General features: G+C 59.2%; 46 protein-coding genes and 1 pseudogene (2 of these 47 only partly in view). 24 read left to right on the top strand and 23 right to left on the bottom strand.

What is annotated here, in order from left to right:
- Window positions 1-602, top strand: the end of a protein-coding gene (locus IFJ82_RS02115; protein WP_192265453.1) for an ABC transporter substrate-binding protein. Its footprint begins 1,066 nt before the window's first position; 602 of the gene's 1,668 nt are visible here — the last part of the coding sequence; its start codon lies beyond the left edge, outside the window; the stop codon is at window positions 600-602.
- Window positions 603-1,144: 542 nt separating this feature from the next.
- On the opposite strand, the gene IFJ82_RS02110 is transcribed toward IFJ82_RS02115, so the two are convergent.
- Together IFJ82_RS02110 and IFJ82_RS02105 are read right to left on the bottom strand one after the other, a co-directional pair.
- Window positions 1,145-1,594, bottom strand: coding sequence for a DUF2501 domain-containing protein (locus IFJ82_RS02110; RefSeq protein ID WP_062810045.1), 450 nt, complete (start codon window positions 1,592-1,594; stop codon window positions 1,145-1,147).
- A gap of 322 nt (window positions 1,595-1,916) precedes the next feature.
- Window positions 1,917-4,115 carry a putative bifunctional diguanylate cyclase/phosphodiesterase gene (locus tag IFJ82_RS02105; RefSeq protein WP_225578737.1) on the bottom strand — a complete coding sequence of 733 codons (2,199 nt, stop codon included), beginning with the start codon at window positions 4,113-4,115 and terminating at the stop codon, window positions 1,917-1,919.
- A 300-nt stretch (window positions 4,116-4,415) separates the two neighbouring features.
- Here IFJ82_RS02105 and IFJ82_RS02100 point away from each other — a divergent pair, with 300 nt between their 5' ends.
- Window positions 4,416-6,152: an ABC transporter ATP-binding protein/permease gene (locus tag IFJ82_RS02100; protein WP_192266271.1), complete on the top strand. Its 1,737-nt coding sequence runs from the start codon at window positions 4,416-4,418 to the stop codon at window positions 6,150-6,152.
- A gap of 359 nt (window positions 6,153-6,511) precedes the next feature.
- Here IFJ82_RS02100 and IFJ82_RS02095 read toward each other — a convergent pair whose 3' ends face one another.
- Window positions 6,512-7,468: a DMT family transporter gene (locus IFJ82_RS02095; protein WP_192265450.1), complete on the bottom strand. Its 957-nt coding sequence runs from the start codon at window positions 7,466-7,468 to the stop codon at window positions 6,512-6,514.
- 112 nt (window positions 7,469-7,580) lie between these two features.
- On the opposite strand from IFJ82_RS02095, the gene IFJ82_RS02090 reads away from it, so the two are divergent.
- Together IFJ82_RS02090 and IFJ82_RS02085 are read left to right on the top strand one after the other, a co-directional pair.
- Window positions 7,581-8,048 carry an Lrp/AsnC family transcriptional regulator gene (locus IFJ82_RS02090; RefSeq protein WP_192265449.1) on the top strand — a complete coding sequence of 156 codons (468 nt, stop codon included), beginning with the start codon at window positions 7,581-7,583 and terminating at the stop codon, window positions 8,046-8,048.
- 110 nt (window positions 8,049-8,158) lie between these two features.
- A complete protein-coding gene (locus tag IFJ82_RS02085; protein WP_192265448.1) occupies window positions 8,159-9,067 on the top strand; it encodes an ion channel in 909 nt (302 codons plus the stop codon).
- A gap of 86 nt (window positions 9,068-9,153) precedes the next feature.
- Here IFJ82_RS02085 and IFJ82_RS02080 read toward each other — a convergent pair whose 3' ends face one another.
- A complete protein-coding gene (locus IFJ82_RS02080; RefSeq protein ID WP_192266269.1) occupies window positions 9,154-10,620 on the bottom strand; it encodes a cryptochrome/photolyase family protein in 1,467 nt (488 codons plus the stop codon).
- Window positions 10,621-10,797: 177 nt separating this feature from the next.
- Here IFJ82_RS02080 and IFJ82_RS02075 point away from each other — a divergent pair, with 177 nt between their 5' ends.
- A complete protein-coding gene (locus tag IFJ82_RS02075; protein ID WP_003621414.1) occupies window positions 10,798-11,145 on the top strand; it encodes a DUF3147 family protein in 348 nt (115 codons plus the stop codon).
- A 148-nt stretch (window positions 11,146-11,293) separates the two neighbouring features.
- On the opposite strand, the gene IFJ82_RS02070 is transcribed toward IFJ82_RS02075, so the two are convergent.
- The gene (locus IFJ82_RS02070) at window positions 11,294-11,548 is read right to left on the bottom strand and encodes a hypothetical protein (protein ID WP_192265447.1); all 255 of its coding nucleotides are present in this window, start codon (window positions 11,546-11,548) and stop codon (window positions 11,294-11,296) included.
- Between the two features lie 30 nt (window positions 11,549-11,578).
- Between IFJ82_RS02070 and IFJ82_RS02065 the strand changes: the two genes are divergently transcribed.
- The 3 genes from IFJ82_RS02065 (at window position 11,579) to IFJ82_RS02055 (ending at window position 14,079) form a co-directional block, all read left to right on the top strand.
- Window positions 11,579-12,334 carry an SDR family NAD(P)-dependent oxidoreductase gene (locus IFJ82_RS02065; protein ID WP_192265446.1) on the top strand — a complete coding sequence of 252 codons (756 nt, stop codon included), beginning with the start codon at window positions 11,579-11,581 and terminating at the stop codon, window positions 12,332-12,334.
- Window positions 12,335-12,392: 58 nt separating this feature from the next.
- A complete protein-coding gene (locus IFJ82_RS02060; RefSeq protein WP_003621412.1) occupies window positions 12,393-12,728 on the top strand; it encodes an antibiotic biosynthesis monooxygenase family protein in 336 nt (111 codons plus the stop codon).
- 142 nt (window positions 12,729-12,870) lie between these two features.
- A complete protein-coding gene (locus IFJ82_RS02055) occupies window positions 12,871-14,079 on the top strand; it encodes an SMP-30/gluconolactonase/LRE family protein (RefSeq protein ID WP_192266267.1) in 1,209 nt (402 codons plus the stop codon).
- A 373-nt stretch (window positions 14,080-14,452) separates the two neighbouring features.
- Here the strand turns inward: IFJ82_RS02055 and fumC are convergent, their stop codons facing one another.
- From fumC to IFJ82_RS02030, 5 genes are all read right to left on the bottom strand, one after another.
- A complete protein-coding gene (gene fumC / locus IFJ82_RS02050; RefSeq protein ID WP_003621410.1) occupies window positions 14,453-15,901 on the bottom strand; it encodes a class II fumarate hydratase in 1,449 nt (482 codons plus the stop codon).
- Between the two features lie 106 nt (window positions 15,902-16,007).
- The gene (locus IFJ82_RS02045) at window positions 16,008-18,404 is read right to left on the bottom strand and encodes a TonB-dependent receptor (protein ID WP_192265445.1); all 2,397 of its coding nucleotides are present in this window, start codon (window positions 18,402-18,404) and stop codon (window positions 16,008-16,010) included.
- Between the two features lie 773 nt (window positions 18,405-19,177).
- The gene (virB10, locus tag IFJ82_RS02040) at window positions 19,178-20,212 is read right to left on the bottom strand and encodes a type IV secretion system protein VirB10 (protein ID WP_192265443.1); all 1,035 of its coding nucleotides are present in this window, start codon (window positions 20,210-20,212) and stop codon (window positions 19,178-19,180) included.
- Window positions 20,209-21,123, bottom strand: a complete 915-nt coding sequence (locus IFJ82_RS02035; RefSeq protein WP_141312824.1) for a TrbG/VirB9 family P-type conjugative transfer protein — start codon at window positions 21,121-21,123, stop codon at window positions 20,209-20,211. Before IFJ82_RS02035 ends, virB10 begins: the two co-directional genes overlap by 4 nt.
- Window positions 21,123-21,326, bottom strand: coding sequence for a hypothetical protein (locus IFJ82_RS02030; protein ID WP_192265441.1), 204 nt, complete (start codon window positions 21,324-21,326; stop codon window positions 21,123-21,125). Before IFJ82_RS02030 ends, IFJ82_RS02035 begins: the two co-directional genes overlap by 1 nt.
- 125 nt (window positions 21,327-21,451) lie before the next feature.
- Between IFJ82_RS02030 and IFJ82_RS02025 the strand changes: the two genes are divergently transcribed.
- The 3 genes from IFJ82_RS02025 to IFJ82_RS02015 all read left to right on the top strand — a co-directional run bounded on the left by IFJ82_RS02025 (window position 21,452) and on the right by IFJ82_RS02015 (window position 24,585).
- Complete coding sequence (locus IFJ82_RS02025) at window positions 21,452-22,273, top strand: lytic transglycosylase domain-containing protein (protein WP_192265440.1); 822 nt, start codon at window positions 21,452-21,454, stop codon at window positions 22,271-22,273.
- A 136-nt stretch (window positions 22,274-22,409) separates the two neighbouring features.
- On the top strand, window positions 22,410-22,949 hold the full coding sequence (locus IFJ82_RS02020; protein ID WP_003621403.1) for a DUF1269 domain-containing protein: 540 nt from the start codon (window positions 22,410-22,412) through the stop codon (window positions 22,947-22,949).
- Window positions 22,950-23,427: 478 nt separating this feature from the next.
- Complete coding sequence (locus IFJ82_RS02015; protein ID WP_192265438.1) at window positions 23,428-24,585, top strand: SMP-30/gluconolactonase/LRE family protein; 1,158 nt, start codon at window positions 23,428-23,430, stop codon at window positions 24,583-24,585.
- A gap of 68 nt (window positions 24,586-24,653) precedes the next feature.
- Here IFJ82_RS02015 and IFJ82_RS02010 read toward each other — a convergent pair whose 3' ends face one another.
- Window positions 24,654-25,022 (bottom strand): Rrf2 family transcriptional regulator, encoded by a 369-nt coding sequence (locus IFJ82_RS02010; protein ID WP_239026121.1) that lies wholly within the window; start codon window positions 25,020-25,022, stop codon window positions 24,654-24,656.
- A 615-nt stretch (window positions 25,023-25,637) separates the two neighbouring features.
- On the opposite strand from IFJ82_RS02010, the gene aroA reads away from it, so the two are divergent.
- Window positions 25,638-26,900, top strand: coding sequence for a 3-phosphoshikimate 1-carboxyvinyltransferase (gene aroA / locus IFJ82_RS02005; protein ID WP_075632371.1), 1,263 nt, complete (start codon window positions 25,638-25,640; stop codon window positions 26,898-26,900).
- A gap of 122 nt (window positions 26,901-27,022) precedes the next feature.
- Here the strand turns inward: aroA and IFJ82_RS02000 are convergent, their stop codons facing one another.
- Entirely contained in the window at window positions 27,023-28,705 is a 1,683-nt protein-coding gene (locus IFJ82_RS02000; protein ID WP_192265435.1) for a SulP family inorganic anion transporter, read from the bottom strand.
- Window positions 28,696-28,884 (bottom strand): hypothetical protein, encoded by a 189-nt coding sequence (locus IFJ82_RS01995; RefSeq protein ID WP_192265434.1) that lies wholly within the window; start codon window positions 28,882-28,884, stop codon window positions 28,696-28,698. The genes IFJ82_RS02000 and IFJ82_RS01995 overlap by 10 nt, the downstream gene beginning before the upstream one ends.
- A gap of 1,005 nt (window positions 28,885-29,889) precedes the next feature.
- On the opposite strand from IFJ82_RS01995, the gene IFJ82_RS01990 reads away from it, so the two are divergent.
- From IFJ82_RS01990 to msrQ, 5 genes and pseudogenes are all read left to right on the top strand, one after another.
- The gene (locus tag IFJ82_RS01990) at window positions 29,890-30,561 is read left to right on the top strand and encodes a hypothetical protein (protein WP_192265433.1); all 672 of its coding nucleotides are present in this window, start codon (window positions 29,890-29,892) and stop codon (window positions 30,559-30,561) included.
- Window positions 30,562-30,779: 218 nt separating this feature from the next.
- Window positions 30,780-31,834 (top strand): annotated as a pseudogene (locus IFJ82_RS01985) (NAD(P)-dependent alcohol dehydrogenase).
- 196 nt (window positions 31,835-32,030) lie between these two features.
- Window positions 32,031-32,357: an aldehyde dehydrogenase family protein gene (locus tag IFJ82_RS01980; protein WP_192265432.1), complete on the top strand. Its 327-nt coding sequence runs from the start codon at window positions 32,031-32,033 to the stop codon at window positions 32,355-32,357.
- A gap of 406 nt (window positions 32,358-32,763) precedes the next feature.
- Window positions 32,764-33,717 carry a protein-methionine-sulfoxide reductase catalytic subunit MsrP gene (msrP, locus tag IFJ82_RS01975; RefSeq protein WP_192265431.1) on the top strand — a complete coding sequence of 318 codons (954 nt, stop codon included), beginning with the start codon at window positions 32,764-32,766 and terminating at the stop codon, window positions 33,715-33,717.
- A 1-nt stretch (window position 33,718) separates the two neighbouring features.
- Window positions 33,719-34,366 carry a protein-methionine-sulfoxide reductase heme-binding subunit MsrQ gene (msrQ, locus tag IFJ82_RS01970; protein ID WP_192265429.1) on the top strand — a complete coding sequence of 216 codons (648 nt, stop codon included), beginning with the start codon at window positions 33,719-33,721 and terminating at the stop codon, window positions 34,364-34,366.
- 171 nt (window positions 34,367-34,537) lie between these two features.
- Here msrQ and IFJ82_RS01965 read toward each other — a convergent pair whose 3' ends face one another.
- Entirely contained in the window at window positions 34,538-34,840 is a 303-nt protein-coding gene (locus IFJ82_RS01965) for a con-10 family general stress protein (RefSeq protein WP_408901700.1), read from the bottom strand.
- 789 nt (window positions 34,841-35,629) lie between these two features.
- Between IFJ82_RS01965 and IFJ82_RS01960 the strand changes: the two genes are divergently transcribed.
- Window positions 35,630-36,538: a DMT family transporter gene (locus IFJ82_RS01960; RefSeq protein WP_003621390.1), complete on the top strand. Its 909-nt coding sequence runs from the start codon at window positions 35,630-35,632 to the stop codon at window positions 36,536-36,538.
- A gap of 127 nt (window positions 36,539-36,665) precedes the next feature.
- Here the strand turns inward: IFJ82_RS01960 and IFJ82_RS01955 are convergent, their stop codons facing one another.
- From IFJ82_RS01955 to IFJ82_RS01915, 9 genes are all read right to left on the bottom strand, one after another.
- On the bottom strand, window positions 36,666-37,403 hold the full coding sequence (locus IFJ82_RS01955) for a pirin family protein (protein WP_192265427.1): 738 nt from the start codon (window positions 37,401-37,403) through the stop codon (window positions 36,666-36,668).
- Complete coding sequence (locus tag IFJ82_RS01950; RefSeq protein WP_192265426.1) at window positions 37,400-38,965, bottom strand: efflux transporter outer membrane subunit; 1,566 nt, start codon at window positions 38,963-38,965, stop codon at window positions 37,400-37,402. The genes IFJ82_RS01955 and IFJ82_RS01950 overlap by 4 nt, the downstream gene beginning before the upstream one ends.
- Before the next feature lie 5 nt (window positions 38,966-38,970).
- The gene (locus IFJ82_RS01945) at window positions 38,971-40,047 is read right to left on the bottom strand and encodes an HlyD family secretion protein (RefSeq protein ID WP_003621384.1); all 1,077 of its coding nucleotides are present in this window, start codon (window positions 40,045-40,047) and stop codon (window positions 38,971-38,973) included.
- A gap of 18 nt (window positions 40,048-40,065) precedes the next feature.
- Window positions 40,066-41,715, bottom strand: coding sequence for an MFS transporter (locus IFJ82_RS01940; protein WP_192266263.1), 1,650 nt, complete (start codon window positions 41,713-41,715; stop codon window positions 40,066-40,068).
- Window positions 41,716-41,916: 201 nt separating this feature from the next.
- Complete coding sequence (locus IFJ82_RS01935) at window positions 41,917-42,867, bottom strand: LysR family transcriptional regulator (protein WP_003621380.1); 951 nt, start codon at window positions 42,865-42,867, stop codon at window positions 41,917-41,919.
- A 69-nt stretch (window positions 42,868-42,936) separates the two neighbouring features.
- Window positions 42,937-44,175 (bottom strand): MFS transporter, encoded by a 1,239-nt coding sequence (locus IFJ82_RS01930; RefSeq protein ID WP_062810054.1) that lies wholly within the window; start codon window positions 44,173-44,175, stop codon window positions 42,937-42,939.
- A gap of 392 nt (window positions 44,176-44,567) precedes the next feature.
- Complete coding sequence (locus tag IFJ82_RS01925) at window positions 44,568-46,118, bottom strand: carbohydrate porin (protein ID WP_003621376.1); 1,551 nt, start codon at window positions 46,116-46,118, stop codon at window positions 44,568-44,570.
- A 718-nt stretch (window positions 46,119-46,836) separates the two neighbouring features.
- Window positions 46,837-49,788 (bottom strand): TonB-dependent receptor, encoded by a 2,952-nt coding sequence (locus tag IFJ82_RS01920; RefSeq protein WP_192265425.1) that lies wholly within the window; start codon window positions 49,786-49,788, stop codon window positions 46,837-46,839.
- Between the two features lie 77 nt (window positions 49,789-49,865).
- Window positions 49,866-50,969 carry a Gfo/Idh/MocA family oxidoreductase gene (locus IFJ82_RS01915; protein WP_192265424.1) on the bottom strand — a complete coding sequence of 368 codons (1,104 nt, stop codon included), beginning with the start codon at window positions 50,967-50,969 and terminating at the stop codon, window positions 49,866-49,868.
- A 657-nt stretch (window positions 50,970-51,626) separates the two neighbouring features.
- Between IFJ82_RS01915 and IFJ82_RS01910 the strand changes: the two genes are divergently transcribed.
- The 6 genes in view from IFJ82_RS01910 to IFJ82_RS01885 are tightly spaced (at most 7 nt apart) and all read left to right on the top strand, a layout consistent with a single transcriptional unit that may run on beyond the window.
- A complete protein-coding gene (locus tag IFJ82_RS01910) occupies window positions 51,627-52,838 on the top strand; it encodes a glycoside hydrolase family 76 protein (protein ID WP_225578735.1) in 1,212 nt (403 codons plus the stop codon).
- Entirely contained in the window at window positions 52,835-54,166 is a 1,332-nt protein-coding gene (locus IFJ82_RS01905; protein ID WP_192265423.1) for an extracellular solute-binding protein, read from the top strand. The genes IFJ82_RS01910 and IFJ82_RS01905 overlap by 4 nt, the downstream gene beginning before the upstream one ends.
- Window positions 54,163-55,035, top strand: a complete 873-nt coding sequence (locus tag IFJ82_RS01900; RefSeq protein WP_003621358.1) for a sugar phosphate isomerase/epimerase family protein — start codon at window positions 54,163-54,165, stop codon at window positions 55,033-55,035. The genes IFJ82_RS01905 and IFJ82_RS01900 overlap by 4 nt, the downstream gene beginning before the upstream one ends.
- Window positions 55,032-55,961, top strand: coding sequence for an ROK family protein (locus IFJ82_RS01895; protein ID WP_062809603.1), 930 nt, complete (start codon window positions 55,032-55,034; stop codon window positions 55,959-55,961). The genes IFJ82_RS01900 and IFJ82_RS01895 overlap by 4 nt, the downstream gene beginning before the upstream one ends.
- Window positions 55,962-55,968: 7 nt before the next feature.
- Window positions 55,969-56,877, top strand: a complete 909-nt coding sequence (locus IFJ82_RS01890; RefSeq protein WP_192265422.1) for a carbohydrate ABC transporter permease — start codon at window positions 55,969-55,971, stop codon at window positions 56,875-56,877.
- On the top strand, window positions 56,874-57,671 hold the 5' portion of the coding sequence (locus IFJ82_RS01885) for a carbohydrate ABC transporter permease (RefSeq protein WP_192265421.1). The gene runs 18 nt beyond the window's last position; only the first 798 of its 816 coding nucleotides appear in the window; its start codon is at window positions 56,874-56,876; its stop codon lies beyond the right edge, outside the window. Before IFJ82_RS01890 ends, IFJ82_RS01885 begins: the two co-directional genes overlap by 4 nt.

The following is a 57,671-nucleotide window of genomic DNA, read 5'->3' as shown; positions in this document are numbered from 1 at the left end:
GCGCCTATACCCGCGATGCCTCCCCCGACCATCCCGCGCCCGCATGGCGTGGGGCCGACCTTGAACGCGCCCGACAACTGGTACGTGAAAGCGGCACGGCAGGGCAGGATGTCACGCTGGTGGTCGCGGCCAATGCGGTGGATATGAGCATGGGAACCTATGTGCGCGGAATGTTGCAGGCCATCGGCTACAACGCGCATGTACGCAGCGTGTCACAGACCATCCATTCGGGGTACATCGAAAACACCGACAACCATGTGCAGATCAGCCTGCGTGAATGGTACGCGGATTATCCCTCGCCCTCCAACTTCCTCGATACCCTGTTCGGGTGCGAGAATTTTCATCCCCATTCCGACAGTTCGATCAACATCCCCGGCTTTTGCAATACACAGGTGCAACAGGTGATGGATCGTGCCCGCGCAACCGTGGACCCACAGGCCGCGCAGGCATTGTGGATACAGGCCAATGACCTGATCACCCGCCAATCCCCAGGCGTGCCGGTCATCCATATGAATTATGTGGACCTGGTGTCCAAACGGCTTGGGAATTATTTCTATACCACACTGTACCACATGATTTTTTCACAGGTATGGGTGCAGTAAAGGCGCAGGCAGGGGGACACAGGTTTTCCCGCATACTGCGTGGAAATTCCCCATTGATAATAAGAGAGTGTTTGAAAACAACCCATTTATAAAAAACAGGAAAAGTTTCTGGGTGCTGCTTTTTTCAAAAAGGCGGCGTCTTTCGAAGCTTTTTAGAAAAATCTTCACCAAAAACCTTTATAATTTCAGGATGTTATTAAGACTCGCTTTTCAAACAGTCTCTAAGGCACATATCAGTTTTCAGATGTTGCTTTCTTAAAAGAACATCACAAAAAACTTTTATGGGATCATGGCTTTTCAAAAACGTTTTGAAAACATCCACCTGACAGGAAATGGAACAAACCTTCAGGCACCATCCCATGTTAGAAAAATACCCTGCCTCGCAAAGATTTCTGAAAATCTTTGTCAAAAGCTTTCATTTTTCAGTAGGGCGTTGATACAGGTTTTTAAACGTCCCCTTTAAAAACCTGAAACCCCCGAAAGACTTTATCCCTTACGCAACACGGGCGCATCCAGAAGGATACGCCCGCCAGACAGGACGATCAGAGCAGAGATTTCGCCCGTGCCTCGACCTTTGCGCAGGCTGCGCGACGGATATCGGTCGATGCATCTTCGAGCGATATCGGCGCCTTGCCACCAACCTTCAGCAGCCCGGTGGACCCATCGGCATAAGACATGTTGCCCTTGCTGTTGGACGGGACATCATTGGTCTTCTTGTTCAGGGCCGCAAGCACGGGCCATGCCTCGGACGCGGTCAGGTAGTTGGACTGAATGCAGTAGTTGAGAATACCGCCAAGATCGGCCGGCTTGGCCGAAGACACGGCCGACATCACCGTCTTTTCCGACAGCGATCCCATCTTGATCTGTTCAACCTGATTGGCAACGCCAGCACCCGTCGGCGGGGATGTTTCCGCATGCGCCAGCACGGGCGCGGCGGCAAGCAGGGTTGCAACGGCACCGACGGACAGGACGCGACCGAGACACGAGATCATTTTGTTCACCTTTATTCAATTATTGCGCGACCAGACGCAACGGCATGCGTGGCTGGCGTGTGTCAGTAGATGTCATGTTACCATGGGATGCCCGCCCCGGTCCCCTGCACCGCATATGCCAGACATTCGTCTTTTGGATATATGGCAGCAATGCCGTGGATGCAGGTCATAATCCGACACAGCATGAATGCGCAAAGTCATTCCCGCATCAAGGTTTTTTCAGACCATGACATGACAGGAAGTCAAAAAATATTTCGGATCAGGTATAATCGGACGCTGTCGGGCTCAAGATTATGTGACCCAATATTGCGGATACCGCGCCTCAGGCGCGGGGGGTACCCGCCTGCATCGCGTCGGCTTCACGCGCGCGTATCCATTTTTCCAGTTCGTCTGCGGGCAACGGACGCGCGAACAGGTACCCCTGCATCACGTCGCATTTCAGATCCTCCAGCAACTGACGCTGCTGCACGGTTTCCACACCTTCGGTCACAACGGTCATGCCAAGGCGGTTGCCAATGCCGATGACGGCGGTGGTCACGGCCTGCGCATTGGTGTCATGTTCGAAATCATTGATGAAACTGCGGTCGATCTTGATTTCCGTCAGCGGCAGGCGCGTCAGGCGCGACAGCGAGGAATAGCCCGTGCCAAAATCGTCCATCGACAGGCCCACCCCGATATTGCGGATGGCCTGCAACACGTCATGCGTGGCCTTGCCACTTTCCATCATGACATTTTCCGTGATTTCCACCGTCAGGCGGTCCGGCGTCAGGTCATAGGTGCGCAACAGGCCAGTGATATATTCCGGCACGCTGTGATCGCCGAAATGCGCGGCCGACAGGTTGACCGCAACGGTGGGCACATGGATGCCATCACGGTCCCACTGTCCCATCTGGCGGCAGGCTTCCTGCAGGGACCACCGGCCGATGGCCGCGATCTGTCCCGTTTCCTCCGCCACCGCGATGAAGCGCGAGGGGAAGATGTTGCCAAGATGCGGGTGATGCCACCGCGCCAGCGCCTCCACACCGTACAGCGTGCCCGTCATCGTGTCGATCTGGGGTTGGTAATGCAGGTGCAGCAGTCCCTTGGACACACTTTCATGCAGCGCACTGCCCAGCAGCAGGCGATCCTGCGCCAGGCGGTTCTTGCTTGAATCCGCGAATTTATAGGTACCGCGCCCTTCGTTCTTGGCCTGTTGAAGGGCGACATCGGCATGGCCAAGCAGGGATTCACCATCAGGCCCGTCATCGGGAAAACACGCGATCCCGATGGAAACCGACAGGGTGATGGCGCTGTCATTGATTTCGATGGGTTCGGCAATGGTGCGGATGATGCGCGTCGCCTGTTCCATCGCCACAGCGCGGGGGCAATGGGGCACCACGACGATGAATTCGTCACCACTGCTGCGGCTGATGATGAACCGCCCGGCCGACAGCTTTTGCAGGCGCTTTGCCACCTCACGCAGGAAGTTGTCGGCATGGACATGGCCAAGTGCGTTGTTGATGTCGCGGAAACTGTCGATATTAAGGACCATGACCGTGAACACGGCATCCTGCCGATCCGACGTCATCGTCTCAATATAACGGTTAAGCGACGAACGGTTCAGCAGCCCCGTCAGCGTGTCGCGTTCCGACAACTGGGCGATCCGCTGCCGCGCGGCATCGCGACCAAGCGCCAGGGTGCAGAACGGGGTTGCAGCCTGCATCACCGCCTGCGCCCATTCCTTCATCGCGGGATCACGCAGATAGATCGCAAGCACCCCCGCCGGCGTGCCATCATGGGTGGTGACGGGGGCCGCCACGCACATGACGAACCCGAACGCGCGCGCCAGCACCGCATGGCGCGTCCACGCCACATCCAGCGCGGCATCAGGATTGTCCCGCAGGGCCGCGATCTCCGCCGCGTCGGGCACGCATGTCGCAAGTGCATTGCGCATCCGGCGTGGCAGGGTGGTCGTGGCGGTCACATCCATCCGCCCGTCGCGCCCACCGGGATGCAACAGCACCACGCAGCAATCGGAAATCGTGTTTTCGATCCGGTGGCACAGGAATTGCCCGCTCTGGTCCAATGGCAGCTTTTCGGTCGTCAGGCTGCGCAGCAGGTCATTGCGAAGCTGAAGGATGCTTTCGGCAAGGCGTTCTTGCGTCACATCGGTCATGATACCCATGTAAAAGACGCCCGGCACGCCCGGACGCACCACCTGTGACAACGACAGCCGCCCACGCCGCGCTTCCCCACTGGCGGTCACGAATTCCACATCGCGGGTGGTGCCGACATTATGGTGGCTCCCGTCCTCGCGATGGCGGGCGATGAAGCTGTCATGGTCCGCGCGATAGGCCACCGGCACGAGGCAACGGACATTGCGGCCTATCACCTCCTCGCGCGAAAGACCCCACAGTCTCTGTGCGGCATCATTGTAGAAAACGATATCGTTACGGTCGTTTATCAGTACCACCGCCTCGGGGACATGCTGAAGCGCGAGGTCGGAAAACTGCAGGTCCGGAGAATGCGTATAGGTTGTCATATCGTCGTTTTTCTTCTGCCATCCGCTGCCGGCGCGGGGATGTCCGGGCCAGAAACGGCCATGACCTCCCCGCTTTGCGACATTACCGGCACTTGGGGCCAGCGATACGTGCATGTGCGCCGCACAGGGTCATTCAACCGGTTCTCCCTAACCGTTTATCCCCTTGGCGGGGTTCATACAAGAATGCAACACCACCCCCATGCCGCGTGCGTGACGGAGATTGAGTCCCGCCCCGCTTCGTGACACACACGAAGGCAGGGGCGGCATTCACGCCTGCTCCCGTCGCGCGGACCCTGAATGATGCAGCATTTACGCCTCGTGCTCAAAGATGTCTGGTACCTGACACGTCCCTATTTCATGTCGGAGGAACGCGGCCGTGCATGGGCGCTGCTGATTGGCGTACTGGCGCTGACATTCTCCCTGGTGGGAATCGACCTGGTACAGTCGTTCGCGCGCAACGTCTATTACACCGCGTTGCAACAGCGCGACGTCAAGACCTTCCTGCGTGGCCTGTTCTGGTATGTGCGCGGCGAAAGCGGCAACATCATTCCCGGCTTTTTCCCCATCGCCACGCCCGCGCTGGTGATCGGGGTCTACCTGCCCTATCTGCAACAGATGCTGCAACTGCGCTGGCGGCGGTGGCTGACGCGGCGGATGACGGCGCAATGGCTGGAAAACCAGACCTATTACCGCATCGCCCTTGTCACATCCGGGCTGGAGGCAGGGGCCGACAACCCGGATCAGCGCATACAGGAGGATATCAACAGCTTCGTCACCGATACCCTGACGCAGTTCGTCAACCTTGTGACCAATATCGTCACGCTGTTCAGCTATGCCGGGCTGCTGTGGGCGCTGTCGGGGCCGCTGGTGGTGCTGGGGATCACAATCCCGGGCTATTTCTTCTGGGCGGCGCTGCTGTATTCGATCTTCGCCACATGGATCACGCATCTGGTGGGGCACCGGCTGGCGGGGTTGCAGTTCTTTCAGCAACGCGCGGAAGCCGACCTGCGGTACGGGTTGGTGCATGTACGCGACAATGCCGAAGGGATCGCCCTGTATGGTGGCGAAACAGAGGAGAAGGCCGGGCTGGAGCATGCATTTTCCTCCGTCTATGACAACTTCCTCGCCATCATGCGGCGCACGCGGGGGCTGGGACTTCTGACGACGGGGCTGGAGGTGGTATCAGGCAATTTCGCGCTGCTTGTCGGCTCTATCCGCTATTTCGCCAACAAGATGACGTTCGGCACGCTGATGCAGATGGTCATGGCGTTTTCACGCGTGCAGGGGGCGATGGGGTGGTTCTCCACCTCCTATGCCTCGCTTGCCACATGGCATGCGGAGGTCGCGCGACTTGCCACGTTCCAGCGCGTCATGGATCGCGCACATGCGATGGAGGGGGAATGCCGCATCACCCCAGTCGCCGCCGGGGCGGACATGGTGGTGCGTGACCTGACGGTCCTGCGCCCTGATGGCACGACCATGCTGGACCATGTGTCGATGACATTGCGCCACGGGGCGATGACGGTCATTTCCGCACCATCGGGCACGGGCAAATCGACCCTGTTCCGGGTCCTGGCGGGGATCTGGCCCTTTGCCCGGGGTGAAATCGAACGTCCCGACACCGCGATGATGTTCGTGCCGCAACGGCCCTACCTGCCGGTGGGCAGCCTGCGCCGGGCCGTGTGCTACCCCATGGCCGACACGCAGGTGTCCGATACAGCCGTGCGCGCAGCACTTGCGGCGGTGGGGCTGGCGCAGCTTGAGGCGCTGCTGGATGAGGAAGCCCCCTGGGCGCAGACGCTTTCCCCCGGGGAGCAGCAACGCCTGGCGTTTGCACGGATTCTGGTGGCGCGTCCGGCGTGGGTCTTCCTCGACGAATCGACCTCCAGCCTCGATACAGTGGCAGAGGGCATGCTCTATACGGTGCTGCGCCGGGAATGCCCCGATATCACCCTCGTTTCCATTACCCATCGCACCACCTTGCTGGAGGCGCATGACACCTGCATCACCCTTCACCGCGCGGGGGAGGCCGCCTAGGCGCGATATCAGGGGAGGTGGAAAAACAAGGGGAAATAACCTGCTGGGGCCATAAAAGATTGTTTGAAAACACATCATTGATAAAAAATCATAAAAGTTTTTGGGTGCCACCCTTTTTCCAAAAAGGCGGCGTCTTCTGAAGCTTTTTAGAAAAAGCTTCACCAAAAACTTTTATAATTTCAGGATGTTATCGAGCCTGATTTTTCAAACAGGCGGCAAGGGCTTCACCAGCGCCTTGATGGTCGCGACGGGTTATAAGGGTGGCTTGCGCAAAACATCACGAAAACCACCCCCGAAATTTTTCGTCATTTCCCCAATGCAACAGGGGGGAAAGTGTACTTTTGGGTACATCAATCCCCCTATTGCGCGGCAGTATCCGGTACGCACGTATCACACATGGCCGCCGGCCTGCGTCCGGTGCGCAACAGGTCATCCGCGCTGACCAGTACGATACCCCCCATGATCATGACCGCACCGCAGATGAAGGCGGTATCCAGATGTTCCCCCAGCACCGTCATGCCGAACACCGTCCCGAACACGGGCGCCAGAAAGGAAATCACCCCAAGACGTGACGCAAGATACACCCGCAACAGCGAAAACCATGCAAGGTAGCTGGCGAAAGACACGATCACACTTTGGTACAGCAGCCCCGCCGTCAGCACCGGCGTCCACGTGACCCGTACTTCCCCCAATGCCACCGCCGCCCCACAGGCCAGCACGAACCCACCCACAAGCTGATAGAGCAACGTGACCGAGGCCGGGGCACGCGACAGGGCGGAAACCCGCACGACCGTCGTGGTCGCGCCACTTGCCGCGCCCGCCGCAATGCCCAGAAGATCGCCCAGCCATGTCATGCTTCCCGCCGAGGCCGCCCCCCGGCCCGCGAATGTCGCAACCACCCCGGCAAAGGCCAGTCCGATGCCACACCATTGCAACGGGGCAAGGCGTTCCTCCGGCAGGCTGACCCCAAGGCCGAACGCCGCAAAGATGGGCGCGGTATAAAGAAAAATTGCGATGTGCGAGGCCGTGGTAAAACGCAGCCCCTCCCCCACCAGCACGAATTCCGCCCCGAACAGCACCCCCGCCAGGATGCCGCCGCGCAATGTCCAGCCCGCCAGGGCGCGATGCTCACGCCGGTACAGCACCACCAGCGCGACAAGCGCTGCGGCCACACCCGAACGCACCCCCACCTGCAATAATGGCGCCATGGAGGACGCCGCCAGTTTTATAATGACCTGCTGCGTGCCCCAGATCGCGCACATCACGACCATGCAGGCCGTGGCCCGCGCGTCAACGGGTCTGCGTTCGTTGCCCATGACCTGCCCTGTGTTTCATGTGTCCAAAGAAATAACTTGAGCATGATGGGAAGTGTGCTCTTTTTTAAGGGTATATGTGCAATTTTCGCTCATGAAACCAAAGGAAAGAGCAATGTCCGCTCACAAGCTGGACCAGCATGACCTGGCCATCGTGCGCCTGTTGCAAGAAGACGCGGGCCAGCCACAGCGCGAAATCGCGCGGCGGGTCAACCTGTCGGCCCCTGCCGTGCAGCGCCGCATCGCCCGCATGCAAAAAGAGGGCGTCATCCGCCGGACCGTCGCCATCGTGGATCAGGCCGCCGTGGGCTTTCCCATCACCGTGCTGGTGGATGTCACGCTGACGGACGACCGCTCGGCCACGGTATCGGCCATAAAGTCGTTCTTTCGCGACGCGCCCGAAGTACAGCAATGTTACTGCGTCACCGGGACGGCGGGGTTCATCCTGATCCTGCTTGTCCCGTCGATGGAGGATTATGAACAGCGTACTGCCCGGCTGCTGGCGGATAATGAACTGGTGCGGTCCTATCGCACCGTCGTTGTGCTGGACCGCGTCAAGACCGGCACCGGCGTACCGCTATAGCCCAGGCTGTCACGCAGGTTTTGCATGGGACACCGGCAGGGAGGCTAACTGGCACGTCGTCATAAGCCATGACACACTCTGTCACGTTCGTGCCACGGTGAAACCTTTCCATGACCCAGACCGCCCCCATCACCCCCGCAACCGCCATCCGCCATCCCCACGTGCTGGAGGACAAGGGACACGACACCATTGTGCGCGTGGGACAGGCGGACCGCATCTGGTCCGACTTCTATCACCATGCGCTGACGGCACGGTGGAGCCATTTCCTCTATCTCTCCATCACATTCTATGTCGCGATCAACGTGGTCTTCGCACTGGCGTACATGGTCGTGGGATCACAGGTTTCGGGCGCACGGCAGGGGGATTTCCTCGATTACTTCTTTTTCAGCGTCCAGACCCTGTCCACCGTGGGATATGGGGTCATGGCCCCGGTGGGGCGCGTGGCGAACCTGCTTGCGACGACAGAGGTACTGGGCGGCATGATGATCAACGCCGTGGCGACGGGCCTTGTCTTTGCCCGGTTTTCACGACCACGCGCGCGCATCATGTTCAGCAAGCGCGCCGTCATCTTAAAGGACAACGCCGTCCCCCGCCTGGACGTGCGTGTCGCCAACTGCCGCCGCAGCCCGATCCTGAGCGCGGATATCGAATTTTCGCTTGCGCGCCTGATTGCGCAACCCGACGGCCATGTGACGCGGGAATTCGACTCCCTTCCCCTGCGGCAATCACATATTCCGGTCCTGCGCTTTGCGTGCCTGCCGGTTCATGTCATCGACGAAAGCAGCCCCCTGCACGGTGTCACGCTGGAGATGCTCAAGGCGGAGGAGGCGGAAATCATCGTCACCATCACCGGTACGGACGAAGCCTCCGGGCAATCGGTATTCGCCCGCACGGCGTACGGGTTTGACCGGATGCTGTATGACCACCATTTCGTGGACATCATCAATACCAATCCCGATGGCAGCATCACCGTCGATTATACCCGCTTCGACGAACTGGAAAAATGCTCCCGCCCCTGATTCCCCCTACCCCCTGACCATCCCGCCTGAAGGCCATAGTCACAGGCGGGAAATCTCATGATGGATCTTCTTTCCAACAGGTTGTTTCAGGCGTCCTCGTGCGGTGCATCCGACAGGCCCTTCCACGCGGCAAGCGCACGGGCGCGACCGCCCTGCAGGTCAACGATGGGGGACGGGTACGCCACACGCGCCCGGATCGCGGGGTCGCATGTCCATGGGGCATGCACGCATGATGTCGGCACACCCGCCAGTTCGGGCACCCAACGCCGCACATATGTCCCGTCCGGGTCGAACCTGCGCGCCTGCAATACCGGGTTGAACACACGGAAATAAGGGGCGGCATCCACACCGCACCCCGCCACCCATTGCCAGTTAATGACATTACTTGCGATATCGGCATCCACCAGCGTGTCGCGAAACCATGCCTCCCCCATGCGCCAGTCGCACAGCAAGTGCTTCGTCAGGAAGGACGCGACAATCATCCGCACCCGGTTATGCATCCACCCGGTGCGCCATAACTGCCGCATGCCCGCATCCACGATGGGATAACCCGTGCGCCCCTGCTGCCACGCGCACAGGTCACGGGCATCATTGCGCCATGGCATCGCATCGAATTCCGTACGGAAATTGCACGATACCAGTTCAGGCTGCGCATAGAGGAGAGATACCGCGAAGTCGCGCCATCCCAGTTCCGACAGAAACTTCTCCAGGTCCTGTTCCCCCATTCCGCCTGCGGCACCGCCACGCACGGCGGCGACGGCCGCGTGCCATGCCTGCCGGGGGGAGATGTGGCCAAACCGCAGGTCCGGCGACAGTCGCGACGTTGCAGGCAGGTCGGGCCGGTCGCGCGCGTCGGCATATCCGCCAAGCCCGCCATCGACAAAGTGGTGCAGCCGGTCGCGTGCCTGTGCCTCGCCCGGTTGCCAGGCCGCACGCAGTCCCCCGGCCCAGTCGGGCGAGACCGGCACGAGGCGCAGCGCATCAATCCCCACACAACACCCCTCCCACGCGCCGGGGGACACCGCAGCATGGACATGCCCCGGCGCAGGCAACGGCGGCAGCGGTTCACCCGACGCCCGCGCGGCACGCCACCATGCGGTAAAGACGCGAAACGCATCGCCCGCGCGGGTGCGCACGGTCCATGGTTCATACAACACGCCTGCGGCAAAGCTGTGTGCGATGACGCCTGCATGCTTCAACGTCGCCTTGATGGCGGTATCGGTTTCACGGCCCAGGGGATCATACCGGCGGTTCCACACGACCTCTGCCGCGCCTGCCTGCGCCACCATGCGCGGCACCAGCGCAAGCGCATCGCCACACGCAACATGCAGTACCGCCCCCATTCGCGCCAGATCCGCATGCAGTGCCCGCAACCCGCCATCAAGCCACCATTGCGCGGCCGCCCCCAACGCATGTTCGCGCGCATGTTGCGGATCATGCACAAAAAGACACAGCACCGGCCGCCCCGATGCCACGGCATGCGACAGTGCCGGATTGTCCGACAACCGCAGGTCATTACGGAACCAGACAATGACCGGCGCATCGGCCGGCATGTCGGCAGAGGGCGCATCATCGACAGAAGGCATGGCGGTGGCGACAGGACGGCGGGGTGTGGAGGAGGGGGACATGTCCGTTCCGGCAATGATGGCAGGGCCTGCCGGTGTGCTATACCCTTGCGAACCGTGGCAAGTGAAACCTGCCCCCTTCATCTGGATGACCGGCACACCCCCATGTTCTTCATCTTCAAAACCGCCCTGTCAGGGCTGATTATCGCGCTGGTCTCCACCATCGCGCGCCGCTATCCCGCGCTGGGTGCGCTGGTTGCGTCCCTGCCGCTGATTTCAGTGTTCGGGATGCTGTGGCTGTGGGCGGAAACGAAAGACCCGGCACGCATGGAAACCCATGTGGAGGCAACATTCTGGTATGTCATTCCGTCGCTGCCGATGTTCCTGCTGATCCCCTGCCTGATGCGCCATGGGGTCGGTTTTTATGTCGCACTTCTGGCGGGATGCGTGCTGACGGCCGCACTCTACCTCTGCGTGACATGGTGTGCCGCACGCATGGGCGTAAATCTGTAAGAGAGTGTTTGAAAACAGGTCCTTGATAAAAAACAGGAAAAGTTTTCGGGTGCCGTCTTTTTTCAGAAAGGCGGCGTCTTATAAAGCTTTTTAGAAAAAGCTTCACCAAAAACCTTTATAATTTCAGTGTGTTATCTAGCCTGACTTTTTAAACAGTCTCTAGGCATGAGGCATGGATCACCATATGGGCGGGAATTGTAAAAGGTCGGGGACATTCCCGAACAGTCGCCACCCATTCCCCTTCGGACGGGGCCTTCACATCCGGCGGCCATGACAGGACCGGCATGACCGCCACCCCACATGCCGCGGCTGTAATACCGGGGCACCATCGCCGCGCGGAGGAAGGTGGGATGCAACCTTCGCCCTTGCGCGGCGTGGTCATTGACGCAACCGTATGCGCCATACGACAGACCGACGCATCAGGGAGACGCGCATGACCACCACCGACACCACCGCCCCACGGGCCGTCATCGTAACGGGCGGCAGCCGTGGCATCGGCCATGCGATCTGCCGTCTGCTGGCGCGCCATGACTATCCCGTGGCGATCAATTACAGCCACACCGCCGCCCCGGCGGAGGAACTGGCGGCAGACATCCGCGCGGAGGGTGGCCATGCGGTGGCGATCGCCGCGAATGTGGCCGACCCGGCGCAGATCACCACCCTGTTCGATCAGGCCACACGCGCACTCGGCCCGCTGGGCGGACTGGTGAACAATGCGGGCGTTACGGGAACAAAGGTCCGCGTGGATGAACAGACGGCCCAAACGCTGGATGCGCTGTTCGATATCAACGTGCGTGGCAGCATGCTGGCGGCGGGTGAGGCGGTGCGCCGCATGTCCACCCGTCATGGCGGACAGGGGGGCAGCATCGTCAACCTGTCCTCCGTCGCGGCGCGCCTGGGTGGGTTGCCGGGACTGGTGCCCTATGCCGCGACCAAGGCCGCGATCGAAACCTTCACACGCGGGCTGGCGAACGAGGTCGCGCGTGAGGGCGTGCGCGTCAACGCCGTCGCGCCTGGCCTGACGGCCACCGACATGGTTCCCCCGGAAACCGAGGCCCTGGTGGACAGGGTCGTGCCAATGGGCCGCACCGGCCATCCCGACGAAATCGCACAGGCGGTCCTGTTCCTGCTGTCCCCGGCCTCTTCCTATATGACCGGCAGCATCATGACAGTTTCCGGCGGTCGCTGAAGACAGTACCGCCCATTACCCATATCCGCACCCATATCCACAAAGGAAACCGCACCGCATGTATATCGCCATGAACCGATTCCGCATTCCCCCCGAAAACGAGGACGCCTTTCGCGATCGCTGGCTGGGGCGTGAGGTCCACCTTCATACCGTGCCCGGCTTCATCAGCTTTCAATTGCTGGCCGGTCCACGCAGCGACGAATGCATCCTGTATGCTTCGCACACCGTATGGCAATCGCATGCCGCGTTCGAGAACTGGACCCGGTCAGAGGAATTCCGCGCCGCCCATGCCAGCGCAGGCACGAAAAAGCCGCTGATGATCGGCCCGCCCGTCTTCGAAGGGTTCGAGGTGGTGCAGAACATCATCGCCCGCATGCCCGATACCGAGGGCTGACCCATCCCGGGCATGCCCCCTCCCGCGTCACGTTTGCGCGTGGAACGGGGGGTGTCACATTCCCATGCCGACACGCATCCTTTATGGTTTCGCCCTGTCGCGGGACCATAGGTTCCGCCCCCACGGACATACAGGTGCCCCCATGCCGCCAGCCCGCCTTTCCCGCCGTGGCCTTATCCTTGGGGGTGCCATGGGGATGGCGGGGGCCGCCATGGCACGGGTTCGCATGGCGGCGGCCGACGCGCCCGCATCCCTGCTGGCACACCCGCCAAGCGTGGTGACGGACCCGCCGCGGCAATGGGGGCCACAGGCCCCGCCCCCCTACCTGCCGGACCCGGACATCATTGCCATTGACCCGTCATTTTCCAACCTTGCCTATGGCAACGCCAACATCCGTCTGGCATGGCGGGGCGGTGACTGGCTGGAGGGACCGGCATGGAGTACGCAGGGACGCTTCTTACTGCTTAGCGATACGATCCGCGCGCAACAGTACCGTTACCTGTGGGAAACGGGAACGGTTTCGGTCTTTCGTGATCAGTCCTATAACAGCAATGGCAACACATTCGATGCCGAAGGACGCCTGATCAGTTGCGAACATGGCATGCGCCGTGTCGTGCGCTGGGAACATGATGGATCATGCCGTGTGCTGGCAGACCGTTATCAGGGGGCACCGCTTAATTCCCCCAACGACGTGGTGGTTCACCCCGATGGTGGCATCTGGTTTACCGATCCCGGATATGGCGACACCATCGTGGAGGGACACCCCGACGCACCGGGCGGCAGGGCCAACCGCATGGGCCGCGAACTCTGGACCAAGGACGGGGAGATCGTAGCCCGGTTCGCGGGACATGCCCGGCAGGACGACCATGTCTTTCGCATCGACCCACGCACCGGCGACGTGCGCGCCGTCCTGACGCAACAGCAGCTTGCCAGTCCGAACGGACTGTGCTTTTCCCCCGACGGCACGATCCTCTATGTGATCTCCAGCGGTGCGGGACCGGGACAGAATGGCCCCGGCGGGGACCAGCGCATCCATGCCTATGACCTGATGGACGGGGCGGCACGTAACGGCCGGGTATTCGCGGACATGATGCTTGACGGGCACCAGTTGGGACCAGATGGCATGCGCGCGGATATCTTTGGCAATTTATGGTGCGGCGCAGGCGGGCCACTCGGCCTGTGCGGGGTTGTGGTCTATAACCCCGCCGGGCACATGATCGGCCGGTTGCGGCTGCCGCGTGGGGTGTCGAACCTGACCTTTGGCGGGCCAAAGCGCGACACCCTGTTCATGTGCGCCGCCGATGCACTGTTCACACTGGTGGTCAATACGCAGGGCGCGGGCCTGTCCTGACCTCCTGATCCATCTGTTTCCAAAAGGCTGCGCTTTTTGACGCGGGGACACGGCAAAGCCCCTGGCATGCCGCACACCCAACGCAAAAACGCCCAGATGCCGCACGGACCCGCCAAGGATCACGCCCCATGCCTCCTGATACATTTAGAGACTGTTTGAAAAGTCAGGCTCGATAACACCCTGAAATTATAAAGGTTTTTGGTGAAGCTTTTTCCAAAAAGCTTCAGAAGACGCCGCCTTTTTCGATCAAAAGGCAGCACCCAAAAACTTTTCCTGTTTTTTATCAATGACCTGTTTTCAAACACTCTCTTATAAAGTCACGGTTCCCAAAGGATACGCCCTTTGGGGGGCTACAGCCTTTGGCCTTCTTCCCTTATGCCCCGCCAACCCCATGCCCAACCATCGCCATCGGGTTGACCAGGCGATCGAACGTCGCCCCATCCACCAATCCCGACGCCAGCGCCGCTTCACGCAGGGTGATGTCCTGTTCCATCGCCCGGTGCGCAATGGCCGAGGCATTGTCATAGCCGATTTCAGGACTCAGCGCCGTCACCAGCATGACCGATCCTTCGACATACTGCCGGATGCGCTTGAGGTTCAGGCGCGTCCCCTCCACCGAGAACACGCGGAAATTGTGACACCCATCGGCAAGGATGCGGATCGCATGGATGACATTCGCGACGATCACCGGACGCATCACATTCAGATCCAGTTGCCCCTGGCTTCCGGCAAAGGCGACGGTGGCGTCATTGCCCATGACCTGCGTACAGATCATCACCATGGCCTCGCACTGGGTTGGGTTAACCTTGCCGGGCATGATGGACGAACCCGGTTCGTTTTCCGGCAGGTGCAGTTCACCCAGACCACAGCGCGGGCCGGAACCAAGCCAGCGCATGTCATTGGCGATCTTCATCAGCGACACGGCCACCCCACGCAGCGCGGCAGAAACACGCACCATGGCGTCCAGCCCGCCAAGGGCTGCGAACTTGTTGGGGGCGGTGACGAACTCCCGTCCCGTCAGGGCCGCGATCCGCTGTGCGATGGCATGGCTGAATCCCGCCGGTGCGTTCAGGCCGGTGCCAACCGCAGTCCCGCCAGCCGCAAGCTGCAGCACGCCGCCACGCGCGGCCTTCACCGCATCAAGCGCGTCCTCCAACTGGCACGCCCAGCCGGACCATTCCTGCCCCACCGTCAACGGCACCGCATCCTGCAGGTGCGTGCGCCCGATCTTGACCACGTCATGCCATTCCTCGGCCTTGGCGCGCAGGGCAAGGATCAGTTCCTCCACACGCGGCATCAGGCGGTCATCGATTTCAAGCAAGGTGGCGACATGCATGGCGGTGGGAAAGGAATCGTTGCTCGACTGCCCCATATTCACGTCATCATTGGGATGGACCGGGGATTTGGACCCCAGAACACCCCCCAGAAGCTGGATCGCACGATTGGCGATCACCTCGTTAACGTTCATGTTGGTCTGCGTGCCGGACCCGGTCTGCCATACGAACAGGGGGAATTCGGCATCCAGCGCGCCCCCTGCAACCTCGTCCGCGGCACGGCAGATGGCGTCAGCCTTCCATTGTACAAGGCGACCATCAGCGGCGTTGACCTGGGCGGCCGCCTTCTTGACGATGCCATAGGCGTGGCACACCTCGATCGGCATGTGATCGCGGCCGATGGAAAAATGCACAAGGCTGCGCTGTGTCTGGGCGCCCCAGTAATGGTCGGCGGGGACATCGATATCGCCCATCGAATCACGTTCGCGGCGCAGGCCGGTGGCCGTGATGCCAATGGGGCAGTCGGTCAGTTTCGGCGGCTGGGTCATGGATGGCGTTCCTTCCTGTGGTTTTCAGGAAATATGGGAACACCTGACGCCCAATACGCCCCCACGCACCATCACAAGCAGGTGCGCGGGGAAAAGATACAGTGGATCAGAAATCCGCCTCCAGCGTGAAGTGATAGGCACGCGGCATGCCGGCATAGGCCGCACTGGTGCCTGCGGCCGTGACCGACGTGCCTTCGGCCGTGCCGTTATAGACCGAGGACCAGTAACGTTCGTTTGCAACATTGGTTACACCAAAACGCGCCATCCACGGATGCCTGCCGGCGCGGAACGGATATCGCACCCCCATGTCCAGCGTGACATAGGACCCGGCAAAGGTGGAGTTATAGACATCCGCCGCACGGCGGCCCGTGTAATGGACATTGGCATTGACCGCCAGCCCGTTAAGGGCAAAGCCCTGTGCAAAGGGCACGCGATAATCCAGCAGCACGTTGGCCTGCAACGGGGCGACGCCCACCGCCTGTTTATTGGAGGTCGCGGCCGTGCCGGTATTGAGCACCTGCGCATCGATCCATGTCATGCCGCCGATCACCGACAGGCGGGGCGTGATATGTCCCATGGCCTGGAATTCAACGCCATAGTTACGCTGCGTGCCGTAATTGCCATAAATATCGGTCTTGGGGTCAATGAAGGAATAGCTGCGGGTCGCACGGAAACCTGCAATATTGAACTGCATGTTGCGATACATGTATTTATAGCCGACCTCGAACTCCTCGCTGCGGACGGGGGCGGTATATTCGTTATTGTTCAGCGCGCCCGCCGAAACCGATGAACCCGCCTGCAACGAACGGCCATAGGTGAAATAGGCCGTCTGGTTGTCGGTCGGCTTGTACACCAGGCTGGCCGTCGGGCTGAACGCCGCATCCACGTCGGGCATATGCTTTGTCGCGCCCTTGGACAGATGCGTGGTCGTGACGGAATAACCTTCGATCTCCGAAATGGTCGGTTTCCCCGCCACCGTCCCGGTCGATTCCGCGTCAAGCCAGCTCCACGCCAGCGTACCGCTTGCGGACCAGTGCCGGTTGAAATGCAGCGTATCGCCCAGGATCATCGACTGGTAACGCACATATTGCGATTCATATTTGCCATGGTAATAGGGCTGCGGCACATCCTTGCCCACCGGGTTATAGAGCGAGGCGGACTTGATGTCCGTATAGCTCTGCCCACTCAGCGGGTTATAGCCCCCTTCCATATAACCATTGGTGCCGATCACCAGGTCATGCGTAATGAAACCGGTATGCACACGCCCGTTGATATAGGCCATGTTACTGCCGACCTTGAAATCATTGACTGTGGTGGCCGCGGACATCGTCTGTTTGTAATCACCCCTGTTGTTAATCAGGGTATCTGCCGCTTCGAATACCTGACGGCCGGAATCCTGATACAGGCCACCGATGACAAAGCTCCAGTTATCATTGATCCGGTGCTTTACCTTTGCCAGGAAGACGTTGTTTTCGGAATTGAAACCCGCATTGTCCTGCCCCATATGCGGCTTGCCCAGGTCGGGGGCCGTCGGCAGGTGATATCCGGCCAGGTTGATGCCCGCAGGCATGCCACGTTCATCGAACGTGTAATGGCTGGCGTCGAGTTCAATGACAGTGTCACGGTCTACATGGATATCGAAATCCGCACTGACCATGTTACGGCGCACCCAACTGTCCTGCACATAGGACGTACCGTCACCATGCAGCAGGTTGATGCGATAACCCAGCCAGCCATGTTTGCCCACGCGCCCTGACGAATCGACATTTTCCATCAGCGTGCCAATGGAATCCACGCCCACCGCCAGGCGGTTGATCCGTTCGTCCGTCGGGCGTTTCAGGCCATATTCGAACGTCCCGGCCGGGTTCTGCGGCCCATACAGCGCACCCGCAAGGCCATTGAGAACCTGCACGTTATCGAACTGTTCGGCAGCATACGGGGTGACGGTAAAGGCGTTCAGGCCATCAATGCGGCTGTTGGAAATGACGTCCGCCTCGAACCCGCGCGATTGCGGGCGGCTGGTGCCCGGATCGCCGCGTGTTTCCAACTGGACCGATGGCATATACTGCATCAGGTCGTTGACGTTACGCGCCTGCTGGTTGACGATCACGTCATGCGGGACGGTCATGATCGACATCGGCGTATCAAGCGTACGCCGCGTGCCCAGGGGGCCGAGGTTCGCCATCTTCTTGTTATAATCAGCGGCGGCGCCGGATGCCATGCGCCGATGCCCGATCACGGTCATGTCCTCTGCATTGGTGGAGGCGACGGCATTGCGCGTGGCACTGTCACCGGCGGGCAGTGCCGGCGTGGCCTGCGACGTCATTGCCGGCGTCGCGGTGCGCTGCGGGGCCGGGAGGACACGCGTCGGGGCCGGTCCCTTTGACAGGGGCTGCGCGACGGAGGCGGCGATGGCGGGCCGGGCCAGGGGCGCCAGACCCAGTGACGTCAGGCCGAACCCCGCCGAAACAACATAAACCACCGTCTCTTTGACCGCGCGCATTCGGCTACCTTTTGAAAGAATTATGATTGAAAGATATCCCGGCGTATATAATCGCGGTCACGATATGTCTATATTCGTTCGTATATGTACGACATTTTTTTGTGAAGCATTCTGGTGTCCGCCCTCTGGCATGAAAATAAATTCCATAGCCACACCAAACGTTTCTTCCTATTGTTCGGCATTACATCCAACAGGCGGCGCAAGCGCCCACTGTTGCAGTAAAGACACATGATATTCTGGATTTTATATCATCCAGCACTTCTGCAACATCCGGGGCAGGGCCGGTTCGCGTAATATCAGGGGCATCTTTGCACAGCCCACCATGCCCCATGACCAAACATAACATGGTCCCGTGATGTCCCCATCAGTGCATGACGGTGGCGAACAGTCTTCATTACTTTGCGAATGCAAACCATTTTCATGTCATACACCTGTCGCAATATCCCGTATGGGCATGATACAGGGGACAGAGACGGCCAATGCAACCCGGCCACCGGTATGCCATGGACGATGGTCCAGAACTGCATTTAATAAGTTCAGGATTTGTTATCCAATGAAATCATGATATTTTATATAATAATTTTAGGGAAAATGCTTATAATTTATAGTAAATTTTAATATTTTACTCTTAATTACGTAATATACCATCTCTCAAAGCTTTTTGAAAAAAGCTTTACCAAAAACTTTTATTATTTCAGTGCAGCACTGGTGTACATTTTTAAACGGTTCCGATGGTTATGCGGGAGGGTGTTTTTTACAACAGTCTGCCGGCCTTATTGCACCGACAAGGCATAGACATTGGTGAAATCAAGGTCGCGGGCGACATAGATCCCCACCGCATTGCCCTGCGGCACACGCAGCGTGGGCGGCACGTTCGCGGTCTGGGCCAGGATGACCTTCTCCACCTCGTCAGAAACGGTGGGGGTGGTGGAACTGGTGGAAATGCTGGTCGTACCGGGTTTGGAGGCAAGGTTGGTAATGGCCTGCACCATCAACTGCCCCACATCGGTGATGACCGATACCATGATCGCATCGCCAAAACGCGCCCAGAAATGCCTGTTGACCTTGCCCGTCACACCACTGCTGCCCAACGGGGTGGTGCCGGGGCTGGCCAGGTCGATGCTGACGCCGTCGGGATTGCGCAGGCGCAGCCAGTTGATGAAGATCCGGCTCTGTCCATATTGCAGCGCCGAGGCGACCTCCCCCTGCACCATCGCCCCCTTGTCCACCAGACGCACTTTGCCATTCACGGAATATACGTCGTGGCTGACACGGCATGTCACCAGTCCGGGCAGGGTCGTGTCGATTTCAGCAAGGGTCCCGCATGGGATCAGTGTCCCCTTGCTGATCGTCAGGTTCTGGTCGCGCATCATGGTGGCCATGGCGACAGGCGTGACCTCCGGCTGAAGGCGCGAGGTCAGAAGGTTCTTGTCCGCTGCGGCGGGGGTGGCGGCAGCGGGTGTGGTGGGCGTGGCGCTTGTGGTCGTGCCCGTGCCAGTGCCAGTGCCCGGCGCCGATGGCTGTTGCGCGAAATCATGGCCCAGACGCCGCTTCATCGCCGCATCCACCACCGGGTCCGCCGACAGTGCCGGGTCAGGGGTGGCCGGGGATGCGGGCGGGGTCGCCACCGCGCACGATGTCTGTCCCTGCGCATCAATGACAAAGGTGCTGCCGGGACATTTCAGGGTGATCCGCCCGCCATCATCCGCGCCGCGCGCGCACCCTGCCCACATGACACCACCCGCCATCATGCCCGCCACCAGGACACTCAGCACAGCGACATGATGGCGCGCCGCGGGGCCGGTCATTGCGCCACGCTCCGCGCCACCCGGCGCACGCCCGGTGCAATGGTCGCGCCTGACCCGCCGATGACCGACGGGTTATAGCCGTCATTGACGATCCCCACCACAAGGGAACCATATCGCACCCGCCATTGGCGCGCCGTCATCTGTGCGGCGAGGATATTGTGATTTTCACCCAGCACGACCGCATTGACCACGGATTCCTGCCCGCTTTCATTCATGACGAACAATGTCGGCAACACCCCGTTTTCGGCAAAGCGGAAATAGGTGAAACGATAATCGTCCCAGACATTGAGCGGGGCAATCACCTGATCCGCTGCGGTGGTGGAGCGACGGTATGACAGGTTGCGCGTGGTGGCGGCATACGGGTTCGACAGGGCGTCACGCACGCGGCTGTCCTGCGCCGCCCCGGCCTGCCTGCGCGCCGTATCGTCGGGATAGGTATAGGTCAGTTCCACCGTGGCCTGCCCCAGCGCCCATGGCGTCGGCGCGAAGGCGACATGCACCTTGCCATCCGCGCCCTTTTGCTGCGTCCCACCCACATAACGCAGCAAGATGTGATAGACGCGCCGGTCGGTCACGATGGTCAGGTTGGTGTCGCTTTCCTGCGCCTTGGGCCGGATGAAGTAATGATTGTCCTTATAGGCGAAGGCCCAGCCCCCTTCCTCGCCAAAGGCATGGGTCACGTAATGCTCCCCGGGGGAGACGGTGATATGCGTCGCGATCCCGGCGACACCGTCAATCTCCACCGTATCGAGGGGATTATAGACAGCGGACTTGATACGATAATCATAAGGGGAGGACGTCTTGCGTTCCGTCGCGCGGGCATCGCCCCCCCACAACGCGACCAACACCATCCCCCCCGCCACGCACTGCCGTGGACGCACGGACGCCCGCGCCAGCATGCCCCCCCTCACTATTGCGTTCCGGTGGTGGACAGGGTTGCGCCATGCCCCATCAGTTCAGGCGGCAGGGTCTGGTTGACCGCGACAAGGTGTTTCATGTTCGGCTCCGGCGGGACATGCATGGAGGCGCACCCGCACAGGACAGCCGCCGCCCCCCACAGGCAGGGCATCGCGCCCATCCATGACCGGTACCAACCCCGTGTTGCGCGCCTCATTCAGGCGATGGTCCCGCATATCCTGTCATGCCGGTTCCCATCCCCCACTTGCATCTTGACACCCAGATCATGACAAAAGGATAAACGGAGCTTTCCGCCTTTTGCAAGCGCCCGGGAGGGACCGCGTGCCTTATTCCACCCGGCCTGCCATCGCCATCATGCTTGTCCTCGGCGCTGCGGCGGTTGTCGCGTCGTGGGGCGATGGACGGGCGGCGGCGGCGGACATACGCACCCTTGCGGCACGATGCGCGCCCCTGGTCTCCCCCCTTACAATGGAGGCACTGGCCCGTGCGGAATCGCGGCTGGACCCATGGGCGATCCACGTCAATGGCGGCTATGCCCTGCCCCGGCCACCCGCGACCCTGGCAGAGGCACAGGCCACGGCAGCGTGGCTGTCACAGCATGGATACAGTTTCGACATCGGCCTGATGCAGGTCAATTCCGCCAATTTCGCCCGGCTGGGCACTTCCGCGAATGACCTGCTTGACCCTTGCACCAGCCTTGCGGCCGGGGCGATAGTCCTGCGCGAATGTTATGGGCGGGCCGTGGCACGCTTCGGCCCGGGGCAGGAGGGACTGCATCATGCGCTAAGCTGCTATAACACGGGGTCGATGACACAGGGGATGGACAATGGCTATGTCGCGCGCCTTGTAAACCCGGTCGCGGCAGGACAGGCGCCACAGGTCCTGCGGGTTCCCGCGCTGGAACACCCCGCCGCGCCATCACCTGACCGGAGGGGAAAAGACGCCTCCCCCCCCGATAGGCCAGCAGATACGCCCAGCGACAGGCACGCCCCCGCGAACGGCACGCCCGACGCATTCGACCATGCACCGGGCGATGTCTTCTCCCCACCGGAACCGGCACCTCCCCCTGAACCGGCACCACCCCATGGGCAATCACACGCGCAATCGCCTGTGTCGTCGCCCACCGCGGCACAAGGGGGATAGACCTGCATTCACACGGGGGCTCCCATTCTGAAAAATGTCACGGAACCCTGAGGGAATACAGTAGTGTTACAACACCGCATCCTCTGGATGCCCCCTAATGCTGGTTCCATGACCAAAGCTGACTGAGGAAACACAGATGTCCGACCTGATTGTCATTGGTTTCGACGCGATTGACGAAGCCACCGCCGCCCTGACGGAATGCAAGGCGCTGGAAAAGGAATACCTGCTTGATCTGGAGGACGCGGTCGTCGTCGTGCGTGACGCGGCGGGCAAGATCCACCTGCAGCAGAGCGTGAACCTCGAAAAGGTCGGGGCCTCCTATGGCCTGTTCTCTGGCGGGTTCTGGGGCGCGCTGGTGGGGCTGCTGTTCCTCAACCCGCTGGCCGGGTTTGTCGCGGGCAGCGTCGTGGGCGCGGGTGCAGGTGCCCTGGCCGGGTCGATGACCGATTACGGCATTGATGACAAATTCATCAAGTCGCTGGGCGCCACCATTCCCGCCAATACGTCGGCCCTGTTCGTGCTGGTGCGCAAGTCACAGCCCGATAAGGTTCTGGCCGACCTGAGCCAGTTCAAGGGCCATGCCCGCGTGCTGCAAACGTCCCTGTCCCCGGCTGATGAAAACAAGCTGCGTGCCGCCCTGGGCGATGTCGCGGCAAAGGCCACCACGGCAGCCTGAGGAAAGCGGCCGGGCGACAGGGAAGGAAAGGGATTCCCGGGGGCCGCGTCTCCTGACACGGCCGCCCGGACCTGCCCCCTGAGGGCCTTGCCACCGGGTTAGAGACTGTTTGAAAAGTCAGGCCTGATAACATCCTGAAATCATAAAAGTTTTTGGTGAAGCTTTTTCCAAAAAGCTTCAGAAGACGTCGCCTTTTTCGATCGAAAGGCCGCACCCAAAGACTTTTCTTGTTTTCTATCAATGCGTTGTTTTCAAACACTCTCTTAAAGATCCTGATTAAACACAGCCAGGTTCCTGACGGGCGCAGTTTCCCCCCAACGCTCTGGCCAGGGCGTTGCCGTCTTGTTGGCGGCATAGACCGGGCAGGCTGTTGCGACAGCCGTCTGGCATCCCCCCTCACCATGGCGTGATGCGCACATCCGGTACGGAATGATAGGATGATTTCACATCCCCTCCCGTCATTGCCCGAGGAAACCGCATGCGCCCGTTCCGTCCCCGCACCACCGGCCATCGCGGCGTCCTGCCGCCCCTGCTGCTTGGCCTTACGCTCTGTCTTGGCGCGGGTGTCACGCAGGGCGGGGCCGCCACCCCGACACGCACCGAATCCCCCGCACTGAAGGTCGCCTATACATCCCAACGGGTCATGAACGCGGTGGCCGTATCCGATGACGGGCGGGTATTTGTCTCCTTCCCTTACTGGGGCGGGGGCGATACGCCCGGGCCGACGGTGGCCGAACTTTCCCCCGACGGCACGGCCCACCCCTATCCCGATGCGAAATGGAACGACTGGGCCACGTCGCATGACAATGACCATGCGTTCGTGCGCGTCAATGCGATCCGCTTTGGTCCCGACGGGAAATTATGGGTCGTGGATTCAGGGGAGGCCAATGTCGGCGGCGCCCCCAATCCCCCCACCGGGGCAAAGGCCAAGCTGGTGGTGATCGACATCACCACCGGGCAGGTCGTCCGCACCATCAGCCTTGCCCCCGCCAGTACGCCCCATACCTATATCGACGACCTGCGCTTCCACGGTACGACCCTGTTCCTGACGGATGCGGGCGATCCGGGGCTTGTGGTGGTGGACATGAAGACCGGGCAACAACGGCGGGTGCTGGAACATGCACGTTCCACCACCGACGAACGCCCGATGTATGCCGAAGGACAGCTTCTGATCAGCAACGGCAGGCCCGCGCGCGTCCATGCGGACCAGCTTGAGGTCTCCCCCGATGGGACCAGGCTTTATTTCCAGCCGAGTTCAGGCCCGATGTGGGTCGTCCCCACCGCCGCGCTGGAAGATGCACATCTGTCGCCCGCCGCGCTGGAAAAGCAGGTACGCCTGTTCCATGACACCCCCACCACCGGGGGGACAGCCATTGACGGGGATGGCAACCTGTATGTTTCGGACACCAACCTGTTGCGGGTCCTGCGCATCACGCCCACGGGGCAGGTTTCGACGCTGGTGGCGGACAGGCGGCTGGTCTGGGCTGATGCCATGTGGATCGCCCATGACGGCGCGTTGTGGATTCCTGCCGTGCAACTGAACCGGACGGCCACGTTCGAACGCGATGGCCGGTCGCATCTGGAACTGCCTGTCACGATCTATCGCATGGATCTGCACCTCCGTCCCGTGCGATAGGGCCGGCCGGGATATCACCACCCCATAAACGCGTCCGGGCGTCACCCACGGGTCAGGAATACGGTGCTTTACCCCGGCACCAGAACGGACACGCCATGCAGGCCAGGGACAAAACCGGCGCCCGTGCCCCCCCCCCCGGACAGGGTGGCAAGATCCGACAGGGAATAATCGTTCAGCGCATCGACGAAGGCCGCATGCGCCATATCGAACATCGGCGCAAACGCGCCCTCTTTCGGGGTCATGGGGCGTACGGCCTCGATACTGCGGATGACGTCCCCGATACGGACACGCGCGGGATCCTTGCGCAGGCGCAGGAAACCTTCGCCTGTGGTGGCATGTTCAATCAGGCCACAATGGTGCAGGTCCTGCAGGACGCCTGCGACCTCACGCGCGGACAGGCCGCACCTGCCCGATATCTCCTGAACACATGCAGGCATGCCGGATTGCGTCATGCAGATCAGGAATTTCACTGCATGGTCTGTGTGTAAGGAAAGCTGCATCTAATTTTGCATCTCGCACGCAATGACTGAGCCTGCGACGCCATGTCGCAAGGGCACTATTTATATAAAATCCGCCAACAGACAACACATTAGACCAGTCTCTTATAACCGCGCCGATCCATCCGCGTCCCTGCCGCCAGATCCACAGAACAGGACTTTACCGCCATAACCTGGCAGGATTCGGGCAGGGACACACACATCCTCATGCCCATCCGTCCGGCTTCGCGCATTTTGTAATATCCACGTGACGGACGCTGCATGACGGACGCTGCGGGGGGCCTATCGACCGGGATGCACCGCTTTCTTTCGCATGCGCCACGATCCCTGCGCGGATGTCCCCCGGCCATGCCACCGTGCGGGAACGCGGCGATCCGTATCACGCCCGTACGTGGCGACGGGCCTTGGTAAAACGCGCCACGCGGTGATATGACCGCAGCACGGATATCGCCAGATCCAGACGAAAAAGGACCATCCCTCCCCATCCCCTGCCGCCGCGACGGCGGGGCGGGCGCTGGCATGGCCCGCCCCATCATGACGGAAAACGGACTTTTCATGAACGCGCCCCCTCCCTGCCTGAGCATCGAGCCCATCACCGCACCGCTGAAGGGGCGCGTGGTCCTGCCGGGGTCGAAATCCGTGACCAATCGCGTCCTGCTGCTGGCGGGACTGGCGCGCGGCACGTCGCAATTGACCGGTGCCCTGAAAAGCGACGACACCCTGTACATGGCGCAGGCCCTGCAACAGATGGGCATCAGCGTGGAACAACCCGACGCAACCAGCTTTGTCGTGCGTTCAGACGGAACGCTGCACGCGCCACAGGCCCCGCTGTTCCTGGGCAATGCGGGCACGGCGGTACGCTTCCTTACGGCGGCAAGCGCGCTGGTGCGCGGTACGGTGGTCGTGGGGGGCGACGCCAATATGGCGCGCCGCCCCATCGCCCCGCTGGTGACTGCGCTGCGTGCGCTGGGCATTGACGCCAGCGCGCCAAGCGGTTGCCCCCCCGTCACCATCCACGGCACCGGTCTGCTGTCGGGGGGGGAAGTGGAAATCGACGCCAGCCTGTCGAGCCAGTATGTCTCCGCCCTGCTGATGATGGCGGCATGCAGCCGCACCCCCGTGCGCATCAGCCTGTCCGGACCGCATATCGGGGCACATGGCTATATCGGGCTGACCATCGCGGCGATGCGCGCCTTTGGCGCCAGCGTCACATCCGGCGACGACGCGTCATGGACGGTCGCACCGGGCGGATATACCGCAACCGATTTGCGCATCGAACCCGATGCCTCCGCCGCAACCTACCTGTGGGCGGCGCAGGCCCTGTCGGGGGGGGAAATCGACATCGGTTTCCCCATTGGCGATTTCACACAGCCCGATGCCGCCGCGTGGCACGTGATCCAATCCTTTCCCCACATGCCAGCCGTAATCGACGGATCGCAGATGCAAGATGCGATCCCCACCCTTGCGGTCATGGCCATGTTCAATGAAACGCCGGTGCGCTTTGTCGGGATCGAGAACCTGCGCGTCAAGGAATGCGACCGCACGCATGCGCTCGCCACCCAGATGCAGCGCATCAATCCCGCCTATGCGCGTGAGGAAGGCGACGACCTTCTGGTCTTTCCGCATCCCGACCCCGCCAACACCGCAAAGGACGTGCGGATCGAAACATATGACGATCATCGCATTGCCATGTCCTTCGCCCTGGCGGCACTGAAAATCCCGGGGCTTTCGATCCTCAATCCCGGCTGCGTGGGCAAGACGTTCCCCGCTTACTGGGATACGCTAAGGGCACTTGGGGTAAGCATCAGCCCCGGCTGATGACAAAAGCTGATGACAAGACAGGGGTTTACCCGGATGTAACCTGCGGTGGGGGCGGATGCAGAACTTTCAGGGGCTTTGCCCCCGATCCCCCACCAAAGGGCGACGCCCTTTGGGAACCATTACTTTTCCTGTTTGATGATCGCTTCGGCTGCGGCGACGGCGGTATGCAGTTGCATATGGATATTGGAAAGGCCCACCACCGGGGTTATCCGGTGGCGATCCATATCGGCCCGCAGATAGGGACTGACCCTGCCAAAGATCACGCTTACACCACGCGTGCGCAGGGCAGTGAACAGGTCACGCAGGTCACTGGCAGCGGAAAAGTCGATATCCGTAATGGCGCTGGCATCCACCACCAGACATGACAGCGGCACCGGCGTCCCCTCCACCATCATCCGCACATCCCCGACAAATCGCGCGGAATTGGCATAAAACAGGTCCGCACAGAACCGATAGACCACCAGCCCCGGCGATGTCCGCACCCCGGCGGCAACAGCGCGCGGTTCCAAAAGACCCGAATGCGGATCATGGCACAGGATCATGGTGTGGGGTTCATAACTGTGACGCACATGGCGAAACAGTGACAGCGCAATGGCGAGGAAGATCCCCTGTTCCACCCCGATCCCGACCACCGCCGCCGCCGTCATCAGCGCAAGCCCACATTCGCCCGGACTTTCACGCCGGATGGCACGGATGGCGCGCAGGTCAATCATCCCCACCGCCACCGTAAAGACGATGGAACCCAGCACGCAACGCGGCAGGTACCGCAGCGGCCCCGTCAGGAACACCAGCACCACCGCCGTCACGGCGGCGAATGTCAGTTGCGCAAGCTGTGTACGTGCCCCCGCGCGCGCGGCCATCGCGGTCTGGGTCGGGCTGCCATTGACGGTGAATGTACCACTTAGCCCCGCCACGGCATTGGCCGCACACAGGCCAAGGATATCCGCGTTATCGTCAACCGGATCGTGAAAACGCATGGCAAAAGCACGCGATGTCGCCGCACTTTGCGCAATGATGACAAACACGCACGATGTGGCGACAGGCAACAGCGCCAGCATGTCGTTCCATGACACATCGGGCAGGCGCAAACGTGGCAGGCCACGTTCGATCGGGCCAAGCGTCTCTATCCCATGATGCGACAGGTCGAACATCATGCTGGCGATGATCGACCCCACCACCGTCACAAGCGCCAGCGGCGCACGCGGCGCCAGCCTGTCGCCCGCCATGATAAGCCCCACGACACAGGCCGATAACGCCATCGTCGGCAGACTGGCCCGGGGCACATGCATCAATGTCTGGAATATTTGCAAAAGCGGATTATGCGCGGTGGTTACAATGCCCAGCATGTCGCGCGTCATCGCAAGTGCAACCTGTATCCCCACCCCGGCCATAAATCCCACCAGCACGGTGCGTGACAGGAAATCAGCCAGGAAGCCAAGGCGGAACAGACGCGCAACCAGCAAGAATCCCGCGCTGAGCAACGCGACCATGCTGACAAGCGCCATGTAATGCGGACTGCCCGGTGGGGCCATGCGGCCCAGCGCACTGGAGAAGATGGCGGCGGTGGCGGAATCTGCGGCGACCACCAGATGTCGTGACGAACCAAAACACGCAAACGCCACCAGCGGCAGCAACACCGTATACAGCCCTGTCACCGCCGGCATGGCGGCAATACGGGTATAGCCAAGGACCTGCGGGATGTTCATCGACGCAAGCGATATTCCCGCGATAACGTCACGCAGGCGCGCATGCCATCCCGGTCGGGGGGACGTCCCCCCCAAGGGGCCTGTTTTTACATCCATGATACCACCATCGCCCGCAATCCAGCCGCCCGCATCCCAACGTCGTCCCACACCACAATGTCGTGGCAGGAATCCCCGATCATATCGTAAAATGCACGGGATACGCCACCAGCGCCGACGGCGCGGCCATCCTGTGGCAACATCCCGACAGGCCGGGCATATCCCTCATGAATGGACATACCTCACATATTTCTTGAAAGGATATCAGGCATTCATTTTTGAAAGAACGTGATGCCCGCAAAAGAACTCACCCCAGATCCTGAGAATATCGTTTTTGGGAGATGCTTTCGCCAGAAATATTGAAAAAACGTCTCGTTTTCAGAAAACGACCTTGTTAGAGATTGTTTCAAATCAAGTTTTGATAAAAATTACGAAAAATTTTGGTGACGACGTTTTTCATGAATTCGGTATCTTCTGAAGTTTTTCAGGAAAATGATCACCAAAAACCTTTATAATTCCAGGATGTTATTGATCCTGTCTTTTTAAACATCATCTCAGGGATCGTTTGAAAATAAACCTTTGATAAACAATGGAAAAATATTTTTGTTACCTTTCAATCGAAAAGGCGACGGCTTTCGAAGCTTTTTGAAAAAATCTTCACCAAAAACTTTTATTATTCCATGATTTTATCAGATTTATTCTTTCAAACATCCTCATTAGCAATGCTCGATCCCGGACGTCCCTGATTTACGTTGATACGCCACATGACATGACGATATGGCGGCATAAAACATTTCTTAAATATACAACAAATATTCCTATCGACATATTTTTGACCTGCTCCCACCAATTATTGCCGAAATTTCGTTCAGGCATGACATCAGAAACCCAGAACATATGCGCACGACAGGGATCGGCTTCGCCCCGCACCAATAACGAGTTCAATATTCACCAAGGATATGGAACCTGTATCCGATAAATTTAATAAATACATATTATTATAAATATTTTTCGAAAAAAGAATTTTATATCAATCTTTAAAAATAAACCTCGCCCCATCCCCATGATGGAACGATGCATGACAAAGGCAGGGCACAAACATATACGATAGGGCCAGCAATCACACGCACATCCCAAAGATACCATGCCGGACTGATGCACAGGCAGAAAAAGAAGACGTGACATATTGAAACGAAGTGATAAATACCCCCTGAATAAAGTTATTTCAGGGACAAAAATTCAGAATGCTTAAAAATACTTCACTGCTGCTCGCATGCATAGCAGCTGTTTTTTCTCTTCAGGGATGTGAAAGCTTCAAGGTGAAATTCAACCCGCAAGATGCGGCATGGACGAACAAAACCGGTGACACGACACTGGTCCTGCATGGTTACATGCTGGATGCGCACCATAAGGAAATAAGCTGCGATGCATTGGCCAGAAATGCAGTCCTGGCACCAGATACACCATATTATCGCGAATGGATCAGGGTCATTGATTCCCCCTGGCGGTTTAAGTCCAGCGTTGACAAACACTCACAGGAATTCGGCAGGATAGCACCTTATCAGCAAGGATGTGTGTTCACCTTTCCCGACCTGCCTGCGGGTAAATGGCTTATTTTCATGGCCATGCAGCATCATATCGCGTCCTCACCATTGTTCATCAACAATCATTATGCCGGAAGCACAAATATTTCCGATATATACAGCACGTGGGCTGCAATTGAGCTTAAACCCGAAGATGGCATTATCAAGAAAAACGTCGTCCTGAACAAAAACCCGAAGATAAAAGACGTGCCACAGAGTACGGGCCTGAACATGCCGGAATCACACCTGACGGACTGGACGGCAGAGGAACAATCGTCGCTGCATTTTTCAATTATCCCAAGCATTCATGCAAAGGATTACAAGAAAAAATAACGCCCCCTGCACAGGACCTGCCGTGCCATCATAGCGTGGGGAGGGAAAATCCCTGCCCCACGACATCCGCCCCATGCCACCTGCCGCGTGCCACCCGTCGCGGCCCCTCGGCTGTTTTCACGCTTTCGTGCAATCACGTTACGGGGTCGCGCGCACTTCCACCCCACGATATGCTGTCACCAGGTGTTCATCCCCCCATCAGGCACAAAGGGCATTTCATGTTTTCATGCACCGGATACGCCGCCACAGCCGCCGACGCGCGCCTTGGCCCCATCACGCTGGACCGCCGCGATCCCGGCCCCGATGATGTACAGATCGACATCCTGTATTGCGGCGTCTGTCATTCCGACCTGCACCAGGCACGTGACGAATGGCACAACACCATCTTTCCCTGCGTCCCCGGACACGAAATCGTGGGGCGCGTGGCACGGGTGGGGGCATCGGTCACACGCTTTCACACCGGTGACCTCGTGGGGGTGGGCTGCATGGTCGATTCCTGCCGTGACTGCAAAAGCTGTCGTGACGGGTTCGAACAATATTGCGAACAGGGCTTTGTCCCCACATATAATGGCGAAGACCGGCAGGGACGCGGCATCACCTTTGGCGGGTATTCACGCGCCATTGTGGTGGACCAGGCCTTCGTCCTGAAAGTCCCTGACAAACTTGATCCCGCGGCCGTCGCCCCCCTGCTGTGCGCGGGGATCACGACCTATTCCCCGCTGCGCCACTGGAAGGTGGGGCCGGGACAGCGGGTTGGCATCGTCGGGTTAGGCGGGCTGGGTCATATGGGGTGAAATTCGCCCGTGCCTTTGGCGCGGAAGTGGTCCTGTTCACCACTTCCGCCGACAAGGTTGCCGATGGCCTGCGCCTTGGCGCGCATGAAGTCGTGCTGTCAAAGGACCCCGACGCCATGGCCCGCGAACATGGGCGGTTTGATTTCATCCTTGATGCCGTCGCCGCCAATCATGACATCAATGCCTATCTTGAACTGCTCAGGCGTGACGGCACGCTGGTGCAGGTTGGCGCACCGGAAACGCCGTTACCGGTTTCGGTGTTCAGCCTGCTGATGAAGCGGCGCAGTTTCAGTGGGTCGCTGATTGGTGGCATTCCCGAAACGCAGGAAATGCTGGATTTCTGTGGTGAACACAACATCACCGCCGAAATTGAGATGATCCGCATGGACCAGATCGAGGATGCCTATACCCGTATGTTGCGTTCGGACGTGAAATACCGTTTTGTCATTGACATGGCCAGCATGCCGGCAACCGCCTGATCCCTGATGCAATATCGGGGGCATCAGAATGGTGCCCCCATCATGGCCCGATAAAAAACCTCCCCGACCGAACATTGGCCACCCCATATGTTGGATAGGGGCACGCAAGTTCCGCAACGGGCGTCATGCGGTTGCCATAACCGCGTCGATGTCACGCAGATGGATGCTCGCTCCCCTTTATCAAGGGAGGCACACCATGACTTACAAAACGATAAACCCCTATATCAACGAACTGGTCGCAACTTTTGCCGCCCTGCGCACCGACGAGCTTGAACATGCTGTCACGCACGCACAGGCCACCTATACCCCATGGGCACGCACCGATTTCGCCGAACGAGGCAACATCTTTCAACACGCGGCGCAACTGTTGCGCGCACAGGCCGACCATTCCGCTGGACTGAAGTTTTTTATTCATACTCCACTGAATAATCAAATTCCTTGGCAGGGATTTTTCAAAAACTTTTATTATTCAATGGATCAATGCCCCTCCCTTTCCAGACAACCTGTTACCGTCGTCAAGTGATATGAAATCATAGAAGGTGTAATGGTAACATTTGTGAAAAATTAAACACTCATTGAACTTCATTATATTTTATTAATATTCTCCGGGAATTACGCCTATATTTTGATGTCATCAAAAATATAATATATTTTCCCAAAAAGCCTATTTGAAATCGTCAGGCGCAATAACATCCTGAAATTATAAAGGTTTTTGGTAAAGATTTTTCCAAAAAGCTTCAGAAGACGCCGCCTTTTTGAAAAAAGGCGGCACCCAGAAACTTTTCTTATTTTTTATCAATGAGTTGTTTTCAAACACTCTCTTATATGATGGACCCACGCCCCACGGATTGTTCCCTTGCCCTGTGCATGGACAATGCCCAATATGGTCGTTCCCCCTTTCGGGGCCTCCCACCGGGAAAGAGGCATACATGGCACGCTGGTCCTATCCCCATCCCCGCCCCAGCGAAATCACGCCACACGCGGCATGGATGAACCGCCGTCATTTCATGGCTGCTGCCTCGCTGGCCGCCGTTGCCGCGCCGTTCAGCCATACAGGCCCCGCCATGGCGGCGGCCCTGCGGACACAGCCCGGCCCGTTTCAGGCCACCGACAGGCCAACGTCGCTGGAAGACATCACGCATTACAATAATTTCTATGAAGTCGGGATGGGAAAGGCCGATCCTTCCGCTTATGGTGCCGGCTTCCAGCCACGCCCATGGACCCTGTCGGTCGAAGGACTGGTGGCGCATCCCCGCATATGGGACATCGACCAGTTAATGGCCACGATGACGCTGGAAGAGCGGTTATACCGCATGCGCTGCGTGGAGGCATGGTCCATGGTCATCCCATGGGACGGCTTTGCGCTGGCGACGTTGCTCAAACAGGCAGAGCCATTGGGCAGCGCCCGCTATGTCGCGTTTGAGTCCGTCGTCCGCCCCCAACAGATGCCCGGACAGCGCGCCGTCCTTGATACCCTGCCATGGCCGTATGTGGAGGGATTGCGGCTGGATGAGGCGATGCATCCCCTCACCTTCCTTGCGGTGGGGCTGTATGGGCAGACATTGCCCAACCAGAACGGCGCGCCGGTGCGATTGGTGGTGCCCTGGAAATACGGGTTCAAGGGGATCAAGTCGATCACGCGCATCCGGCTGGTGGAACAGATGCCCCCCACGACATGGAACCGCATGGATCCCACGGAATACGGGTTCTTTGCCAACGTCAATCCCGACGTTGACCACCCAAGATGGAGCCAGGCGACAGAACGCGTCATCGGCGCCAGTGGCTTTTTTGGGGGCGGCCGGAAAAAAACATTGATGTTCAACGGATATGGCGAACAGGTCGCCGGATTGTATGGACAGATGAACCTGCGGGCACAGTTCTGACATGCCCTATATCAGCGGCCCGCCACGTCATCGGACCGTCATGCCATGGCGGTTTGAAACATGGGTCATCACGCTGCTTGGCCTGATGCCGGCGGCCCTGTATTTCTGGTACGGCGCGCATGACCAGTTGGGGGCGGACCCGGTCAACGTCTTTGAACGCTGGCTGGGGCTGTGGGCCGTACGTTTCCTGCTGGTGACACTGTGCATCACCCCCCTGCGCGAGGTCAGCGGATACAGCCTGCTGCGCTATCGCCGGACGTTCGGGCTGCTGGTTTTCTGGTATGCGTGCATGCATGTGGCGGTCTATGTCGCACTGGACCAGCAATTCGACATGGCCGTGCTGTGGCGCGACATCACGCACCGTCCCTTCCTGATGATCGGGGCAGGCGCGTTCACATTGCTGGTGCCGCTGGCGCTGACATCAAATACATGGTCAATACGCACATTGGGCCGCCGGTGGCGGGGGCTGCATCGCCTGACCTATGGCGTGGCGATCCTTGCCGCTGTGCATTTCCTGATGGCGTTCAAGACCTATACCCCCACCAGTGTCGGTTATGCCGCCGCACTGGGTCTACTGGTGCTGTGGCGCGGCAGGCAGGTTACACGCATGCGCACGGCATCCGGCCGGGGCGATATGACACAACCATAGAAATGTTTTTACCATTTCATTTTTACGAATACGATGAATGTTCAGGATTCCTAAAATATCTTCCTCTATGAAATTTCCATAAATTTCAAAAATCCTGTGGTTTATTTGTTTTTTACCCAAACCCCACAATAAAACGGGACCCGTTGCGGGTCCCGTCTTTTCAGGTGGCGTTCATGTCTTGTCGTGGCTGTGCAGACCGCCCTTCCTGCCGGCGTCGGCCGCACGCTGCGGGTCATTGGCAAAGTTGCCCGAACTCTGCTGTCCATCTTTATGGCCGGCCTCTGCCGCGCGTCTGGGGGCGCTGGCAAGATGTCCCGGACTGTGCCGCCCTCCTTTATGACCGGCCCCCGATGCCTCTTTGGGATCATTGGCGAAATTACCGGGCATGTCTGGCGTACCACCCCCGCCGTGACGGTCCGCCGGGGCCATGGTGTACATGCCGACATTGGGGCTGTGATATGTGTGATGGGTCATGGTCATCTCCTCCTGAGAGTACAGCGACACACGGGAATCCCTGTTTCCCCCATTGCGTGCGCAAACCCGCATTGGGAATGCAATCCCCCAAGGACCGCTGTGGACGACTCAACGATGTTCCATGATAGCGGTTCCTGGGTTCAAAAAATAATCATGTAATAAAAATTATCATTATAAGTTCAAAAATAAATAAATTCCGTATGAATTACAGTGAATATTTTCAATAAAATCCATATTAATATAAATATTTCTATCATTATGTTCGACGCAGTATCGGAAATATTTTGACATGGGAAACATCCCGCAACACCGTGAAAGCTTTTTTGAAAAACCCTTTGTAATATAGTAAAATATCTGAATAATTTTTCCCTGAGAGATTGCTTGAAAACAGGCCCTTGATAAACAATAGAAAAAGATTTTGGGTGTTGCCTTTCGATCGAAAAAGGCGACGTCTTTCGAAGATTTTTGAAAAAATCTTCACCAAAAACTTTTATTGTTTCACGATCTTATCGGACTTACTTTTTCAAACAGTCTCTAAACAACCTTCCGAAGGCATCGCAGAAAAGTTTTTCATTATTACGTTTCAACAGGCTGCCCGCACATTCCCTCTTTTCAAGGATTGGTGCGCCGCTGCGACGCAAAACCTTGGTGCGACCTGCGGCACTTTACTTTCGATTCCGAAACATTGTGCCTGCATCAGCAATCATTCATAAAATCTTCATGCCACCTGACTGCACGAAACCGCCATCATGGGTGGGCGGGACGCCATGGTATGTGTATAGACGGCGCATGCAGCACGTAACCCCGACCACCCGCCCCACTTCATTCCCGCTTTCACGGCAGGAAGCCGCATTGATCGGTGTCACCGTGATCTGGGGCACGACGTTCCTGATCGTGCATCTGGCGATGCGGTCGTGCGGCCCGCTGTTCTTTGTCGCACTCCGCTTCCTTGCCGCCGGGGGGGCAAGCCTGCTGGTTTTCCATAAATGCATGCGTGCCCTCACCATGCGTGAACTGGGCGCGGGGATTGCAATCGGCATCAGCATCTTCCTGGGTTACAGCCTGCAGACCTATGGCCTGCAAAGCATCACCAGCAGCCAGTCCGCATTCATCACCGCAATGTACGTGCCCATGGTGCCGGTGCTGCAATGGGTCGTGTTGCATCGCATGCCGCATCTGATGAACTGGGTCGGCATTGCCCTTGCCTTTGGCGGGCTTCTCCTGCTGGCGGGACCGGATGCCGGTGGCGGGGCCTTCAGCCGGGGCGAGGCGGCAACCCTGCTGGGAACCGTGGCGATCGCAAGCGAGATCATCCTTATCAGCCGGTTTGCAGCCCAGGTGGACAGCAGGCGTGTCACGGTGGTGCAGCTTCTGGTGGCGGGGATACTGGCCTTTGCCACAATGCCCCTGGGGGGTGAGGCAATCCCCGGCTTTTCATGGGTCTGGCTGGTCTGTAGCGGGGGACTGGGTATTGCCAGCGCCCTGATCCAGTTGACGATGAACTGGGCACAGAAGGCCATTTCACCCACACGCGCCACCGTCATCTATGCGGGGGAGCCGGTCTGGGCCGGTATCATTGGGCGTATCGCGGGTGAACGCCTGCCCCCTCTTGCCCTGCTGGGCGCATTGTTCATCATCGCCGGGGTGATCGTGGGCGAACTGCGGCCACGTGGCAGCAAGGCAGTAAACGACGGATAGGCATCCCTGGGATAAAGAACGGCGAAGAGATCCGGGAAAAGCATCCGCGGACATATCTTTCGGCACCATTGGGGCAATGTTGCCATGAACCTTCCATTGATAACCTTCAGTGGCGTTCGTAGGCCGCTTATTCCCCGATATCGGCCAGCATGACATACGCCGCCGTGCTGGCAGTAAGCTTGATCCCCGTGCAGGCCCTGACCGCCGCCGCATCCCCCGCATCAAGTGCGCGCCCATCGACCGCCACCGCCCCCGACACCACCAGAAGATACAGCGCCCGCCCCGGCACGGTCGCATAAACCGCGCTGTCACCCGCACGCACGGTGGCATCCAGCAGCCGCGCACTTGCCCGGATGGTCAACGGGGCGCCATCGGTAATATCGGATTCCGCCTCCGGGTCATCTTCGGGAAAGCCGGAGGCGAGGATACGAAAACCACCATCTTCGCGCATGGGGCAGGCGGTGCGCACGTCCACAACCGGGCTGCCACCTTCATCATCAGGCAGGAACCAGAACTGGATGAACCCGCCACCGCCCGCACCCGCCCGCCATGCAGGGCCATTGACCCCGTCACCGGCGCCAAGTGCCTGCACGCTGCCCGGTGGCAGGGTGCAGGATACCAAACCGGGGCCGGAAAAATACAGCTCCTGCGCACCTGTCCATGTCAGGATCTCGGTATTTTCCTCTGCCCCCAGCGCAAAGGTCGCGCCCGGCGCCATGGTTGCGACATTAACCACGCGCAACCGCCCCCAATGCACCCGCCCCGCATCCCCGCAGGTACGAAAGGCAAAGTGACAGCGTAATGTCACCCCGGCATCATGCAGGCATCCGGCCATCCCGGCCTTGCGCACCTCGATCATCATCATTTCCCCGTGCTGGTGGCCTGTGTCGCATGGCCGCGCCTGACTGGTGGCAAGGGAAAGGCCGTCTCCCACCCGCCACCCAGCGCACGGTAAAGTCGTGCAACCGATGTGGAAACATGCGTCGTCGCCTGCACCAGTTCGCTTTGCGTCGCCAGCAGGGCATTTTGCATCGTCAGCACATTCAGGAAGTCCGACGCCCCCTGCACATACTGCGCCTGCGCCGTATCGACCGCGATCTGGTTTTCCGCCACGGCCTCGGCCAACCGGTCACGCTGGCCCTGGGCTGCGGAAAAATCGGCCATCGCATCGTCAACTTCCTGCCATGCCTTCAGGATGGTCCGCTGCAACATGATGGCCGCTTCCTTCTGCTGCGCCCTGCGCAGGCGCAACTGCCCCGTCAGGCGGCCGCCCTCGAAAATAGGGAAGGTCGCGGTCGGGCCAAAACCATATTGCCGCGACGCCCACGACCCCAGCCCACTGAATTGCAACGCCTGTACATCAAGGCTGCCTGACAGGGTGACACGGGGGAAAAAATCCGCCACGGCCACGCCGATATTGGCGGTGGCGGCATGCAGCCGTTCTTCGGCCATGCGGATGTCCGGCCTGCGATCGACCAGTTCCGAAGGCAGGCCCACCGGCACCGAATCAGGCACCGGCGGAATGGCGGCCGGCGCGCCCAACAGTGCCGTCAGTGCGCCCGGTTCGCGCGCGACAAGGAAACTGAGCGCATTCAGCAGATGGATTTCCTGGCTTTTCAACACCGGCAGGTGTGATTCGAACGTGTGAAGCTGTCCCGTGGAATCAGCCACATCCAGCCGCGTCGCCGCACCCTGGGCATAACGCTGCGTCGTCAGGTCCACACTATGTTTCGCGATGTCGATATTATGTTCGACAATCGCGATCCGCGCCTGCACCCCGCGCAATTCGATATAATCCTGCGCCGTTTCCGCCATCAGCGACACCAGCACATCGCGGCGCATATCCTCGGTCGCATGCATGGCGGCGGTCGCGGCCTCCACCTGTCGGCGGACATGGCCCCAGAAATCCACTTCCCACGATGCATTCATGCCATATTGCGGCAGGTTGAACGACGGATTGCCCACACGGCCGGGCAAGGCGGTGGGGCCAAACCCCTGCGTCCCACTGGCAATGGTGCCCGCGCCCTGCTGTTCCATCACACCCAGCAGGCCAAGCACGCCATTCGTGCTGGCACGTTCGCGGGCATAGGATGCGTTGGCCTGCGCATGGGGGAACTGTGCCGCGCTGGCGATCCTGCGTTCGGCCATGCTCTGCGCAAAGCGGTAGGCGGCGGCACGCAGGTCAAGATTGGCCCGCACGACCTCCGCCTCCAGCGCATTCAGGGTGGGATCATGAAAGATCGACCACCACCGCGCATCCATGCCGGTCTCGGCCACCGCGCTTTGCGCGGGGGGCATGCTCTGGTGCCAGTCGTGGGGGGCGATGTTGCGTGGCTTGTGATAATCCGGCCCCACCGCGCATCCCGCAAGCGCCAGCAGCGCAATGCCACCCGACAGGCGCGCACGCACCCTACAAAGACAGGTCATGAGATTCACTGCCATATGTACCGCTCGTCATGCGCATGTATCCCATCGGGGGCGGAGGCGGTGTTGATCCGTGCTTCCACCGACATGCCGACACGAACCATCGCCGCAAGTGGCTGCCCGGGATCAAAGACCAGCTTGACCGGGATACGTTGTACCACCTTGGTAAAATTGCCGGTGGCGTTATCGGGCTGGATCGGGGCGAAGGCGACGCCCGTGGCGGGGGCAAGACTGTCGACATGCGCGTGGAGCGGACGTCCGGGGAAGGTATCGACCCAGATGGTCGCCGCCTGTCCGGTACGCACATGCGTCAACTGTGTTTCCTGAAAATTGGCCAGAACATAGGCCGCCTGCGTCGGCACCACCGCCAGCAGCCCCGTGCCCGGATGGACATAGGCCCCCACACGCACGCCACGTTCGCCCACCACCCCCTCCACCGGGGCAGGAATGGTGCAGTACGACAGGTTCAGCGTGGCCTGATGCAGCGCCCCATTCGCCCGCAGCAGATTACCCTGCGCGCGCTGCACCTGCGCCTGCAGGACGGACACCTGCCCCACCGCTGCGTCCACCGCCGCCTGATCGCGCGCCACGGTGGCCTCTGCCTCGCTCTGTCGCGCGTCGGACGACTGGCGCTGTTCCACCGTGCCCGCACCGCCCACCGACAGGTTGCGGTACCGCGCCGCGTTCTGGCGCGCGAATACCAACGCCGCCTGGTCGGCCATGACCGCAGCCCGCGCACCCGCGATGACCGCCTGCTGCCGGCCAAGTTCGGCGTCCAGGTTCGCGACCTCTCCCTGTGCCGCCGCGACATTGCCGCGTGCGACCTCCAGCGCCGCGCGGTAATCGTCATCCTCGATATGGGCCAGTTCCTCGCCAGGGCGGACATGTTCGTTATCCTGCGCCACCACGCGGTCGATACGGCCTGCAACCTTGGGCGCTACGGTCGTGAAATCGGCGGTGACATAGGCATCGTTGGTATATTCATCCACACCGTTGCCATTGACGAGGCGCGTGCCGACATATGCCCCACACGCCAGCACAATGGCCGTCGCACCGGAAATGAGAAGGGGTTTCGTATAGATCATGGCCTGTTCCTGTCATGCCTATCCGGCATGTTGCGATGGAGATGGGGCACGGGGGGGATAGACACGGCGCGGCAGGAGCAGGTTCATCACCGCATAGCCAAGACACGCCCAGACCAGCAGGAAATAGATATCCACCAACGCCAGCACGAGCGCCTGTTCATGGACATAGGTATGGAACACCTGCAATATGTTCGCCGCCACATGCCCGCCATCTGGCGACGTGGCCGAAAGCTGCCCCGCAATCGGGTCGCCCTGCCCCGACAGGGAAGTCGCATGGGCGCCATGATGGTCAAGCAGCATGGTGGAGTGGTACTGTTCACGCCGCCGCGACAATGCGGAAAACAGGGCGAAGGCCACCGCGTTCGCCAGCCCCTTGAGCAGGTTGACCATGCCGGAGATGAACGGCCCGTCCGCAGGCCCCAGCGCCATTGTCGAAAGCATCAGCGTGGGAATGACGGTCATCGGCTGTCCAAAGACCTGAAGGATCTGGATGGGATAGAAATTGTCACGCACCCAGTCCACCGTCAGCCACGTGCCCAGCCAGCTTGCCAGCGCAAGGCACAGCATCCCCCCCGAAAGGATATAGCGGCAGTCCACCTTGCGACTGTTGCAGATCGCGGCAATCAGCGGCAGCATCAGCAGTTGCGGCAGGGCAACCACCAGTGAAATCGGCGCAGCCTGCACCGGACGGTAGCCACGCACCGCCTCCAGATACGTGACCGGCACATCCGTCATCAACGCACAGATCGCAAGAATACCGATCAGCGACAGAAGGGATGCCTGGATATTGCGGCTCTGCCAGTACTGGATCTTGAAATAGGGGCTGGGGTGAAAGGCCTCGTTCACCACAAAGACGACAAAGGCCGCCCCACCCCAGAAAGCAAGGTCCGTAATCACGGGGGAGCGGAACCAGTCCAGCCGGTCCCCCTGGTACAGCACGGTCACAAGCGCGCAGATCGCGGGCAACCCCATCAGCAGGCCGAGCCAGTTGAATTTCTCAAACCGTTCAAGGTGCATGGGATCGCGCGGCAGGCCATAGGCCATCATCACGATCGCCACCGCCGCCATGGGCACGATTTCCCAGTACAGCCACCGCCAGCCCATATCCTCGAACCAGAATGCCTCTAGCGGGACACCAAGGTTGGGGCCGAAGGTGGCGCTCATGGCATATCCGGCGATACCAAAGACCCGGATCTGTGGCGGCAGATATTTCAACATGACCGTCATCAGCACCGGCGGCAGGCATCCCCCCGCCAGCCCCTGTGCCGCGCGCAGGATGCACAACGACGTCACATCGGGCATGAACGGTGCGGGAATGGACAGCAGCGCCATCGTCGCGGTCATGAATATGGAAAAGCGATAGATGGAAAACGACATGTAAAACCAGGGCGTAAACGCCATGGCCGCAATATTGAACGCCTCGTAGATGGAGATCACCCACGTGCCTTCATCGTGGCCGATATGCATCGCACCACGGATGTCCGACAGCCCGATTTCGGTTACATGTTCATTAAAACCCGCGACATGCACCGCAAGCAGCATGCCAAGACAGCCCACAACCGTACGCATGCCAAACGGCGGGATATAGGACGGCAGGGGTGGGGCGGCATGCACGACAGGCGTGCCATTGCCCGGCACGGTATCCCCCGATGCGGTATCCCCCGGCATGACAGGTGCGCCAGGCAGGGACACGGCGGGCATGGGCAGCACGGACATCGGCCCATGGCCCGCGCCCTTGGGAAATTGTCCGGCTGGTCCTGCGGATAATTCTTCGGGCGATCCCGTGACGGTGGTGGATGGCATGAAGACCTCGCATTGATCGCGGGGTCAATCTATGGGCGGGACTTGGATAAATAAATTGCAATTGCCTCACTCGTTGAGTGCGTCTGGTGCATCTGACACGGGGTGTCCATTTTTCATTTTCAGGCATAATTCGCGCACCGTGCGCCGCAACCACCGATGCAGCGCATCCTTGTCATTGCGCGGATGCCACGCCTGCAACCCCGTCAGCGGCGGCGTATGGAACGGCAGTTCGAATGCCCGCAGGCCGATTTCACGGTGGGGCAGGGTCTCGATCACGATATCAGGCATCAGCATGATCAGGTCATAACCACGCAATGTCTCAATCATCGTGAAAAATGTTGGTACAATCAGCACAATCCGACGCGTAAGCCCGCGCGCCGCCAGCATCTCGTCGATTGCGCCGCTATAGCGTTCCTGACGCGAAATGCTGATCTGGTCGAACTGCACAAAGCGTTCAAGCGTCACGGGCTGTTGGAAAATCGGATGGGCCTTGCGCGCGAAACCACGAAAACCGGTTGTAAACAGGCTTTGTGTACGGATTTCCGGCTTGAATGGCAGGGGCGCGCCGATAAACAGGTCGGCATGGCGTTCACGCAGGCTGAGGCTGACATCATCATGGCGGTCATGGGAAATGAAACGCAAGGTGACGCCGGGACACTCATTACGTAATCGTTCCAGAAGGGCTGCCCCCAGCGCACCAAGAAACAGATCATCGGCCTGTATGGTAAAAACCGGGCTGATGCGCGACAGGTCCAGATGCGCGTCATTGCGAAACAGGCCGGTCGCCTGCGCCACGACGGCATGCACCTGCTGTTGCAGTTCCAGCGCGCGTGGCGTGGGTGTCATGCGACGCCCGGCCTGCACGAAAATCGGGTCGTCAAACGCCACGCGAATGCGTGACAGGGTGCGGCTCATGGCTGGGGGGCTGAGGTTCATGCGCCGCGCGGCAGCGGCGACGCTGCCTTCCTCAAGCAGCACATCCAGCGCCACAAGCAGGTTCAGGTCACGATGGTGCATGCAATCCCTTCCGCAAAACCGCGGGCCACCCCATCATGGCGGGCGCGACAGCCCGGCGCGCGACGGCCCCTACATCACCGCACGATGCCGCCGCGCGTTAAGCAGGGTCAAGACCAGCACCACCAGCGCCCCCCCGCCCACCGTGAACATCAGCGCAGGCGCAAGCCCCGTGCCGAGGAAAGAGGCGATGCCCGTCTGCAACAGCGCATTGCTTGCCGCGATCAGGTTTCCGCATTGATAGGCAAGGCCGGGAAACGTCGCACGCACCGATGGCGGGGACAGTTCGCTGAGGTAGGCGGGCACAACGCCCCACGCGCCCTGGATGCAGAACTGTATGCATACCGCCCCCACCGTCAGCCATGCCACCGATTGCGGCAGCGTCCACAGCGCCAGCAGTGGCAACGTCAGCGCAGCAGCCAACGCGATGCTGTACTGTCGCCCGATACGTTGCGACAGGATGCCAAAGAACATCCCACCCGCGATGGCGGCAATATTGTACAGCACAACAATCAGCGTAATGGAGGGGTGGGGCAATCCGCGTTCCAGCCCGAGGAAGATTTTGGGATACAGATCCTGTGAACCATGGCTCATGAAATTGAAGGCCGCCATCAGCGTCACGGCAAACACGCACAGCGCGAAATGCCCCCGGATGACAGGCCACAGGCCCTCAGCCTGCGTCGCATCCGCATGGCCCGCGCGCTGCCGTGCCAGCCATTGCGGGCTTTCGGGCACACGCGCCCAGATATACAACGCGGAAAACAACGCCCCACCGCCCAGCACGAACAGCCCCCGCCACCCCATGACCGGCAGCAAAAGAAACGCAAGCGAGGCCAGCAGATAGCCCGCCGGATAGCCCGCCTGCAGGATGCCCGACGCCATGCCCCGCCATGAGGCCGGGACGCTTTCCATAATCAGAGAAGTACCAACCCCCCATTCCCCACCCAGGGCGATCCCGAAAAGTGCACGCAGGCACAGAAACGTCGCAAGCGTCGGGGCAAAGGCCGACATGACCTCGATCAGGGAATAGACCATGATCGTGGTGATCATCACGGGCTTGCGCCCATACCGATCCGCCGCGCGCCCGCATATGAACGCCCCGATGGGCCGGGTCAGCAGTGTCAGCGTCGGGGCAAGCAGCACACTTTCGAGCGAAACATGAAAGCTGCGTGCAACATCATCAAGTGTGAAAAGGACAATGAAGAAATCACACGCATCAAGCATCCATGCCAAAAACGAGGCAGCCACCACATGACGGGCCGTGGCGATTCCCCCATCACCCAAGCCCCCCGTGATGGCCGGGCCGTCCATATTATTTTTTGTATCCATACCCTGTACCATCACCTTGTACCATCCATATTTCCTGACCGGGACTGTGCCATGCCCTGAGGGGGGCAACCATGCGTCGGGGTCTTCACGAAGGGGCGACCGCCTGAACGATTGCGTGACCGGCAAACGATACAGTCACGGGATGGAAACCGGCAATTCCACAATAGATATTTTTTCGGAAAAACTTTTTATATTAAAGATTTTTTGAAAATTTTCCTAAAACTTCCTTCATGGCCGTAAAGCTGTCACCCAAAAGGTCAGGTCCAGTCATTTTCTGAAAATAAATATTCCCGGTAAATATTTTTCCCAAAAACTTTTGAAAAATACTGAATATTTTCCATGTTTTTTGTCGATTTATTATCGCAGGCAGCCTGCTAAAGGTTGGCAATGACCTTCAGCCCAACCAGCATGGCGTTGGGAATGACCGAGGTTTCGCCAGGACGCATCATATATTCAAACTCCGGCGTCACCACCAGACCGGGCGTGACGGGAATGCCGTAATATGCCTCCAACACAGCGGAATGGGTCTGCGGTCCATTGACATATGCCCCCATCGGCAGGCCCGCTGCCTGACGCAGGCTCTGGCCATAGGTCAGGCGTGAACTCATCTGGTAATAGGAATACATTACGCCAAAACGGTCATAGGGCCTGTGCGGGATCAGCCCCAGCAGGGAAGCGCCAAAATAGAACTCGTCCGAAAAGGTCGAAATACTTGGTGTATTATGAATATATCCCGCCAACAGATAGCCACCAGCCATCTGATGCTCGCCATGCTTGCGATACACCATCTGGTCCGCCTCGATATAGAATGTATCGCGCGGCTTTTCCTTATGCGCGTGAATATACGCCCGATAGGCCGCCGGAATCGCGCCGATCAGGTCGGGATAGGGTGACGTATCATGACCAAAGCCGAATTTGTAATGGCCCGGCAGATTGCGTGCGCCGAAAAATGGCTCCCATGTCAGCTCAACCGGTGTCTGGACCCCGGTGGTGGTTTCACTCCCCCAGGCCCAGCCGGTATTGTCCTGCACCTTTGGCCCGATCTTGTAGATCCCGGTCCGTAATGTCAGGTCGCGCGTCGGGCGAAACCGCACGGTCCCGCCCCATGATGTCTTGGGATAGACACTCCACCCCGGTGGTTCACGGATGGCCATCGGCGCGGAACACTGCATCATGAAGGTACACAACAATACTGACGTGCCATAGGTATGGGTCAGCGCGATGCGACCGACATTGATGTTGATGCGGTGATGCAGGAAGGATTTTTCGACATACAGGTCCGCCAGACGCGCTGCCGCCGGACCATGGATGCTCCAGACCTCGGTCAGCAGGACATTGCGTTCACCGACATGGTCCCACCCCACCTGCCGCCCCTCGCGGTTCATGACGATGCCGTGCAGGAACCAGCCATCAAGCCCGATCAGCCTGCCAAGGTCGAACAACATGCTGACACGCAGGTCATGCACGTAATCAATCCCTTTGGACAGGCCACCGCCCACATTGGCCATGCTCTCGCCCTTGTAGGTCAGTTCGAACGTAAATCCGCGATTGCTCAACCACTCCCGCCATGGCCTGATCTGGGGCACGAGGTTCCCAAAGGACTGTTCCGCAACAAAATACCCCGCACTAAGGTCGCTTTTGCGCAGGGCGTCGTCATTATGGCTCAATAATGCCGAAATACTTTCGGTATTGAACAACGCATCCAGCCGTTCTTCCGCGATGGGCCGCTTGACCTTCCTGGGCGGTGCCGCGGGTGCGGATATATTTGGTATCGTGGGCTGCGTCACGATGGCTGAAGGCGTGACGCGGCGCACGGGTTCCGCCCCATGACCCGCAACGGTCCAGCCATGACAGGCCAGACCCCACGCCACGAGCCAAAAGGGGAATAGCCGCCCGCCGATCCCACGAAAATAAACACGCAACATAGGCATGGTAATATCGCACGCAATACAGGGAGTCCCGTCCATCGCCATGAACGGGCATTACCCCTGACAGGTCAGGGAAACCGGCCATGCGGACCGACAGGACGGGCCGCCTGACATATGCCGCATCCTTTCCCAACAGGAATGGATTCGACTTAAAATTATGATGTAAATTTCATTTTTTACGTTTTCTTTTTATTATTATTTTTGGTGGCCCACCGTATGAAATATGGGCGCCCTTTTCAACTCCCTAAATTTCACAACACTGTATGCGTGGGCAACCGCAGGTAACGCCTGAGGAGATGCGCCAAAAGCCCGCAGGGGCACAGCCCATGCCAGATGAGGGGGACCCTGCCCCCCTACATCCACACCCGTGGGTCGATGGTCCCCTTTGCACCGCATCGTCATTACCGCGGCATAGACGTGTACGACCCACAGACCCCGACATCTGAACCTGACAGACAGGACAGCAGAGGGGTTACGCGTCCCACCACATCAATGAGGCGTCAGGATGCGGGTTTGATATATTGTCCACGTTTTTTGTTTCAGGAAACTATGGAAGAGCTTGCCGGCTTGTAAAAAACAATACCAGAAATTTTTGTCTCTTTTTCAACGAAGTGGTATTCATCAAATAGGGCTGCTCAGGACAAGATACAGCAGCCCATCCATGATAGTGATGGTTTTTTCCAACCAAGCCATTATCCCTGGTTAAGTCATAACATTAAAAATCAACATTCATATTCAGGAAATAACTGCGCCCAGTCCACACGATCTGCGGGATTTTTTCAGAATTCTTCCCACGGGTCGCATAATAGCTTACATCGCCAAGAAGATTCTGCGCCGAAAAGCCCATGGAAATACGCTTGGTCAGCTTGTAGTTAATCGAATAATCCAGGCGTTGAATTGGCTGATCCCACCAGGATATATTGAACGTTTTTCCGTTCGAATTACTGTATGTGTAATAGGTTTCCAGAAACGCGCCAGAACGACGGAACGAAAGATTGGTATTCAGCCTGCCTGACTGATACCCCAACGAAAGGTTATACATCCAGTTTGGTGCATACTGGATTGGTGTTCCATCGGGGATACCTGCGGTTTTCAGGTTCGCATGAGAACGCTGAAGAGTGACATTCCCTGATATAAAAAGATGTTTCCAGAATCCCGGCAAAAACGACATATTTTTGATGCCGGACATTTCCAGGCCATATACAAACGCCGATCCACCATTTCTGGGCGTTTCAAGTATCTCCTGAGGGGATACATTGGTCGTGGCGGTTGAACTTAGATAATGCGTGCCATCAGTTCTGGTGGAATTCCCTGCATCAAACAGATAGTTCGACAGAAGCTTGTAAAAACCTCCCATGGCAAAGCTTGACCCGTCGCGGCTCATCCACTGCCCGGACAGATCAAAGTTCCTTGACAAAACTGGTTTCAGGTTGGGGTTTCCTTCCTGAATCGTATACACGCCGTTGCCATCATATGTTGATGTCCTGCTGCCCCCCAACAGAAACGTATTGGGCATGACATATGACGTATCAAACGATGCACGATAAACCGAAAAAGGTGTCGGTCGATAGGCGATGAACAGGCTGGGTAAAAATTCATTATAGCTTGTTCTGTTCTTCGCAAAATGCCCTCCGGATATATTACCGGAATCATCATATGACGCATCCCAGAATTTATTCCGGATATCGGCATGTTCATACCTAAGACCCGGTGTAATCTGTACTTTGTCAAAATCAAAGGGTAAGGCAATATATGCAGCCGTCACACTTTCGCTTGACATCTGCGTATTTGCATTTGCGTTATAGGCGGTTTGCGCGGCTGAACCTGTCCAGTTCCCACCATAAGATGCAGATGCATATGATAACGGGACAGAGTGTAAATAATCCCGTATCTCCCCGGCATTCATCAGTGGTGTAACATAATTCCCAATCCTGGTAGAACCATTTATGAACCCACTGCTGGCAAGAGAGTCTGCCATACCTGGCAAATATCCGTCAGAGTTATCATATGTATAATCTCTGTTTGTCGCCGTCCTATAGGTATCATAATATTTTGCACCAAAAAGTATTTTCTTCAGAAATGAAAGGTTTGTATCAGCCGAAAAATCCTGCTTCAGCCCCCAAAGGGACTGATTGTTTTTATACTTTGTTTCTTCGACACCACCAAACCCCCAATTGGAATTGGTCTGTGGTACATAATTCGACAGATTGTTAAATTTCGCCAATTGAGATGCATTCAACGCTATTGTTGGCGTACCAGGACTGCCTATATATGATGGGGAAAGCGTCAGGGAATTTCCTGATGGGTCCAGATTGAAATTCTTGTACGCCAGGTTTACCGAATCTTCGTCATCTTCAGCAAGGCTTCCGAAAGCTGTTGTCTTTGAATGAAGCCAGTCATGATCAAGGGTAAATCCTGCCTGCATGATGCCAAGATTTTGGATTTCAGGATTTGTATCCAGATAATACGATCCAACCACACCAACTTCCTGCACATTATAAGTGCCATTAGGCTGCAAAACCCAATTTTGGTTGGTTGATTGCAAACCACGCTGAACAGTGGTCTGTGACGTGTTCGATGATGCGTAACTTCCCCGCACAAAAATGGTTGCATTTTCTCCATGCCAGTCAAATGCAAGATTCCCGCCATAACGCTGGGAATTACCATAAGAAAGCTGCGGATTGATCTGTGCCGGCGTCAGGTTTTGGGTAATCGGTATATTCGGGGTGGGCGTATGATCTGAACCTGTCAGCGAATTGATAACGTCCCAGTTCCCTTCGTTTTCATTGCTTGTCAGGCTTGTAAAACTGCGTGACTGATAATATCCAACCGCATGTATTCCAAACTGACGGTTTCTGCCGAATATATGGCTATACTCTCCTTGTACGGTCCCGCCCCCATTAAATGGGCTATGCTGCGTTCCATATTGATATCCCTTCCCCATGAACTCACCACGTGTTTTCAGGGAGAGAACATCATGCCCCACGTCAAACGCATTTAGGGTCTGAAAATCAACAAACCCTGATACCCACTCACCACTGTCGGAGGCTTGACCGGTTTTATTAACAACAGCTTGTGAAAATCCAAGTGGAGGCATCAAAGAGAGCTGAAGCTGCCTACTCGCTGGTTTTGCATTTGCGACATTCACCCCGTCGATCAGGCTTTGCGTATAATCCGGTCCAATCCCACGAACGGACAGAAACTGTCCTTCGCCCCGCGATGCATTGTCAATCATCGCAGATGACCCACCGATGCTTCCACCAATGGTGGTAGATAACACATTGACACCCGGAAGCCGCGCCAATGTTTCGGCGATATTATTGTCCGGATGACTTTCGATGAATTTCGCATCCGCAATCGAAACATCATTCTTTGCGTTCAACTGCTGCGTTTCCGGGGATTTTTTCGCAGTCACATGTATCTTCTCAATTTTTGATTGAGAATTGTCCTGATCGCGTGAAGAGGCCTTATCCTTCTGGGCCTTTGTCCCACCTGTCGCAGCAACGGCATGTGATGCCGATGTCCTGTCAGATTTTCGATGCAGGTTCTTTTTAGTCTCCGTGCCTTCGGCAAGGGCAGTCTGCCCCAACTGCACACCGACCATGACAATAGGGAAAAGACAGCTGAAAGCTTTCCATGACGCAGGGCGTCGACTGGGATTGGACACGGGATTTTCTCCGCATTGACGTGCAGACACCGGATTTTTTCAAAATCCCTGTGCCCGCACAGACGTTCAATGGATGATTACCGCCCCGGTGGGGCGGCAGGATTTGCTTTGGCTGCGACCATGATTTCACGACAAAGGGCAAGGTCATGGGCGGCATCCGGGAATGCATCGGCAAGGGGTGCGCCATTGAGCACCGCCGCGTGAAACGCAATCAGTTCAGCCTGGAACGGGTCCTGGTAATAGGGGCCGAATTCTGTAACAATGTTGTCTGTACCAACGGTTTCATGGAAGATGACACGACCGGGCAGGTTGCGGATATATGGCGTATCATAACGCAGTTCCATGCGTTGCGTATCACCAATGACCTCCAGCGAGGAATCGAAACGCGCGACATCGTCAATCAGGCATTCATACGATGCGATAAAGGTTCCGTAATCAAACCAGATATTGATTTCTGTCCCCGACGCGCCGATATGCGCCGCGATGACCCGGTGCGGCCGCCCAAGCAACACACGCATCGCAGAAAACGCATGGATGCCAAGACCCGTCAGAACTTCATATCCCCGCAGCAGGTGCGCAGGCGCATCGGTGCCACAGACCGACATGATGGCGTCATGACGCGCCTGCCGTCCCGATGACAGCAGATCAGGTGGAATGTCACCATCCGGCACGGCAACCTGTGCCCATGAATCAAAGAACCATGGTCCTTCGCAGATGATGTCACGCACCCGCACATGGCGTATTTTCCTGAACGTTGGCAGCAGGGACTGCGCTTTTGTGAACACCGGGGCATAACAGCGCATGTAGCCAACCATGCCCACCCTGTCCGAGGCCTCGAAATCCTTTTGCAGGCGCGCAAACTGCGTATCCGTCAGGCAGGCCGGTTTTTCGAGGAAGACATGCAGTCCCGCCGCAAATGCCGCACGTGCATGTTCTTCATGAAACTGATCGGGGCTGAGGATCATGACCGCATCAAGCGCGGGATCAGCCAGGAAAGCTTCCACCGAAGTATACGTACGCGGGATTGACCAATGCGCGGCAACCCGGGCCACCACGGTGGGGGACGGATCATAAAGCGACACGACGTCAAAACGGTCCGACAATTGATGAAAGATGGGAAGGTGAATGAGCTGCGCCACTTCTCCTGCGCCCAACAATCCCACAGAAAGCCGTCTTGTCATGATGCCTGCCCCTTCGCGGCCACTTAATTTCCTTAAATTGATTTATTTGAAGAGACCGCCATTTCGCAACGGGAGTTTCATGAAACTATGATGACAGTCAGGCCGACATCCCATGGTTGCAGCCCCGCCAGCACCCTGGCCGCCATTGCGCCCTCATCCCCGTGTCCATACGGACAAACCGGAAATTTATTGGAACAGTTCTAATAAATTTCATCATATTTTCGCAAAATATTCATTTTACGACCCATAGGGGAAACAGGCATATTCATTTGGATGGAACCTGACGCAACGGCCTTGTGCATGCCCGCCCGCCCCCGGCGTGGGCATCTATATCGCAATGCCTGCCCGGTCACTGGCACAAGACCATGGGCGCAACAGGAGACGGTCATGAAATCCCGTCTTTCCTCCCTCTCTCCCCCAATATAATCTTAATTATGTACTTAATATCCTTGGGAATCGAGCAATCGGGGCGTGATGGCGGGGAAATACACGGTTTTCCGCCCTTCAAACCCCTCAGGATTCGTTTCGTCCCCATTCGAAACCCATATGCAGATTCGTCATATAGGAAAATGAATGCCGCCAATGACGATAAAAACAGTCTTGTCTGATTTATTCCATTGTGAGTATTAAATGCGCACGGGATCAACAGGATATGTGATGCTCTTTCGCCCCTTGCCGACCGCGCCACCCCGGACATACGCCCCCTGTCGCGGCACATCCCCCTTGCATGCCCCTTCGTCCCACGCGTCTGTCCATGTGGGGGGACACCGGGGTCGGGTCGGACGCGCCGTGGCGGCAGGGGCGATACTGGCCGCCATGCTCCTGATGTCACCTGTGGCGCGGGCGCGGGATGGGGAATCGGGGAATGGGGAACTGCACCGCGCACGTCAGGCGTTGGGGGAACTCTCAACATCCTATTGGGATGCCGCCCGCGCGGACTGGCGTAACATCCATGCCTGGCAAAGATTCGTCATCATCAGCACACTCAGTGACTATGAACACCTCTCCAACGACCGGGGGTTCCACGCCACGGCGATGCAGGCGCTGGCAAACCGGCGGGGGCTGGACGGCAATGATGATGACCTGTGGGTGGCACAGGCGGATCTGGACATGGCGCGCCTTACCCATATGCCAGCCTTGCTGAGCGATGCACGACGCATTTTCGACATGGTGGCGCACCAGTACTGGGATGCACACTGCCGCGGGGGCGTGTGGTGGGACCATGCCCGGACCTACAAGAACGCCATTACCAACGAACTTTTCCTTGCCACCGCCCTGCGGTTGTACCAGCAGACGCATGACACCACCTATCGCGACTGGGCCAGCAAAAGCTGGGCATGGCTGCGTGACAGCGGCCTGATCAATGCCGCGGGCCTTGTCAATGACGGCCTTGATGCGCACTGCGCCAACAATGGTGGCCCGGCCTACAGCTATAATCAGGGCGTGATCCTCGATGCGCTGGCAGACCTTCCGGCGCTGCGCCATGACCCGCAGGACATGGCGATGGCGGCCCGGATCGCCACCGCTGCGATCGCGGCATCACGCGGCCCGGACGACACCTTTCACGAGGCGCGCGAACCCATGGACATGGATGCATGGATTTTCCGGGGGATTTTCGTGCGTGCGCTTGGCCATCTCGTGCCTGCCCTGCCTGATGGGCCGGAACGCACCACGCTTGCGACATGGCTGATGGAGGAAGGCAACCATGTCTGGGCGACGCGCCGGCCATCCGCGCGTTTCAGCGCGACATGGGCGCCGGGCACGCCGTTCGTGCCTGGCGCGCAGGCCCAGCTTACGGCGGCGGCGCTGTTCCTTGCGACGGTGCAGGACCGCAATGGCACGGATGACACGAAAGCCCACACACAGTGAGGGTCCACCACCTTGCCGCCCTGCCGCTGGCATGGATGCTGTTCTGCCCCCCTGCCACCGCGGCGGGCGACAGCCTGACCGTCCTGTGCGCCTCCAGCGGGACGGAACAGGCCCTGTGCCATCATGCGGTTGATGGCTGGTCACGCATGACCGGCACCACGGTCCGTGTCCTCCCCCTTCCCTCGGACTGGGGCGCTGTCCTGCCGCTTTACCGGCAGTTCCTGTCGGCACGGACATCGGTTGCGGATGTGCTTGTGCTGGACGGTACATGGATCGGGGCACTTTCGCCGCTGCTGCTCGATATTCCGCCCGCAGCCGAAGACGCGCGCACACTGCCCCACCCGTTCACCGTGGGGAAACGGCACGTGGCGCTGGCGTGGTATCGCGATATCGGGCTGCTTTTCTACCGTCGCGACCTGCTTGAACACTATGGCCTTACGGTTCCCACGCGCTGGGATGACCTGCAACGCACCGCCGCCGCGATACAGGATGCGCAACGGCGCGCGGGGAACGCGGCGATGTGGGGGTATGTATGGCAGGGGCGTACGGGCGAAAGCCTTGTCTGCAACGCGCTTGAATGGTTCGGCGCCAATGGGAATGCGCTGGTATCCGCCGACGGTACGGTCCATGCCGATACCCCCGCCATGCGCCGGGGCCTTGGCCGCGCCGCCGGATGGGTGGGAACCATCTCCCCCCCTGGCGTGCTGACCTATGACGAGGAAGCCGCGCGTGGCGCCTTTCAGTCCGGGCATGCCGTCTTCATGCGCAACTGGGTCTATGCGTGGGCGCTGCTGAACGACCCGCAAAGCCCGGTTGCGGGCAAGGTGGGCGTGGCGACCCTGCCGCGCGCGGATGGTGCGGGGGACGCCCCGGATCATGCCCCGGATAACGCAACGGGCGTGGACGGTACCGTCTATCTCGGCATTGCGCGCAATTCGGCGCATCCCATACAGGCGCTATCCCTGCTGCGTTACCTGACCAGCGAGGAGGTTGAGCGTCATCAGGCCGTGGCAGGGGCTTATATCCCGGCGCGCATGACGCTGCTGGATGATCCCTCCATCATGGGCGCGATCCCGATCCTGCGCACCCTCCGCCCTGCCCTCGACGCGCCGATCCTGCGCCCCATCGCCGCGACAGGCATCGACTATCCCCGCGTTTCATGGATCGCGGCCAACCAGTTCCAGCAGGCCCTGCGTGGCGTCACGACACCTGCCGACGCACTGGGGGCGCTGGCATCCGCGCTGGGCGGGCTTTCACAACTGGGCCGGTGGGACAGCGCCAACCGACCGCCTCTTCCTTCATCGACCATACAGGACCACACACCATGACCATCCGGATCGCAACCGCCCCCGACGCATGGGGGGTCTGGTACGCCAACGACCCACGCCAGACACCTTGGGAACGCTACCTTGACGAGGTCGCGGCCGCTGGTTACGCGTGGACGGAACTCGGCCCATGGGGCTACCTCCCGACAGACCGGGCGCACCTGCTTGATGCGCTGTCCACACGCGGGCTTGGCCTGTGTGGCGCGGCGCTGGTCCATCCCCTCCTTGTGCCCAACGCGCTTGAAACACTGCGCGAACGGATGCGCCCCATATGCGAGACGATGGCCGCCACCGGCACGCCATGGGTGTTGCTGATGGATGATTCCGATACCTATCCCACGCCGGCGGCACGTATCGCCACGGCGCAGGGATGGGGACACATGATGCATGTCATCACCACGATCGCACGTGAAATCCGCGAAGAATACGGGCTGAACCTGCTGTTTCACCCCCATGTCGGCACCGCCGTGGAAACCGAGGCCGAGATCCTGCGCCTGCTTTCGGACACACCTGCGGAATATGTCGGCCTGTGCTTCGATTTTGGCCACCATGCCTATGCCGGTGCGGATGCGCTGGCCTTCATGCGCCAGCACGCGGCACGCATCCCATATTACCATTTCAAGAACATGGATGGTGAGATCCATGCAAAGGCCATGGCTGAAAGCACACCGTTCATGGAAGTTTTCCAAAATGGCGTGATGTGCGAACTTGACCGTGGTGTCATGGATTTTTCCAAGGTGGTTGAATTCCTGCGCGAACGCGGCTTTGACGGTTTCGCCGTGGTGGAACAGGACATGTACCCCTGCCCCCCTGACAAGCCGCTGCCCGTGGCGCGCCACAACCGCGATGTGCTCAGGCGGCTTGGCCTGTGAAAAACCGGGGTCCCCACCGCAGCATCATCGGCATTGATGTCGGGGCGACAAAAATCGCGGCGGGCCTTGTGGATCTCGCCAGCGGCGATGTCCGCTCGCTGATGCGCATCGCGACGCGGCGTCAGGGGGCGCCATGCGAGATTGTCAATGACATCGCAACCATTGCCGCCGCCGTGCTGAAAACAACCCTCGACGATGTGCTTGACCCGCTGGCGGTGGGCATCGCCGTGCCTGAACTGGTCGATATTTCGGGACATATCCGCAGCACATGGAACTTCCCGCTGCCGGATCTTGTCGCGATGGTCACTGAACGCACGCGCCTGCCGGTCCGGGTGGAAAGCGACGTGCGCGCCGCAGCCTTTGCCGAGGCCCGCTTTGGCGCGGGGCGGGCATGTGACAATTTCGCCTATTTCTCGCTTGGCTCTGGCACCAGCTATACGCTGTGCCTCAACGGCCGTCCCTATACGGGGGCGCATGGGTTCGCCATCCATTTCGCCAGTTCCGACCTTGCCATTCCGACGGCGGACCGCGGGGGGCTGAGCATCGCCACACCAGAGGATTTCGCATCAGGCCTGGGGATGGAGCGGCTGTGGATGGAACGGGGCGGCCCCGCGCTGGGGGACGGTGTGCAGGCGCTGGAAACGCTTGCCGCATCGGGCGACCCGCGCGCACGTGGCGTGATCGAGGACGCGGCCAGCATCGCAGGCCGCCTGATCGCGCAGAGCGTGAACATGCTCGATCCCGAAAAAATCGTGCTGGGCGGGGGCTTGGGCTGTTCGGAGGGGCTGTACCGCCACAGGCTGGAGGAACATATCCGCGCCAACATCTGGGAACGTTCCTGCGCGGACCTGCCGATTGTCATGGCGGGGCTGGGTGAACATTCGGGCATCATCGGCGCGGCCCTTGCCGCACGCGCGGCGATCTGACGGCCCGATGCACCGTCCCGCCCCCTTTGCGCCGCGCACCCTCGACTGGCGGCCATGGCTGCTGGTCGCGCCTGCGCTGCTGGTACTGGCGGCGATCATTGTCGTGCCACTGGGCCGGACGGTGTGGCTTGCGCTGCATGCGGACCCGCACGGCTTCGCCAGGGCGCGCACCGGATGGGGAATGGGGAATTTCGTCATGCTGGCGCACGATGCGGCATGGTGGCAGGCCATGCGCACGACGCTGACATTCGCCATCGCCGCCGTGTCGGTGGAAACGGTGCTGGGGCTGCTTGTGGCCCTTGTACTGCTTGACGCCAGCGCACGCATGCGTGGGATCGTCCTGCCGCTTGTGCTACTGCCATGGGCGATTCCCGCCGTGGTGGCGGCACGGCTGTGGAACTGGATGCTCAATGACCAGTACGGGATCATAAACGCGCTTCTTGTCCATTGCGGGATCATCACGCATGGCATCGCATGGACCGGTTTTCCGGGCGGGATGGTTGCGGTCATGGTCGGGATCGACGCATGGCAGGCAACGCCGTTCATGGCGTTGCTGTGCCTGGCCGGGCTGCTGTCCCTGCCGCCCGAAATCATGGAGGCGGCGCGGGTCGATGGTGCAAGCGCATGGCAGCGCCTGCGTTACATCACACTGCCGCTGTTACGTCCTGTCATCGGGATTGCGGCACTGTTCCGCCTTCTGGATGCGCTGCGCATGTTTGACCTCGCCAGTGTCCTGTACGGCAGCGACATGGCGGGGATGAGCCTGTCGGTTTTCGTGCAGGCACAGATCGTGCAGTTCGGGGCCCCGTGCTATGGCGCCGCAGCGGCCCTGGCGACGCTTGGCGTCATCGGCCTGACGGTGGGGCTACTGTGGGTCTGCCTGCGCGCACCGGTGCGGCGGGGGGATGTGGCATGATGGCCCGCCGCGCCATACGGGCGGGCGCGCCCGCCATCGTGGTGGCGCAGGCGCTGTTCCCGCTCTACTGGGCGCTGGTCACATCCTTCCGCCATGGGCCTGCGCTGTTTTCGGCCATACCCTTCGCCATGCCGGATTTCAGCAATTACCGCGTCCTGCTGTCGGATATGGGCCTGTGGCGGGAGGCCGCCAATTCGGCGCTGTGCGCGGGGGCGGTCGCAATGATCTCCATGCTGTTGGGCATCCCGGCGGCCTATGCGCTGGGGCGGCTGCATTTCCATGGGCGACGCGCGGTGCTGGCGATGCTTCTGGGATGTTCCATGCTGCCGCAGATCGCCATCCTGTCCGGCCTGTTCGAGGTCATCTGCGCACTGGGGCTGTATGACCGTCTGGGCAGCGTCATCTTCGCGGACCTCTTTTTCGCACTTCCCTTTACCATCTGGCTGCTGTCGGGATTTTTCCGCGACCTGCCACGCGACCTTGACGATGCCGCGCGCCTGGACGGATGCGGGATGGTGCGGCGCCTGTTCAACATTCACCTGCCCCTGCTGTGGCCGGGACTTATCGCAACGGGACTCCTGACTGTCATGAACTGCTGGAACGAATTTCTTTTTGCCTGCACCTTCACCCTGAGCGATTCCGCCCGTACGCTGCCGGTCGGCATCGGGCTGATTTCCGCGCCGAGCCGTTTTGAACTGCCTTTCGGAACCATCATGGCCGCCTCCCTGCTTGCCACCGTGCCCCCCATTGCCCTCGTACTGCTTTTCCAGTCCCGCATCACAGCCGGCCTGACG

Origin of the sequence: Novacetimonas hansenii, from assembly GCF_014843995.1 — a bacterium.
In the GTDB taxonomy this organism is placed as follows: Bacteria; Pseudomonadota; Alphaproteobacteria; order Acetobacterales; family Acetobacteraceae; genus Novacetimonas; species Novacetimonas hansenii.
This window is presented reverse-complemented; position numbering and strand designations above follow the sequence as displayed.

What these genes read in the sequence shown, in the direction of transcription:
- IFJ82_RS02095 (WP_192265450.1), bottom strand. Translation starts at nt 7,468, where the DNA reads ATGGGCAACGAACGCAGACCCGTTGACGCGCGGGCCACGGCCTGCATG.
- IFJ82_RS02065 (WP_192265446.1), top strand. Translation starts at nt 11,579, where the DNA reads ATGACCACCACCGACACCACCGCCCCACGGGCCGTCATCGTAACGGGC.
- IFJ82_RS02000 (WP_192265435.1), bottom strand. Translation starts at nt 28,705, where the DNA reads ATGGATGTAAAAACAGGCCCCTTGGGGGGGACGTCCCCCCGACCGGGA.
- IFJ82_RS01960 (WP_003621390.1), top strand. Translation starts at nt 35,630, where the DNA reads ATGCAGCACGTAACCCCGACCACCCGCCCCACTTCATTCCCGCTTTCA.
- IFJ82_RS01940 (WP_192266263.1), bottom strand. Translation starts at nt 41,715, where the DNA reads ATGCCGGGGGATACCGCATCGGGGGATACCGTGCCGGGCAATGGCACG.
- IFJ82_RS01915 (WP_192265424.1), bottom strand. Translation starts at nt 50,969, where the DNA reads ATGACAAGACGGCTTTCTGTGGGATTGTTGGGCGCAGGAGAAGTGGCG.
- IFJ82_RS02105 (WP_225578737.1), bottom strand. Translation starts at nt 4,115, where the DNA reads ATGACAACCTATACGCATTCTCCGGACCTGCAGTTTTCCGACCTCGCG.
- IFJ82_RS01935 (WP_003621380.1), bottom strand. Translation starts at nt 42,867, where the DNA reads ATGCACCATCGTGACCTGAACCTGCTTGTGGCGCTGGATGTGCTGCTT.
- IFJ82_RS02075 (WP_003621414.1), top strand. Translation starts at nt 10,798, where the DNA reads ATGTTCTTCATCTTCAAAACCGCCCTGTCAGGGCTGATTATCGCGCTG.
- IFJ82_RS01995 (WP_192265434.1), bottom strand. Translation starts at nt 28,884, where the DNA reads ATGTCCATTCATGAGGGATATGCCCGGCCTGTCGGGATGTTGCCACAG.
- virB10 (WP_192265443.1), bottom strand. Translation starts at nt 20,212, where the DNA reads ATGACCGGCCCCGCGGCGCGCCATCATGTCGCTGTGCTGAGTGTCCTG.
- IFJ82_RS02020 (WP_003621403.1), top strand. Translation starts at nt 22,410, where the DNA reads ATGTCCGACCTGATTGTCATTGGTTTCGACGCGATTGACGAAGCCACC.
- aroA (WP_075632371.1), top strand. Translation starts at nt 25,638, where the DNA reads ATGAACGCGCCCCCTCCCTGCCTGAGCATCGAGCCCATCACCGCACCG.
- IFJ82_RS02055 (WP_192266267.1), top strand. Translation starts at nt 12,871, where the DNA reads ATGCCGCCAGCCCGCCTTTCCCGCCGTGGCCTTATCCTTGGGGGTGCC.
- msrQ (WP_192265429.1), top strand. Translation starts at nt 33,719, where the DNA reads ATGCCCTATATCAGCGGCCCGCCACGTCATCGGACCGTCATGCCATGG.
- IFJ82_RS01910 (WP_225578735.1), top strand. Translation starts at nt 51,627, where the DNA reads ATGCTCTTTCGCCCCTTGCCGACCGCGCCACCCCGGACATACGCCCCC.
- msrP (WP_192265431.1), top strand. Translation starts at nt 32,764, where the DNA reads ATGGCACGCTGGTCCTATCCCCATCCCCGCCCCAGCGAAATCACGCCA.
- IFJ82_RS02015 (WP_192265438.1), top strand. Translation starts at nt 23,428, where the DNA reads ATGCGCCCGTTCCGTCCCCGCACCACCGGCCATCGCGGCGTCCTGCCG.
- IFJ82_RS02085 (WP_192265448.1), top strand. Translation starts at nt 8,159, where the DNA reads ATGACCCAGACCGCCCCCATCACCCCCGCAACCGCCATCCGCCATCCC.
- IFJ82_RS01965 (WP_408901700.1), bottom strand. Translation starts at nt 34,840, where the DNA reads ATGACCCATCACACATATCACAGCCCCAATGTCGGCATGTACACCATG.
- IFJ82_RS01900 (WP_003621358.1), top strand. Translation starts at nt 54,163, where the DNA reads ATGACCATCCGGATCGCAACCGCCCCCGACGCATGGGGGGTCTGGTAC.
- IFJ82_RS01950 (WP_192265426.1), bottom strand. Translation starts at nt 38,965, where the DNA reads ATGACCTGTCTTTGTAGGGTGCGTGCGCGCCTGTCGGGTGGCATTGCG.
- IFJ82_RS02070 (WP_192265447.1), bottom strand. Translation starts at nt 11,548, where the DNA reads ATGGCGCATACGGTTGCGTCAATGACCACGCCGCGCAAGGGCGAAGGT.
- IFJ82_RS01890 (WP_192265422.1), top strand. Translation starts at nt 55,969, where the DNA reads ATGCACCGTCCCGCCCCCTTTGCGCCGCGCACCCTCGACTGGCGGCCA.
- IFJ82_RS02060 (WP_003621412.1), top strand. Translation starts at nt 12,393, where the DNA reads ATGTATATCGCCATGAACCGATTCCGCATTCCCCCCGAAAACGAGGAC.
- IFJ82_RS02110 (WP_062810045.1), bottom strand. Translation starts at nt 1,594, where the DNA reads ATGATCTCGTGTCTCGGTCGCGTCCTGTCCGTCGGTGCCGTTGCAACC.
- fumC (WP_003621410.1), bottom strand. Translation starts at nt 15,901, where the DNA reads ATGACCCAGCCGCCGAAACTGACCGACTGCCCCATTGGCATCACGGCC.
- IFJ82_RS02045 (WP_192265445.1), bottom strand. Translation starts at nt 18,404, where the DNA reads ATGCGCGCGGTCAAAGAGACGGTGGTTTATGTTGTTTCGGCGGGGTTC.
- IFJ82_RS01990 (WP_192265433.1), top strand. Translation starts at nt 29,890, where the DNA reads ATGCTTAAAAATACTTCACTGCTGCTCGCATGCATAGCAGCTGTTTTT.
- IFJ82_RS02010 (WP_239026121.1), bottom strand. Translation starts at nt 25,022, where the DNA reads ATGCCTGCATGTGTTCAGGAGATATCGGGCAGGTGCGGCCTGTCCGCG.
- IFJ82_RS02080 (WP_192266269.1), bottom strand. Translation starts at nt 10,620, where the DNA reads ATGCCGGCCGATGCGCCGGTCATTGTCTGGTTCCGTAATGACCTGCGG.
- IFJ82_RS01955 (WP_192265427.1), bottom strand. Translation starts at nt 37,403, where the DNA reads ATGATGATGATCGAGGTGCGCAAGGCCGGGATGGCCGGATGCCTGCAT.
- IFJ82_RS02100 (WP_192266271.1), top strand. Translation starts at nt 4,416, where the DNA reads ATGCAGCATTTACGCCTCGTGCTCAAAGATGTCTGGTACCTGACACGT.
- IFJ82_RS02090 (WP_192265449.1), top strand. Translation starts at nt 7,581, where the DNA reads ATGTCCGCTCACAAGCTGGACCAGCATGACCTGGCCATCGTGCGCCTG.
- IFJ82_RS01925 (WP_003621376.1), bottom strand. Translation starts at nt 46,118, where the DNA reads ATGTTGCGTGTTTATTTTCGTGGGATCGGCGGGCGGCTATTCCCCTTT.
- IFJ82_RS01945 (WP_003621384.1), bottom strand. Translation starts at nt 40,047, where the DNA reads ATGATCTATACGAAACCCCTTCTCATTTCCGGTGCGACGGCCATTGTG.
- IFJ82_RS01930 (WP_062810054.1), bottom strand. Translation starts at nt 44,175, where the DNA reads ATGGACGGCCCGGCCATCACGGGGGGCTTGGGTGATGGGGGAATCGCC.
- IFJ82_RS02030 (WP_192265441.1), bottom strand. Translation starts at nt 21,326, where the DNA reads ATGAGGCGCGCAACACGGGGTTGGTACCGGTCATGGATGGGCGCGATG.
- IFJ82_RS01980 (WP_192265432.1), top strand. Translation starts at nt 32,031, where the DNA reads ATGACTTACAAAACGATAAACCCCTATATCAACGAACTGGTCGCAACT.